At 36.4% G+C, this 57,418-nt stretch carries 57 protein-coding genes and 3 tRNA genes (1 of these 60 cut by a window edge); 28 read left to right on the plus strand and 32 right to left on the minus strand.

Going from position 1 to position 57,418, the window contains the following annotated elements:
• Positions 1-122 precede the first annotated feature (122 nt).
• Positions 123-195, minus strand: a tRNA-Met gene (locus ABY285_RS00005).
• Between the two features lie 96 nt (positions 196-291).
• Between ABY285_RS00005 and era the strand changes: the two genes are divergently transcribed.
• Positions 292-1,173, plus strand: coding sequence for a GTPase Era (gene era, locus ABY285_RS00010; RefSeq protein WP_372765721.1), 882 nt, complete (start codon positions 292-294; stop codon positions 1,171-1,173).
• Positions 1,174-1,214: 41 nt separating this feature from the next.
• Here the strand turns inward: era and ABY285_RS00015 are convergent, their stop codons facing one another.
• On the minus strand, positions 1,215-1,718 hold the full coding sequence (locus ABY285_RS00015; protein WP_372765722.1) for a GTP-binding protein: 504 nt from the start codon (positions 1,716-1,718) through the stop codon (positions 1,215-1,217).
• 119 nt (positions 1,719-1,837) lie between these two features.
• On the opposite strand from ABY285_RS00015, the gene der reads away from it, so the two are divergent.
• The 3 genes from der to cydB all read left to right on the plus strand — a co-directional run bounded on the left by der (position 1,838) and on the right by cydB (position 5,747).
• Positions 1,838-3,139 (plus strand): ribosome biogenesis GTPase Der, encoded by a 1,302-nt coding sequence (gene der / locus ABY285_RS00020; protein WP_372765723.1) that lies wholly within the window; start codon positions 1,838-1,840, stop codon positions 3,137-3,139.
• 196 nt (positions 3,140-3,335) lie between these two features.
• On the plus strand, positions 3,336-4,670 hold the full coding sequence (locus ABY285_RS00025; RefSeq protein ID WP_372765724.1) for a cytochrome ubiquinol oxidase subunit I: 1,335 nt from the start codon (positions 3,336-3,338) through the stop codon (positions 4,668-4,670).
• Positions 4,671-5,747: a cytochrome d ubiquinol oxidase subunit II gene (cydB, locus tag ABY285_RS00030; protein ID WP_372765725.1), complete on the plus strand. Its 1,077-nt coding sequence runs from the start codon at positions 4,671-4,673 to the stop codon at positions 5,745-5,747.
• A gap of 113 nt (positions 5,748-5,860) precedes the next feature.
• On the opposite strand, the gene ABY285_RS00035 is transcribed toward cydB, so the two are convergent.
• The 6 genes from ABY285_RS00035 to ABY285_RS00060 form a co-directional block, all read right to left on the minus strand.
• Positions 5,861-6,388 carry a hypothetical protein gene (locus ABY285_RS00035; protein ID WP_372765726.1) on the minus strand — a complete coding sequence of 176 codons (528 nt, stop codon included), beginning with the start codon at positions 6,386-6,388 and terminating at the stop codon, positions 5,861-5,863.
• A gap of 46 nt (positions 6,389-6,434) precedes the next feature.
• Complete coding sequence (locus ABY285_RS00040) at positions 6,435-7,241, minus strand: YgcG family protein (RefSeq protein ID WP_372765968.1); 807 nt, start codon at positions 7,239-7,241, stop codon at positions 6,435-6,437.
• Between the two features lie 9 nt (positions 7,242-7,250).
• Positions 7,251-7,688 (minus strand): TPM domain-containing protein, encoded by a 438-nt coding sequence (locus ABY285_RS00045; RefSeq protein WP_372765727.1) that lies wholly within the window; start codon positions 7,686-7,688, stop codon positions 7,251-7,253.
• Entirely contained in the window at positions 7,689-8,297 is a 609-nt protein-coding gene (locus ABY285_RS00050) for a LemA family protein (protein ID WP_372765728.1), read from the minus strand. It lies immediately after the preceding gene.
• A gap of 84 nt (positions 8,298-8,381) precedes the next feature.
• Positions 8,382-8,714, minus strand: coding sequence for a MerR family transcriptional regulator (locus ABY285_RS00055; protein ID WP_372765729.1), 333 nt, complete (start codon positions 8,712-8,714; stop codon positions 8,382-8,384).
• Positions 8,714-9,685, minus strand: coding sequence for a M23 family metallopeptidase (locus tag ABY285_RS00060; protein WP_372765730.1), 972 nt, complete (start codon positions 9,683-9,685; stop codon positions 8,714-8,716). The genes ABY285_RS00055 and ABY285_RS00060 overlap by 1 nt, the downstream gene beginning before the upstream one ends.
• A 236-nt stretch (positions 9,686-9,921) precedes the next feature.
• Here ABY285_RS00060 and alaS point away from each other — a divergent pair, with 236 nt between their 5' ends.
• The gene (alaS, locus tag ABY285_RS00065; protein WP_372765731.1) at positions 9,922-12,534 is read left to right on the plus strand and encodes an alanine--tRNA ligase; all 2,613 of its coding nucleotides are present in this window, start codon (positions 9,922-9,924) and stop codon (positions 12,532-12,534) included.
• A gap of 271 nt (positions 12,535-12,805) precedes the next feature.
• Positions 12,806-13,747: a GSCFA domain-containing protein gene (locus ABY285_RS00070; protein ID WP_372765732.1), complete on the plus strand. Its 942-nt coding sequence runs from the start codon at positions 12,806-12,808 to the stop codon at positions 13,745-13,747.
• A 25-nt stretch (positions 13,748-13,772) separates the two neighbouring features.
• On the opposite strand, the gene ABY285_RS00075 is transcribed toward ABY285_RS00070, so the two are convergent.
• From ABY285_RS00075 to ABY285_RS00085, 3 genes are all read right to left on the minus strand, one after another.
• Positions 13,773-15,050 carry an amidohydrolase gene (locus ABY285_RS00075; RefSeq protein WP_372765733.1) on the minus strand — a complete coding sequence of 426 codons (1,278 nt, stop codon included), beginning with the start codon at positions 15,048-15,050 and terminating at the stop codon, positions 13,773-13,775.
• Between the two features lie 193 nt (positions 15,051-15,243).
• Positions 15,244-15,555 (minus strand): rhodanese-like domain-containing protein, encoded by a 312-nt coding sequence (locus ABY285_RS00080; protein ID WP_372765734.1) that lies wholly within the window; start codon positions 15,553-15,555, stop codon positions 15,244-15,246.
• A 67-nt stretch (positions 15,556-15,622) separates the two neighbouring features.
• Positions 15,623-17,368: an aromatic amino acid hydroxylase gene (locus ABY285_RS00085; protein ID WP_372765735.1), complete on the minus strand. Its 1,746-nt coding sequence runs from the start codon at positions 17,366-17,368 to the stop codon at positions 15,623-15,625.
• Between the two features lie 200 nt (positions 17,369-17,568).
• Between ABY285_RS00085 and gpmI the strand changes: the two genes are divergently transcribed.
• Both gpmI and ABY285_RS00095 read left to right on the plus strand, forming a co-directional pair.
• On the plus strand, positions 17,569-19,086 hold the full coding sequence (gpmI, locus tag ABY285_RS00090; protein ID WP_372765736.1) for a 2,3-bisphosphoglycerate-independent phosphoglycerate mutase: 1,518 nt from the start codon (positions 17,569-17,571) through the stop codon (positions 19,084-19,086).
• Between the two features lie 97 nt (positions 19,087-19,183).
• Positions 19,184-19,645: a thioredoxin family protein gene (locus ABY285_RS00095; protein ID WP_372765738.1), complete on the plus strand. Its 462-nt coding sequence runs from the start codon at positions 19,184-19,186 to the stop codon at positions 19,643-19,645.
• Positions 19,646-19,741: 96 nt separating this feature from the next.
• On the opposite strand, the gene ABY285_RS00100 is transcribed toward ABY285_RS00095, so the two are convergent.
• The 3 genes from ABY285_RS00100 to ABY285_RS00110 form a co-directional block, all read right to left on the minus strand.
• Positions 19,742-19,987, minus strand: coding sequence for a HypC/HybG/HupF family hydrogenase formation chaperone (locus tag ABY285_RS00100; protein ID WP_372765740.1), 246 nt, complete (start codon positions 19,985-19,987; stop codon positions 19,742-19,744).
• 204 nt (positions 19,988-20,191) lie between these two features.
• Complete coding sequence (gene hypB, locus ABY285_RS00105; RefSeq protein ID WP_372765742.1) at positions 20,192-21,028, minus strand: hydrogenase nickel incorporation protein HypB; 837 nt, start codon at positions 21,026-21,028, stop codon at positions 20,192-20,194.
• A 12-nt stretch (positions 21,029-21,040) separates the two neighbouring features.
• The gene (locus ABY285_RS00110; protein WP_372765744.1) at positions 21,041-21,382 is read right to left on the minus strand and encodes a hydrogenase maturation nickel metallochaperone HypA; all 342 of its coding nucleotides are present in this window, start codon (positions 21,380-21,382) and stop codon (positions 21,041-21,043) included.
• 248 nt (positions 21,383-21,630) lie between these two features.
• Here ABY285_RS00110 and ABY285_RS00115 point away from each other — a divergent pair, with 248 nt between their 5' ends.
• From ABY285_RS00115 to hypE, 7 genes are all read left to right on the plus strand, one after another.
• Complete coding sequence (locus ABY285_RS00115; protein WP_372765746.1) at positions 21,631-22,755, plus strand: hydrogenase small subunit; 1,125 nt, start codon at positions 21,631-21,633, stop codon at positions 22,753-22,755.
• 11 nt (positions 22,756-22,766) lie between these two features.
• Positions 22,767-24,503, plus strand: a complete 1,737-nt coding sequence (locus tag ABY285_RS00120) for a nickel-dependent hydrogenase large subunit (protein ID WP_372765748.1) — start codon at positions 22,767-22,769, stop codon at positions 24,501-24,503.
• A 10-nt stretch (positions 24,504-24,513) separates the two neighbouring features.
• Positions 24,514-25,230 carry a Ni/Fe-hydrogenase, b-type cytochrome subunit gene (gene cybH / locus ABY285_RS00125; protein WP_372765750.1) on the plus strand — a complete coding sequence of 239 codons (717 nt, stop codon included), beginning with the start codon at positions 24,514-24,516 and terminating at the stop codon, positions 25,228-25,230.
• Between the two features lie 90 nt (positions 25,231-25,320).
• Entirely contained in the window at positions 25,321-25,854 is a 534-nt protein-coding gene (locus ABY285_RS00130) for a hydrogenase maturation protease (RefSeq protein WP_372765752.1), read from the plus strand.
• 84 nt (positions 25,855-25,938) lie between these two features.
• A complete protein-coding gene (gene hypF / locus ABY285_RS00135; RefSeq protein WP_372765754.1) occupies positions 25,939-28,191 on the plus strand; it encodes a carbamoyltransferase HypF in 2,253 nt (750 codons plus the stop codon).
• Positions 28,188-29,279: a hydrogenase formation protein HypD gene (gene hypD / locus ABY285_RS00140; protein WP_372765756.1), complete on the plus strand. Its 1,092-nt coding sequence runs from the start codon at positions 28,188-28,190 to the stop codon at positions 29,277-29,279. Before hypF ends, hypD begins: the two co-directional genes overlap by 4 nt.
• 7 nt (positions 29,280-29,286) lie before the next feature.
• Complete coding sequence (hypE, locus tag ABY285_RS00145) at positions 29,287-30,306, plus strand: hydrogenase expression/formation protein HypE (protein ID WP_372765758.1); 1,020 nt, start codon at positions 29,287-29,289, stop codon at positions 30,304-30,306.
• Between the two features lie 3 nt (positions 30,307-30,309).
• On the opposite strand, the gene ABY285_RS00150 is transcribed toward hypE, so the two are convergent.
• Entirely contained in the window at positions 30,310-31,095 is a 786-nt protein-coding gene (locus ABY285_RS00150; protein ID WP_372765760.1) for a hypothetical protein, read from the minus strand.
• A gap of 320 nt (positions 31,096-31,415) precedes the next feature.
• On the opposite strand from ABY285_RS00150, the gene ABY285_RS00155 reads away from it, so the two are divergent.
• The 8 genes from ABY285_RS00155 to ABY285_RS00190 all read left to right on the plus strand — a co-directional run bounded on the left by ABY285_RS00155 (position 31,416) and on the right by ABY285_RS00190 (position 37,791).
• Positions 31,416-32,561, plus strand: a complete 1,146-nt coding sequence (locus ABY285_RS00155) for an NAD(P)/FAD-dependent oxidoreductase (protein WP_372765762.1) — start codon at positions 31,416-31,418, stop codon at positions 32,559-32,561.
• A complete protein-coding gene (locus tag ABY285_RS00160) occupies positions 32,551-33,261 on the plus strand; it encodes a methyltransferase domain-containing protein (protein ID WP_372765764.1) in 711 nt (236 codons plus the stop codon). Before ABY285_RS00155 ends, ABY285_RS00160 begins: the two co-directional genes overlap by 11 nt.
• On the plus strand, positions 33,262-34,314 hold the full coding sequence (locus ABY285_RS00165) for a type III polyketide synthase (protein ID WP_372765766.1): 1,053 nt from the start codon (positions 33,262-33,264) through the stop codon (positions 34,312-34,314).
• Positions 34,308-35,105 carry an SDR family oxidoreductase gene (locus tag ABY285_RS00170; RefSeq protein WP_372765768.1) on the plus strand — a complete coding sequence of 266 codons (798 nt, stop codon included), beginning with the start codon at positions 34,308-34,310 and terminating at the stop codon, positions 35,103-35,105. The genes ABY285_RS00165 and ABY285_RS00170 overlap by 7 nt, the downstream gene beginning before the upstream one ends.
• 41 nt (positions 35,106-35,146) lie before the next feature.
• Complete coding sequence (locus ABY285_RS00175) at positions 35,147-35,581, plus strand: 3-hydroxyacyl-ACP dehydratase FabZ family protein (RefSeq protein WP_372765770.1); 435 nt, start codon at positions 35,147-35,149, stop codon at positions 35,579-35,581.
• Positions 35,582-35,669: 88 nt separating this feature from the next.
• A complete protein-coding gene (locus ABY285_RS00180; RefSeq protein WP_372765772.1) occupies positions 35,670-36,962 on the plus strand; it encodes a beta-ketoacyl synthase in 1,293 nt (430 codons plus the stop codon).
• Complete coding sequence (locus ABY285_RS00185) at positions 36,959-37,213, plus strand: acyl carrier protein (protein WP_372765774.1); 255 nt, start codon at positions 36,959-36,961, stop codon at positions 37,211-37,213. The genes ABY285_RS00180 and ABY285_RS00185 overlap by 4 nt, the downstream gene beginning before the upstream one ends.
• Positions 37,210-37,791 (plus strand): 4'-phosphopantetheinyl transferase superfamily protein, encoded by a 582-nt coding sequence (locus ABY285_RS00190; RefSeq protein WP_372765776.1) that lies wholly within the window; start codon positions 37,210-37,212, stop codon positions 37,789-37,791. Before ABY285_RS00185 ends, ABY285_RS00190 begins: the two co-directional genes overlap by 4 nt.
• A gap of 347 nt (positions 37,792-38,138) precedes the next feature.
• On the opposite strand, the gene ABY285_RS00195 is transcribed toward ABY285_RS00190, so the two are convergent.
• Positions 38,139-39,383 carry an OmpA family protein gene (locus tag ABY285_RS00195; RefSeq protein ID WP_372765778.1) on the minus strand — a complete coding sequence of 415 codons (1,245 nt, stop codon included), beginning with the start codon at positions 39,381-39,383 and terminating at the stop codon, positions 38,139-38,141.
• 424 nt (positions 39,384-39,807) lie between these two features.
• Between ABY285_RS00195 and ABY285_RS00200 the strand changes: the two genes are divergently transcribed.
• Positions 39,808-40,344, plus strand: coding sequence for a DUF6512 family protein (locus tag ABY285_RS00200; RefSeq protein WP_372765780.1), 537 nt, complete (start codon positions 39,808-39,810; stop codon positions 40,342-40,344).
• A 158-nt stretch (positions 40,345-40,502) separates the two neighbouring features.
• On the opposite strand, the gene ABY285_RS00205 is transcribed toward ABY285_RS00200, so the two are convergent.
• A complete protein-coding gene (locus ABY285_RS00205) occupies positions 40,503-42,005 on the minus strand; it encodes a hypothetical protein (protein ID WP_372765782.1) in 1,503 nt (500 codons plus the stop codon).
• A gap of 560 nt (positions 42,006-42,565) precedes the next feature.
• Here ABY285_RS00205 and ABY285_RS00210 point away from each other — a divergent pair.
• From ABY285_RS00210 to ABY285_RS00220, 3 genes are all read left to right on the plus strand, one after another.
• Entirely contained in the window at positions 42,566-42,820 is a 255-nt protein-coding gene (locus tag ABY285_RS00210) for an autorepressor SdpR family transcription factor (protein WP_216782933.1), read from the plus strand.
• A gap of 3 nt (positions 42,821-42,823) precedes the next feature.
• A complete protein-coding gene (locus tag ABY285_RS00215; RefSeq protein WP_372765784.1) occupies positions 42,824-43,471 on the plus strand; it encodes an SdpI family protein in 648 nt (215 codons plus the stop codon).
• Between the two features lie 168 nt (positions 43,472-43,639).
• On the plus strand, positions 43,640-44,110 hold the full coding sequence (locus tag ABY285_RS00220; protein WP_372765786.1) for a hypothetical protein: 471 nt from the start codon (positions 43,640-43,642) through the stop codon (positions 44,108-44,110).
• Between the two features lie 360 nt (positions 44,111-44,470).
• Here the strand turns inward: ABY285_RS00220 and ABY285_RS00225 are convergent, their stop codons facing one another.
• From ABY285_RS00225 to ABY285_RS00295, 15 genes are all read right to left on the minus strand, one after another.
• Positions 44,471-44,644, minus strand: coding sequence for a hypothetical protein (locus tag ABY285_RS00225; protein ID WP_372765788.1), 174 nt, complete (start codon positions 44,642-44,644; stop codon positions 44,471-44,473).
• 81 nt (positions 44,645-44,725) lie between these two features.
• A complete protein-coding gene (locus tag ABY285_RS00230) occupies positions 44,726-45,190 on the minus strand; it encodes a MaoC family dehydratase (protein ID WP_372765790.1) in 465 nt (154 codons plus the stop codon).
• A gap of 12 nt (positions 45,191-45,202) precedes the next feature.
• Entirely contained in the window at positions 45,203-45,940 is a 738-nt protein-coding gene (locus tag ABY285_RS00235; protein ID WP_372765792.1) for an SDR family NAD(P)-dependent oxidoreductase, read from the minus strand.
• Positions 45,941-46,094: 154 nt separating this feature from the next.
• Complete coding sequence (locus ABY285_RS00240) at positions 46,095-47,069, minus strand: NADPH:quinone oxidoreductase family protein (protein ID WP_372765794.1); 975 nt, start codon at positions 47,067-47,069, stop codon at positions 46,095-46,097.
• Between the two features lie 102 nt (positions 47,070-47,171).
• Positions 47,172-48,176, minus strand: a complete 1,005-nt coding sequence (locus ABY285_RS00245) for an NADP-dependent oxidoreductase (protein ID WP_372765796.1) — start codon at positions 48,174-48,176, stop codon at positions 47,172-47,174.
• A gap of 177 nt (positions 48,177-48,353) precedes the next feature.
• Positions 48,354-49,109, minus strand: a complete 756-nt coding sequence (locus ABY285_RS00250; RefSeq protein WP_372765798.1) for an SDR family NAD(P)-dependent oxidoreductase — start codon at positions 49,107-49,109, stop codon at positions 48,354-48,356.
• A gap of 19 nt (positions 49,110-49,128) precedes the next feature.
• Positions 49,129-49,527: a hypothetical protein gene (locus tag ABY285_RS00255; protein ID WP_372765800.1), complete on the minus strand. Its 399-nt coding sequence runs from the start codon at positions 49,525-49,527 to the stop codon at positions 49,129-49,131.
• A 2-nt stretch (positions 49,528-49,529) separates the two neighbouring features.
• Complete coding sequence (locus ABY285_RS00260) at positions 49,530-50,609, minus strand: phosphotransferase family protein (protein ID WP_372765802.1); 1,080 nt, start codon at positions 50,607-50,609, stop codon at positions 49,530-49,532.
• On the minus strand, positions 50,602-51,828 hold the full coding sequence (locus tag ABY285_RS00265; RefSeq protein ID WP_372765804.1) for an acyl-CoA dehydrogenase family protein: 1,227 nt from the start codon (positions 51,826-51,828) through the stop codon (positions 50,602-50,604). Before ABY285_RS00265 ends, ABY285_RS00260 begins: the two co-directional genes overlap by 8 nt.
• Before the next feature lie 31 nt (positions 51,829-51,859).
• Positions 51,860-52,636 (minus strand): glucose 1-dehydrogenase, encoded by a 777-nt coding sequence (locus tag ABY285_RS00270; protein ID WP_372765806.1) that lies wholly within the window; start codon positions 52,634-52,636, stop codon positions 51,860-51,862.
• Positions 52,637-52,705: 69 nt separating this feature from the next.
• Complete coding sequence (locus tag ABY285_RS00275; protein WP_372765808.1) at positions 52,706-54,517, minus strand: acyl-CoA dehydrogenase; 1,812 nt, start codon at positions 54,515-54,517, stop codon at positions 52,706-52,708.
• Positions 54,518-54,689: 172 nt separating this feature from the next.
• The gene (locus ABY285_RS00280) at positions 54,690-55,196 is read right to left on the minus strand and encodes a Crp/Fnr family transcriptional regulator (RefSeq protein WP_372765810.1); all 507 of its coding nucleotides are present in this window, start codon (positions 55,194-55,196) and stop codon (positions 54,690-54,692) included.
• A 102-nt stretch (positions 55,197-55,298) separates the two neighbouring features.
• A complete protein-coding gene (locus ABY285_RS00285) occupies positions 55,299-55,538 on the minus strand; it encodes a hypothetical protein (protein ID WP_372765812.1) in 240 nt (79 codons plus the stop codon).
• 683 nt (positions 55,539-56,221) lie between these two features.
• Positions 56,222-56,310, minus strand: a tRNA-Leu gene (locus tag ABY285_RS00290).
• 21 nt (positions 56,311-56,331) lie between these two features.
• A tRNA-Gly gene (locus ABY285_RS00295) sits at positions 56,332-56,403 on the minus strand.
• A gap of 176 nt (positions 56,404-56,579) precedes the next feature.
• Here ABY285_RS00295 and cyoE point away from each other — a divergent pair.
• Positions 56,580-57,418, plus strand: partial view of a heme o synthase gene (cyoE, locus tag ABY285_RS00300; RefSeq protein WP_372765814.1) — the 5' portion only. Its footprint extends 67 nt past the window's final position; only the first 839 of its 906 coding nucleotides appear in the window; the start codon lies at positions 56,580-56,582; the stop codon falls past the right edge of the window.

Consider the following 57,418-nt stretch of genomic DNA (forward strand, 5'->3'; position numbering starts at 1 on the left):
GCAAATCGTGTTCCAAAACGTGTTCATTTTGGTATTCGAAGTTAAGCATTTCATTTAAGATAGGCATAAAAAAAACGGTTTAGATCAATCTAAACCGTTGTTTTGCTCACTTCTTTGCTTTGTAGCGGGGACTGGACTCGAACCAGCGACCTTCGGGTTATGAGCCCGACGAGCTACCTGCTGCTCTACCCCGCGATTTGGATTGCAAATGTACAACTTGTTTTCAAAAAAACAATCAATTTTTTAAAATTAAAAATATTTAGGATTACCTTTGTCGTTTATATCTTGAAAATGAAGCATAAAGCAGGTTTTGTAAATATTATAGGGAATCCTAACGTAGGTAAATCCACATTAATGAACGCCTTTGTTGGTGAAAAGTTGTCAATTATTACCTCAAAAGCGCAAACAACACGCCATAGAATTTTAGGGATTGTGAATGGAGAAGATTTTCAAATCCTCTTTTCCGATACGCCTGGCATTTTAAAACCAGCTTATGAACTGCAAACTTCCATGATGGGTTTCGTGAAATCGGCTTTTGAAGATGCTGATGTACTTATTTATATGGTTGAGATTGGTGAAAAGGAATTAAAAGACGAAATCTTTTTCGAAAAAATTAAAACCACTTCTGTTCCTGTACTTTTGTTAATCAACAAAATAGATAAGTCTACCCAAGAAGAAGTGGAAGAAAAAGTAATTTATTGGAAAGAAAAAGTACCGAATGCTGAAGTATATGTGATTTCTGCTTTGGAAAAGTTTAATGTTGACGGTCTTTTTGATCGTATTGTCGAATTATTGCCAGAGTCGCCTGCCTTTTACCCAAAAGATCAGTTAACAGACAAACCTGAACGCTTTTTTATCAATGAAGCCATTCGTGAAAAAATATTGATGCATTACAAAAAGGAAATCCCCTATTCCGTAGAAGTGGAAACCGAAGAATTTATTGAAAGTGACAAAATTATAAGAATCCGTTCTGTTATTATGGTTGAACGCGAAACCCAAAAAGGAATCATTATAGGACATAAAGGTGCTGCCCTAAAACGAGTAGGTGTTGAAGCCAGAAAAGATTTAGAGAAGTTTTTCGATAAAAAAATTCATTTGGAATTGTATGTAAAAGTGAATAAAGACTGGAGAAGCGACAAACGTCAACTTAGACGATTTGGTTATAATGACTAGTTGTTGGTTGTTGGTTGTTATTTTTTTTTGCTATTTCCCTTTTAACTTTGTAAAGTTTCCATCATAAAATCATGGAGTTCGTTCATTTGTTTGTGGCCTGTTCTTTTTCCTATTCTGCCCAAAAAATACATTAGAATCCATAAAATTGGTAAGGCCAAGGTGGTTATTAAAGCTGTTTTATAATCGCTTTTTAAAGACCATTGCACATAGGCAGCTATTGAAAACCCAATAAAAGCCACCGCCATGGCAAAATGGATAAACATAAACAACGTCCATACTTGCGGCTTAGGCCCAAACAATCCTTTTACAATTGATTTATTTTCTGAAATTTTTTCAATTTCTATATTCAATTGCGGCGACCAAAAATGATTTTCTTCAGTAGGAACATCAATTATTATGTGTCCGTCACTAATTTTAGAGCAATACCTGCAATCTGCATCTTTTAAGTTTTCTGCAAATTTCGCAATCAGTTTTTGCTGATTTTCCTCATAATTCATTTTAAATCTGGGACGAAGATATATATCGCTGCTTTTTTGTTCATTCATATAATTCAATTTTTTCAGGATTGAAATATACTGTTTTTTATTACATGTCTAATTTAGAATTGATAACACCTAAATTTTCAAAATAAAAAAGCGTAATTTTGCAAAAAATTAAAAAACACATGAGTAATATTGTAGCCATTGTAGGAAGGCCAAATGTTGGGAAATCAACATTGTTTAATCGTTTGGTAAAACGAAGAGACGCCATTGTTGATTCGGTAAGTGGTGTTACGCGTGACAGACATTACGGAAAAAGTGATTGGAACGGAAAGGAATTTTCCGTAATTGATACAGGTGGATATGCCATTGGTTCCGGAGATATTTTTGAAGAAGAAATCAGAAAACAGGTTCAACTTGCTATTGATGAAGCCGATTATATCATATTTGTTGTTGATGTGGAAGAAGGGATTTCACCTATGGATGTTGAGGTTGCCAATATGCTTCGCAAAATAAAAAAGCCGATTTTTATGGCCATTAACAAAGTTGACAATTCTATGCGTGAAGCAGATGCTGTAGAGTTTTACAACCTTGGATTGGGAGAATATTTCACGCTTTCCTCGATTAATGGAAGCGGTACCGGTGAACTTTTGGATGCCCTTGTTACCGAAATGGATGAAAAAGTTGAAGAAGAACACGATTTGCCTAGATTTGCCGTTGTTGGAAGACCAAATGCAGGGAAATCCTCATTTATAAATGCGCTGATTGGTGAAGAAAGAAATATTGTAACAGATATTGCCGGCACAACACGCGACACTGTTGACACAAAATACAATCGTTTTGGATTTGAATTCAATTTAGTGGATACTGCCGGAATCAGAAAAAAATCGAAAGTTAAAGAAGATTTAGAGTTTTATTCGGTCATGCGCGCCGTAAAAGCCATTGAAGAGTGTGATGTTGCCATTTTGGTGGTTGATGCAACCCGCGAATTTGAAGGACAGGATGAAAATATTTTTTGGCTTGCAGAAAAAAACAGAAAAGGAATTGTAATCTTGGTAAATAAATGGGATCTGATTGAAAAAGAAACCAATACCATGAAGGATTTTGAAGCTAAAATAAGAGAAGAAATTGCACCATTTAAGGATGTGCCAATCATTTTTATTAGCGCCTTAACCAAACAACGTGTTTTTAAAGCCATTGAAACTGCTGTTGAAGTTTTTGAAAACAGAAAAAAACGCATTCCAACTAGTAAGTTAAATGAAGCTATGCTGGATATTTTTAGACAAAATCCGCCCCCTTCTATTAAAGGTAAATTCGTCAAAGTTAAATTTTGTACGCAGTTACCAACTCCAACACCGCAGTTTGTGTTTTTCTGTAACTTACCTCAATATGTTAAAGAGCCATATAAACGCTTTGTTGAAAACAAAATGCGCGAAATTTTTAACTTTACAGGAGTTCCTGTAGTCGTTTATTTCAGACAGAAGTAAAACCCTGACGGGAAGCTAAAAGTTTGAAAGTCAGAAGGCCGAAGTAGAAAGTTCAAAAGCAGAAAAAAACAGAAGTGAGAAAAGACCGCAAGAACTTTTGGCCGCGAGCGTAAAAGAAAAAATTCTGTCATTTAAATCATCTTGTTTGTTAACAATAAACTGTAATTTTAGTGTTTATTGTTAAAAATTACAGTTTATGGATGACGCGCTGTTATATAGCAGGTTACAATTTGCTTTTACGATAACTTATCATTATTTATTTCCCCAACTTACTATGGGACTGGCCTTAATCATCGTTATTTATAAAGGTCTTTACTTAAAAACCAATCAACTTATCTTCAACGATTCCGCAAAGTTTTGGGCAAAAATATTTGCTGTTAATTTTGCGATGGGCGTGGTTACCGGTATTCCAATGGAGTTTCAGTTTGGAACCAATTGGGCGCAATTTTCAGAACGCACAGGAAATATTATAGGCCAAACCCTTGCTATGGAAGGCATGTTCTCTTTTTTTCTGGAATCATCTTTTTTGGGATTATTTTTATTTGGAGAAAAATTACTGGGCAAAAAGCTTCATTTTATGACGGCTTTTTTAATTTTTATTGGGGCGTGGGCAAGTGGTTATTTAATTATTGCGACACATTCCTGGATGCAAAATCCGGTAGGTCATGAGATTTTGGCAAATGGCAAATTTGTATTGAAAAACTTTTCCGATTTATTTTCAAATCCGTGGTTATTACCCTCTTTTTTTCATAACCAAATGGCTTCATTAGTGACCACTTCATTCGTAATTGGAGGTACGGGCGCTTTTTACTTGTTGGTAAAAAAACACCATCAATACGGACTATTATTCCTAAAAACAGCCATTATAACAGGCGCTATTTCAACTTTGTCTGTTGCTTTTCCAACGGGAGATTTATTGGCGCAGCAAGTGGCGAAAAAGCAGCCAATCACTTTGGCCGCCATGGAAGGATTGTTTGATGCCGAAGAAGGCGCGCCAATCGTTTTAATTGGCCAACCAAATATGGTAACACAGCGATTGGATAATAAAATTGAAGTTCCTAATCTTTTGAGTTTCCTAACCTATCAAAGATGGAACGCTGAAATTAAAGGGCTGAACGATTTCCCGAAATCAGAATGGCCAACTAACATCCCAGGTTTATACTATTCATACCATATTATGGTTGGGTTGGGTACCATTTTTATCGGAATAATGCTTTTGGGTGTCTGGTATTTATGGCGTAAAAAATTAGAACTGCAACGTTGGTTTTTATGGGTGCTGCTATTTGCGATTCCATTCCCTTACATTGCAAATACGGCGGGTTGGTATACTTCTGAATTGGGCCGCCAACCTTATTTGGTGTATGGTTTGTTCAAAACTGCCGATGGTGTTTCAGAAAACGTTTCCGCAGGTAATTCTTTATTTACTTTGTTGGGATTTGTAGGGCTTTATCTGGTTTTAGGATTTATTATGTTAATACTGGTTGGTAAAATTGTGTATAAAGGCCCGGAAACAACTATAAAAACTACTTAAATGGAAATAACTTGGTATGTGATTTTATGCTTTATGCTGGTTATGTATATCGTATTGGACGGATTTGATTTTGGCGCGGGAATTATACATTTATTTTTCGCAAAAACAGACGAGGAGAAAAAACAAGTTATGAGAGCCATTGGCCCGTATTGGGACGGAAATGAAGTTTGGCTTGTTGCCACCGGAGGCGTTTTATTTGCGGCCTTTCCAACATTATACGCTTCGGCTTTCAGCGGTTTTTATTTGCCGCTCATCTTTATTCTTTGGCTGTTTATTTTTAGGGCGCTTGGCATTGAATTTACCTACTTAATCAATCACGAATTATGGATAAAACCCTGGCAAAAAGGTTTTGGGATTTCCAGTTTGTTATTGGCATTATTTTTTGGAATTACCTTCGGTAATATTATCAGAGGCGTAAATTTAGGTGGTGTTGAAAACGGCGTAGCACAATTTAAGCATCAATACTCTTTTTTCACGCCTTTGTGGGATGGCAGTTTTTCACCATTTGCAGAACTTCCGGGTGTCATGGACTGGTTTACCCTGACCATTGGGTTGGTTGCAGTTTTAACCTTAACCATTCATGGTGCCTACTGGATAATTTTAAAAACGGAAGGTGATTTTGTGAAAAAACTGCAATCAAAAATAGTATCACTTTGGTTAGTTTTACTGGTTTTTATTCTCATTTCGTTGTTCGCCTTTATGGCTATGAAATCCTTCAATCAAGAACTTTTTGTCCAGCACCCTACTGCTTATATATTGCCTTTTATGGCCTTGTCGGGTTTCATCGGAATGCTTTTATTTGCAAAAAGCGAAAAGCATTGGCTGGGATTTACAAGTTCAACCTTATTTATTATTAGTGGTATAGGAAGTGCCGTTACCGCTATGTTTCCCGTTGTGTTGCAAAGCACAAATTCACAAATTCCTTCGCTCACCATTTACAACACCTCATCAGAAACCTATGCTTTACAGGTAGGTTTGATATGGTGGATTATTGCTTTTGTGTTAATCCTGGTTTATGTCACTTTTGTGCACCGCGTTTATAAAGGCAAATTAACGGAAAAACATGATCATCATTAAAAAAGTTAGATATTAGAAGGTTGAAGGTTGAAAAAAGAGAAGAGAGCACAGACTCAAGACCTTTTTGACTGCAATTCTGCAAAACACTTTTAACCGCAAGAAAAAAAAATAAACTATTTAATTTCCCGATTGTAATAGCCCAAAATAAATCCTAAAACTAGAGACCAAATTGCGGCCAAACCAATTTGATAGGGTTTGTCTAACATAAAAGTAAGGGTATGTGCAGGAATCCAAAACCAAATTAAAGAAAGCATTCCTTTATCAATATTTTTCCAGTTGTTTTGTTTGGCTATAAGATTGTCAAGAAACCTATGAAAAAGAACCAGAAACAAACCGTATTGTAAATTCATAAATACTGATAAGGCAAACGCATTTCCAAACAATCCCATCTCTGGAACTAAATGGTGCGCAACCAGATTTTCCAGAAACCCCTGATAGCCTACAAAAGCATATTTAATGGTGACGGCAATGATTGCCCATTCCAGCATTTTTAATGCAATAATCGGCAACTTATAAGGCAAGAATATTTTACCTTGTTGCATCCATTTAGAGATGATATCTCCCAAAGTACCCAATAGGGCAAATTGTATCATGGCACTATAAATTGGGTATGCTGTTACAAATTCAACGTATAAATTCATTGAGGATTAAAATTAGAAGTAAATAATATAAAAATGTCACTTAAGATTACCAGCCGCCACCTGCGCCGCCACCACTAAATCCGCCGCCGCCAAAACCACCGCCGAAGCCGCCACCGCCAAAACTTCCGCCACTTGATCCGCCGCTGCCAAAGCCGCCTCTTCCAGCCCGGCTCAAAAGTATGGCTGTTAAAATATCCATTCCTGTTGTATCTTTTCTAAACCCTTTACCTTTGTCGTTTCCGCCTTGATCTTTATTTTTCTTTGAAAAAACGACCAATAAAATTATAAAAATAATGGCTATAATAAATGTACGCGGAATACCCGAACTTTCATCTTTAGGCGATTTTTTGCTTTTATAAGTCCCTTTTAATATCTCAAAAACAGCATCAGTTCCTTTGTCTAAACCGGCATAAAAATCTCCTTTTTTAAATTCGGGAATAATAACATTTCTAACCAATTCACCGGTAATCCCCGCCGTTAGTTTATGTTCTACGCCATATCCCGGCGCAATCCATATTTTTCGTTCTTTATTGGCCAACAACACAAAGACACCATTGTCCTCTTTTGCCCGTCCAATTCCCCATTGATGTCCCCATTTTGGCGCCAAAATTCCAATATCTTCGCCATTTATAGTTTCTACGGTAACCACCACTATTTGGGTTGAAGTGGAATCGGAATATTTGATTAATTTGTTTTCGAGCGTCGATTTTTGTTCGCTTGTCAATAGTTTTGCATAATCGTAAACACTTGTCTGCACTTTTGGTTTTTCGGGAATGGTGAATTGCCCAAAAGCAACCTGCGCCAACAAAATGGTTATAAAAAATGTAATCTGTTTTATCGTCGATTTATACATCATTAGTTATTATCCTTTTGAAATTTCATTAGATAATTCGTCAGAGTCATTAGAGTGATAAGGGAAAAATTCTTTTAATTTGTTTCCAACTTCAGTGATGGCCAACACCAAACCCAATGCAAATTCTTCCTTTTTGAAATAAGAAAGCATCAACTCCTTTTCAGCATCCCAAAAGTTTTCCGTCACTTTCGCGTGGATTCCCTCATCGCCTAAAATGGCAAACTTTTTACTTTCAACAGCCACATAAAACAATACGCCGTTTCTTAATTCCGTTTTTTCCATTTCCAACAAATGAAAAACCTCCAAAGCTCTTTCCTTTGGAGGTAAATCTGTTTTATTTTCAATATGGACACGGATTTCGCCCGAAGTGTTATTTTCTGCCACTTCAATCGCTTTAATAATGTCTTGTTCTTGTGCGGTTGTTAAAAAATCTTCAATTTTTGACATTTATTCTTTTTTTCCAAAATCAAATTTTACTTCAGGGGCATTTTCTGCGCCGGCTTCAGCATCAAAATAAGGTTTGCCCTCAAAATTAAAAATTCCCGCCAATATTGAATTTGGGAATCTCTTTACGTGATTATTATATGGTTTTGTAGCTTCATTAAAACGTGTACGGGCCGTTAAAATCTGATTTTCAGTACTTGCTAATTCGTCCTGCAGTTTCAGGAAATTTTGATTTGCTTTTAAATCAGGATAACGTTCAACCGTTACCAATAAACTTTTTAAAGCACCACTTAAACCTCCCTGAGCCTGGTTAAACTGAGTCAGTTGCTCAGGTGTAATATTGGTTGGGTCAATTTGTACTGATGTTGCTTTTGCACGTGCTTCAATTACTTGGGTTAATGTTTCTCTTTCAAAATCGGCAGCACCCTTAACAGTGTTTACCAGATTTCCTATCAAGTCATTTCTTCGTTGGTAAGCTGTTTGTACATTCCCCCAACTTTCAGAAACACTTTCATTTAACTGAATTGTTGTGTTGTAAAATCCTTTTACCCAGCTATAACCTGCAAAAGCTATTACTGCTAAAATTATTACGGGTATTAACCACTTTTTCATTTTTTTCGATTTTTAATTGTTTATAATATCCTTTAATTTAGTTTACCAAAAAGCAATTTCGTTACAATGCTGTCAAAAATATTTTTAACCAATTTGGCTTTTAATTTTAATCAGTTCTTCTTTAATGCCCTCTAAACGTGTGATGATTTCCTGATTGTCTTTCGCGGCTTTTGGATGCTCTTTCATTTTGTTTTTTGCTCCCTCTAAGGTAAATCCTTTTTCTTTAACCAAATGATAAATCAGCTTTAGATTTTTGATGTCTTCCTGAGTAAAAAGGCGATTACCCTTCTTGTTTTTTTTAGGTTTTAAAATGTCAAATTCATTTTCCCAAAACCGAATATGAGACGTGTTAACGCCAAATGCGCTGGCAACCTCACCAATTTTGTAATATCGCTTTTCAGGTAAATCTATATGCATTAGTCAAGAGATTGTCCTTCAATTTGTGCTGCTTTTTGCATAGCTTCAAATTCTTCCGGCGACAAGTTTCCGTAGTAAAAATTAATAGGATCTATAGCTGTTCCGTTTTTATAAATTTCATAATGCAAGTGCGGACCTTGTGAACGCCCCGTATTTCCAACAAAACCAATTAAATCTCCCCGTTTAATTTTTTGGCCTCTCCTTACATTGTAATTACTTAAATGCGCATACAGGGAAGTATAGCCAAAGCCATGTTCTATTCTGATGTGCTTTCCGTACCCTGCAGCGTTTTGGTCGGCCCTTTCCACATAGCCATCACCTGATGCATACACTGGTGTTCCCACAGGGGAAGAAAAGTCCATTCCCTTATGTTTCTTTCTTGCTTTTGTAAAAGGGTCAGATCGCCATCCGTACCCCGAAGCCATTCGTGTTAAATCTTCATTTTTAACTGGTTGAATGGCGGGTATTGCAGCCAATAATTTTTCTTTATCTGCCGCCAATTTTACAATTTCATCTAACGATTTTGACTGTATATACAACTGCTTTGACAAGATGTCCATGTTTTTGGTAACATCAATAATCATTTCAGAATTGTTAAAACCTTCAAGTGCTTTATAGCGGTTTATTCCTCCAAAACCCGCCTTACGCTGTTCGTCAGGAATGGGATTTACTTCAAAATATAAACGGTAAATATTGTTGTCTCTATCTTGTATATCAGCCAAAACATCTCCCATCTGAACCATTTTCTTGGCATGCAGTTCTTCATTTAATTTTACAAATTCCAACTGTCGTTTTAATTCTTTTTCTTTGGGAGATTCAAAAATTGCGGTAAAAACAACAAAACCCAGTATCATAAAAACAGTTGCGCTCGCTAAGGTCAACACAAATTTCTTTATTTGCTCCCTTTTTTTTGGCCTTATCTTTTGATAGGATAGCGTCTCTGAATCGTAATAATATTTTACCTTCGCCATTGTATAAAAATTATATTATTTTTGCGTTATAAAACAACAAAATATGCGACAATATTTTGAAGCATAAACGACAAATTTACAAAATGTTTTACACAATTGGTATGCCCCTTATTATTTAGCATATAATTAACAAATAAGACTATAGTCAAAAAAATTAAAACCATCGCCACAATACCTGCCGGCAAGGGGCAGAACCAGAAGCAATTAGACGATGACCATTAAAAAGAATATTATATATGAAATCACAACTCGTACGTCAACAATTTTTAGATTTTTTTGCTTCAAAAAAACATGCTATCGTTCCATCATCACCTATGGTATTGAAAAACGACCCAACGCTTATGTTTACCAATGCGGGCATGGTTCCGTTTAAAGAGTATTTTTTGGGACAAAAAACCGCTGCTGAAAAACGTGTTGCCGATACCCAAAAATGTTTACGGGTTTCAGGAAAGCATAACGATTTGGAAGAGGTGGGCAAAGATACTTACCACCACACTATGTTTGAAATGTTGGGAAACTGGAGTTTTGGAGACTATTTTAAAAAAGAAGCCATCGCCTGGGCTTGGGAATTGTTGGTTGATGTTTATAAAATAGATAAAGACTGTTTGTATGTCACCGTTTTTGAAGGCGCGGAAGATGAAGGTTTGGAATACGACCATGAAGCATACGATTTGTGGAAAAAATACATTGGAGACGACAGAATTATTAACGGAAACAAAAAAGATAACTTTTGGGAAATGGGTGCGCAAGGCCCATGCGGACCTTGTTCCGAAATTCATGTGGATATAAGATCTGCTGAAGAAAAAGCGAAAGTTTCAGGTAAAAGTTTGGTGAATAATGACCATCCACAAGTGGTAGAAATTTGGAATCTGGTTTTTATGGAATTTAACCGAAAAGCAGATGGGTCACTGGAAAAATTGCCAGCAAAACACGTAGATACCGGAATGGGTTTTGAACGTTTGTGCATGGTGCTTCAAAAGAAACAATCCAATTACGATACAGATGTTTTTACACCGCTAATCAGAGAAATTGAAGCCATTACCAACAATGAATATGGCATAAACGAAGAAACCGATATTGCCATTCGCGTGGTTGCCGATCACGTTCGTGCAGTGGCCTTTGCGATTGCCGACGGACAATTGCCTTCAAATACAGGAGCCGGTTATGTCATAAGAAGAATTTTGCGACGTGCAATTCGTTATGGATTTACTTTTTTAAACACCAAAGAACCGTTTATTTACAAATTGGCGACTACCTTGAGTCATCAAATGGGAGACTATTTCCCTGAAATGAAATCCCAAAAACAATTAGTGACCAATGTAATTAAAGAAGAAGAAAATTCGTTCTTGCGAACTTTAGATCAAGGATTGGTTTTATTGGACGGTATTATTAAAAATACCAAAGGAAAAGAAGTTTCGGGTAAAAAAGCCTTCGAACTATTTGATACTTTTGGTTTTCCTATTGATTTAACCGCTTTGATTCTTTCTGAAAAAGGAATGACTTTGAACGAAACAGCTTTTAAAGAAGCATTGGAAAAACAAAAAACCCGCTCAAGAGCTGCAGCAGTTGTTGAAACAGATGATTGGGTTATTTTGTATGATGATGCCGAAGAAGAATTTATTGGTTATGACACGCTTGAAGCAAATGTTAAAATAACCCGTTACCGAAAAGTTTCGTCCAAAAAAGAAGGCGATTTGTACCAATTGGTGTTTAATATGACGCCTTTTTATCCTGAAGGTGGCGGACAAGTAGGCGATAAAGGTTATTTGGAAGTGAGCAATGGAAACGTCATTTATATTGTTGATACCAAAAAAGAAAACAATTTAATTATTCATTTTGCTAAAAGTTTGCCCAAAGATCCGTCTCAAACTTTTAAAGTTGTTGTTGATGAAAAACAACGATTCAGAACCGCATGCAATCATTCTGCCAGCCATTTATTGCACCAGGCATTGCGTGAAATTTTAGGAACTCATGTGGAACAAAAAGGATCTGCGGTGCATTCAAAAAGTTTGCGTTTCGATTTTTCGCATTTTGCAAAATTAACTGCTGATGAATTGAGCGCTGTGGAAGATTTTGTAAATGCACGCATTGATTACAAACTTAAGCTGGAAGAATACAGAAATATCCCCATTGAAACTGCCTTAAAGAAAGGTGCGATGGCATTGTTCGGCGAAAAATACGGAGATACAGTTCGCGCTATTCAGTTTGGTAAATCGGTGGAGCTTTGCGGTGGTACGCATGTTCAAAATACCGGCGATATATGGCATTTTAAAATTGTATCTGAAGGTGCAATTGCGGCAGGAGTTAGACGTATTGAAGCCATCACGGGCGACGCCGCAAAAGAATTTTTTCTTGAAAATAGTCAGTCTTTTTCTGAAGTCAGAGAGGTTTTAAAAAATACTAAAAACCCGGTAAAAGCCATTACCGATTTACAGGAAGAAAATACCGCCTTAAAAAAGCAGGTTGAAGCTTTGCAAAAAGACAAAGCCAAAAATTTGACCGGTGATTTAATAGCATTGGCTGAATCTATTAACGGTGTTAACTATTTGGCCGTGAAACTGGATTTAGACCAAAACAGCATTAAAGATTTGGCATTTGATCTTGGAAATAAAATTGAAAACCTGTTTTTGCTGGTAGGAACCGAAGCTGACGGAAAGGCCTTTTTAACCTGTTATATCGATAAAAATTTGGTGGATGAAAAACAGTTGGATGCCGGGAAAGTGGTTCGTGAACTGGGTAAATTAATTCAAGGCGGCGGCGGCGGACAAGCTTATTTCGCAACTGCAGGAGGTAAAAAACCTGAAGGAATTGAAGAAGCTTTGAAAGAAGGAAAAAAATATGTTGTTTAAAACTAAGTTAAATAGGCAATAGGCAATATAGGCAATAGGCAATAGGAATTAGGCATTAGGCAATAGGCAATAGTTAAATATTAGAAGTTAGATATTAGATATTAGATATTAGAAGTTAGAAGTTAGAAGTTAGAAGGTAGAAGTTAGATATTAGAAGTTAAAAAAGAAAGAGCACAAGCCTATAAAAGAGCGAAGAAAGACTGCAAGTTAAAAGTTAGAAGCTAAACGAGTAATCAAACATGCCGAACGCAGGCGGTAAACAATTCAAAAAATGAATTTTAGAACGAACATACAACTTCAAAAAGAAGAAAATCAAATTGATTATGCTTCTAAATTGTTGTTAATTGGTTCTTGTTTCTCAGAAAATATCAGCAAAAAACTGGCTTATTATAAATTTGATGTTGCCAGCAATCCGTTTGGCATTTTATTCAATCCAAAAGCCATTGAAACTTTAATTGAGAATTCATTAAATGAAAAAATATATACTGATCGTGATGTTTTTCTTTTAAATGAACGTTGGCATTGTTTTGATTCACATTCCGATTTAAGCGCCGTTGCTAAAAATGAATTGATTTTCAATCTTAATTCAGCCATTAAATCAACAAATAAGCAACTCAGCGAATCAACGCATATTATCATTACTTTAGGAACTGCCTGGGTTTACCGATTTATTGAAACCAATGCCATCGTTGGCAATTGCCATAAAGTTCCACAAAAAAAGTTTGTAAAAGAACTGCTCTCCATCGAAGAAATTTCCGTTTCATTAAAAAATATATGCAATCGAATTTCAGAAGTTAATCCGAAGGCAACTATTATTTTTACAGTAAGTCCTGTACGCCATATAAAAGATGGTTTTGTTGAAAATTCACAAAGCAAAGCGCATTTAATTTCGGCAATTCATGAAACCATAAGTATTGTTAATGGGCGCTATTTTCCTTCCTTTGAAATGATGATGGATGATTTGCGCGATTACCGTTTCTATAACAGCGATATGATTCACCCCAATGAAACTGCCGTTGATTATATTTGGGAACATTTTATGCGCGCTTGGATAAATGAAAATACGGCTTCCATCATGAAAGAAGTTTACAGTATCCAAAAAGGATTGGCGCATAAACCCTTCAATCCGAATTCAGAACAACACCTGAAGTTTTTGTTAGACCTAAATCAAAAAATTCAAGTTTTAAAAAACAATTATAATATTAAATTTTAGGTGATCCATACTTTCAAAAAAAACTTTATTTAGGGTTATTATTCAGATAATCTAAAGTTAAATTTACAAATGTTTTTACGCCTAATATCATTCCGCTTTCATCAATATAAAAATCCGGAGTATGGTGTGCTGAAGCGTCTTCAGATTTAAGGTTAACCGGCTTTCCTCCTAAGAAAAAATAAAATCCCGGGACTTCCTTTTGAAAATATGAAAAATCCTCAGCACCGGTAATGGCAGCCATTAAATGTACGTTTTTTTCACCTGCAGTTTTTTGTAAGGTAGGTAACATCTCATTTACAAGTTCTACATCATTGTAAGTTATTAGCGTCGCTTCCTTAATTTCTATTTCTGCTTTAGCACCAAAAGCCTCCGCAATTGCTGGTACGCGATGCATCATTTCATCATTTAATTTTTTCTGCATTCCAAAATCCAATGTTCTAATAGTTCCTGTCATTTCTACTTCTTCAGGAATAATATTGTTGCGTACGCCTCCATGAATCATTCCAATTGTAATAACTGCAGCTTCTTTTGTCAACTCCGTATCTCTGCTAATAATTGTTTGCAAACCATTTATTATTTGAGCGGAAACAACAATTGGATCAACTCCTGCCCAAGGTCTGGCTCCATGCGTTTGCTTTCCTTTTACTTTAATTACAAAGCGTTGCGCTGCTGCCATTGCACCTGCTGGTTTATACCCTATAACTCCAACATCAGTCCCAGAAGCTATATGCAATCCGAAAATAACATCAACATCAGGGTTTTTTAACACACCTTCTTCAACCATTAATTTAGCGCCTCCTTTTTCTCCTTCTGGAGGTCCTTCTTCCGCAGGTTGAAATATAAATTTTACAGTTCCATGAATATCATTTTTTATTTTAGACAAAACTTCAGCTGTTCCCATTAGAATAGCAATATGTGTATCATGTCCACAGGCATGCATTACACCTGTCTCAATTCCATTGTATGTGCTTTTAACTTTAGAAGCAAATGAAACAGGCGTTCTTTCTGTAACTGGAAGTGCGTCAATATCTGCTCTTAAAGCCACAACTGGTCCAGATTTACCTCCTCTTAAAATACCTACTACTCCGGTATGAGCAACATCTGTTTGCACTTCTAATCCTAAGCTTTTTAGATAGTTGGCAATTTTCTCTGCAGTTTTAAATTCCCTGTTAGATAACTCCGGGTTTTCATGGAAATCTCTTCTCCACTCAATCACTTTAGATTCAATATTAGAAATAAGGTCATCTACTTCTTGACTTTGAGCATTAAAAGTCATAAAAAATAGTATGGCTAGTTTTTTCATTATAAATATATTTTTTTTAAATATATAAAAAATTATGAAACGATAATGTTTTTAAAATTTAATTCTAATAAAAGCTCTGAAAATCAATGTTCTATATCCAAATTACAACCTAAACTTCATGTAAAATATCGCAAATAACAAAAAAAAAGAGAAGCAATCGCTTCTCTTTTTTTGTTATGTATTAGTTTAATTTTTAGCTTACAAACTTTGCAACATTTTGCCAAGGACCTCCGTTAATAACGTCTATACCCTGTTGCTTTAAAAAAGAGGTTGCCTGTCCGCTTCTCGCACCGCTTCTGCAAACTGCAATTACCTTTTTATTCATTTTTTTTATCTCTGCCACTTTTGAAGGAATAGCATTTAACACCATGTTTTTTGAGCCTTTTACATGTCCTTCTCTAAACTCTTCGACTGTTCTTACATCTATAACAACAGCACCTTCTTTTAAATATTCTTCAATTGAAGCGCTATCATTTCCTCCACCAAATAATCCAAAAAAACCCATCCTTTTTAATTTTAAAATTTAGGCAAAGATAATTCAATAAAACCGTACTTTGGCAACTATAGTTACGCTATTTTGAAATTAAGCATATTCCATTCGCGATAAGCTGTTCGTGCTTTTTAATTTTTTTAAGCTGTGTTAAATAGCTTAAAATTTCGGTTTCTATTACTGTATTTGATTGGTAAACAACCTCATACATTTCCAACGGCAATAACCAATCAGAGGTGAAATTAGCTTTAAGTTTTTCAAAAATTAATGAAATTCTTAGAAAATCTACTTCAACTGTTTTTCTCATTTCAGCAATTTCTTTATACATTTTATGCAATTTTATTTCTTCTTCCGAATAAGAAATTTTATGCGTTTTAATGGCAGAAACTTCTCCCATATCCTTAAACGAATTTACGGAAGCCGGTCCGGCATGGGCCGAAATAATTTCTTTTCCCACAGCCATATCGTAAATCCCCCATTCTGGCTGAAACAATACTTTATCGTTATGTGTTACCGTACAATTATTAAAAGAAATCAGTAAAATTTTCCCTTTTAAATCCCGTTTCCCTGTAATAACTTCTCCTTCCACTTTAATATTTCCTTCAAAAAGCAAGCTCGTTTTTTTGCCTTCATAAATTCCGTAAACTTCCAAATCCTTGGGAAACATGTCCTCAATAGCCAAATTAATGCCTTTTAATTTTCCTAGCGGACTGCCAAAACCTTCTGCATGATAATCTATTCCGTGCCCGATCAATTCCTTGTCCCTACTCGCCAAAGCAGTTGGCCCGACAGTTTGAATATAAATGGGTTTGTTATTGTCATCTTTAATCACATTTGAAAAAACTCCAGATATTTGCAGACCTGTACTTAATTCTACTGTTCCAATATTTTTAGATTTTATTAATTTTTGAACACCTGTCAATCCGCCTCTTCTCAATGCCATTTTATTGGCAAATTCTTCCAGCACAAAACTTAAATGCGCAAAATCGGGTGTCACAAAAAGCTGCGGCTGAGGTTTGGTAATGTCGAAATTTTGAGTTGCTGCATCAATGGTGTAAGGAACTTTTTTAACTTGATTCGTTAAGCACTTTTTGCTTTCACCTATGGAAGAAAGCAATCCCGCGCCATATATCTTCGGACTTTCCAGCGTTCCAATTAAGCCGTATTCAACAGTCCACCAATGTAAATTTCTTATTTGCGCCATTTCGGAAAGTTCACCCATGGTATTTTGCAATTCTTCCACTTTTTGCTGCGCATTTTCAATTTCAATTTCGGAAGAATTTGGATCTTCTTTTAAAATAGAAAGCAGCCTGATGGCTTCATACATCTCATAATCTTCCGAAGAAGAAATTGCCTTACAGCCTATTTCGCCAAACCTGCGCAAATATTCGGCATATTCCGGATTTGCAATAATTGGTGCATGGCCGGCAGCTTCATGAATAATATCGGGTGCCGGCGTATATTCAAGATGATCAATTGTTCTGATATCGGAAGCAATTACCAACACATTATAAGCCTGAAATTCCATAAAAGCATTTGGAGGAATAAATCCATCTACAGAAACCGCTGCCCAGCCAATGTCTTTTAAAATGCGGTTCATCCCCTCCATTTTCGGAATTTCATTTTCAGAAATTCCTGTTTTTTTCAAGCCTTCCAAATACGATTCGTGCGCCACTTTACTTAAAAAATCAATGTTCATTCGCATCACATAACGCCAAACCGCCTGATTTTGAGCCGTATATTCATCATAAGGCTGTTTAACAATGAACTGGTGCAGGTGTTTTGGCAACCGTTCGGTAACTTTATTGAATTTAATCGCGTTTTTCATTTAATGCTATTTATGCTGTGAATTTACAATTTTAAAATTCTTTTGGAAAATTATCTTAATCTGTCAGTTTCAAATTTTAACCTTCTGACTTATTTTTCGCAATCGATTTAGTAATTTTTAGAAGAATTTAAGGTTCCGTTGTAAAGCGCTTCAATTGAATACTTCGTATCTTTGTGTTTTTCAAAATAACACCTATTTTTATGAACAAGAAAGTGATTTTAATGATTTTAGATGGCTGGGGAATAACTCAAGACCCTAAAGTTTCCGCAATTTATAATGCAAAAACCTCTTATATTGACAGTTTGTACGGCAAATATGCAAATGCAAGTTTGCGCACAGACGGAGAATATGTTGGATTGCCAGAAGGACAAATGGGAAATAGTGAGGTTGGACATATGAATTTAGGTGCCGGGAGAATTGTTTATCAGAACCTGGTTCGGGTGAACATGGCGGTTAAAAATAAAACGCTTGGAAAAGAAACAGCGTTGCTTGATGCGATTTCTTACGCGAAAGAAAACAATAAAAATATTCACTTGTTGGGGCTTGTTTCAGATGGTGGCATTCATTCCCATATTGATCACTTAAAAGGATTGCTTGATGTCGCTGCCGAACACAACATGAAAAATGTGTTTTTGCATGCGTTTACTGATGGAAGGGACTGTGATCCAAAATCGGGCATCAGTTTTATTGAAACCATTCAGAACCATATGAAAGAAACCACCGGTGAATTGGCTACAATTACTGGGCGTTATTTTGCCATGGACAGAGATAAACGCTGGGAACGCATAAAATTGGCTTATGACGCTGTTGTAAATGCCACCGGTGAAAAATCTGCCAATGCCATTAAAAGCATGGAAGAAAGTTATGCTAAAGACGTGACTGATGAGTTTATCAAACCCATCATCATGACCGATGAAAATGGTCATCCGAAAGCACAAATTAAAGCTGATGATGTTGTCCTTTTTTTCAATTACAGAACCGATAGAGGTCGCGAACTTACTGAGGTGCTTACCCAAAAAGATTATCCTGAATTTGGCATGAAAACGCTGCCATTATATTACGTAACCCTAACCAGTTACGACGATACCTTCAAAAATATTCATATTATTTACCATACAGATAATTTAGAAAATACCTTGGGTGAAGTATTGGCAAATGCCGGTAAAAAACAAATCAGGATTGCAGAATCAGAAAAATATCCTCACGTTACTTTTTTCTTTTCAGGCGGAAGAGAAAATACTTTTGAAAATGAAACCCGAATTTTGTGCCCATCCCCAAAAGTGGCCACCTACGATTTGAAACCTGAAATGAGCGCTTTTGAAATTCGTGATGCCATTATTCCCGAATTGGATAAAAAAGAAGTCGATTTTGTGTGTTTAAACTTTGCCAATGGTGATATGGTTGGACATACAGGCGTTATGGAGGCGGCGATAAAAGCTTGTGAAGCTGTTGACAAATGTGTGAAAGATGTGGTTGCGACTGCTTTAAAAAACGACTATACAACCATTATCATTGCCGACCACGGAAATTGCGAAACGATGATAAATCCCGACGGAACACCAAATACATCACACACCACCAATCCGGTTCCCCTAATTTTAGTGGATAAGGATTTGAAACATATTGACGATGGCGTTTTAGGTGATATTGCACCTACCATTTTAAAATTGATGGGGATTGAAAAACCAGCTGTGATGACGAGACATTCCTTAATTTAATTTTGTAGTTTTACGGGAATTTAATTTTTACACCATGAGAACCCTATTTTTTTCGATCTTTATCCTTAGCATTATAAGTTGTTCCGCGCAACAAAACATGGTATTCGCCGAAAAAGACGAAACAGGAAATTTAGTTGGCATCGCCAATAAAGAAAGTTTTCTTGCAGAACCTTATAATGCATGGTTTACGCCAAATTACACAACCTATGAAACCAACAAGGAAGTGATTGAAAAACTGAAACCGCTTTTAAAAGAAGTGACCATAAAAGGTTTTATGGGAACTTGGTGCGACGACAGTAAAGACCAAACACCTGTTTTTTATAAAATTTTGGACGAAGCCGATTTTAACTATAACCAGTTAGAATTAATTACCGTAAACAGAAGTAAATCCACTCCGGATAATTTACAGGAAGGTTTTAATATTGAAAGGGTCCCTACCTTTATCGTTTATAAAAATAATAAAGAAATTGGACGATTTGTTGAATACCCAAGAGCGTCTGTTGAAGAAGATCTTTTAAAAATTGTTAGCGGCCAACCTTACAAACATTCTTATGAATAAAAGCCCCCTAGCCCCCAAAGGGGGAACTGATAATTTTAAAGAAAAAGAGAGATAAAATCCTTAAGAAAGGTTAAAAATCCCCCCATTTTTAAGGGCTTACTCCAAATCCTGAAGCTCACCGAGTTGTTTTAAGATGTCAAAAGTTTTTTTCGCCTCTTCTTCATTAATGGTAGAAATGGCTGCGCCCACATGTACCAATACATAATCGCCAACATTGGCTTCTGGCACCAGGGTTAGGCTCACCTCTTTTATTATTCCATCAAAAGATACTTTCCCTAATCTGAAAGTTTCATCCAGCTGAGAAGTAATTTCTATTAATTTTCCGGGAATTGATAAACACATAATAATTTACGATTTACGATTTTTGAATGTTGCCCTTCAACTCTGCTCGGGGTGTCAGGATTTTTGATTTTGCCTTAAACGTTCAACTTTCAGAATATTTGATTTTTTTCTTTTAATATTCACTTCACTGTTCAAATAAAAACACACCCCCTATCCCCTCTACAAGAGGAGAATTGAACTTTTCAACTTTCAACTTTACAACTTTCAAACTATATTTTCTTTCAACCACGCATACCAAGCCTCCATACCTTCACCCGTGGTTGCGGAAACTTCAAAAAACAGCAACTTCGGATTTACCTGCAACGCATATTTTTTTATACTTTCTACATTTATATTTACATAAGGCAGTAAATCTATTTTATTGATAATACAAATGTCTGAGGTAAAAAACATATCGGGATATTTTATAGGCTTGTCTTCGCCTTCTGTAGTACTTATGATGACAACGCGTTTATTTTCGCCCAAATCGAACATAGACGGACAAACCAAATTGCCCACGTTTTCTATCATTAAAACCGAATTATCCTTTAGGTTCAACTTTTTAACGGCCTCATAAACCATATCGCTTTCTAAATGACAGCCTTTGCCAGTGTTTATCTGAATTACGGGAACATCGAGTGCGGCAATTCTGTTGGCATCATTTAGCGTTTGCTGATCGCCTTCAACAACATAAAATGGAATTTCTGTTTTTAAATCGGCCAAAGTGCGTTCCAAAAGGGTTGTTTTTCCAGAGCCGGGGGAACTTACCAAGTTTAAGGCAAATATATTTTTCGCTTCAAAATAACCCCTGTTTCTGGCAGCTAAAAGCTGATTGTTTTGAAGAATGTCCTGTTCAATTTCCAACACTTTGTGTTTATGGTCGTGGTCGTGCGAATGGGAATGACTGTCATTGTGATGATGATGATGTTGGTCATGAGAATGACCGCCATGATGGTGCTGTTCATCATGAGAATGACCATTATGATGGTGATGATTCTCTTCACCCGGTTTTGAAATAGTTGGACCGTTATTTTCGGTGCCACAGCCACAAGTTCCACACATAATAAATTAGTTTTAAATGACTTCCAATGCTTTTACCCTCAATTCTTTTCCCTGCAAAATACCTTTAAAATAACTGTTGCAGTAGGGGCAAGGATCAAATAAGTTCACCATCTCAAATTCCGTATCGCAATCAACACACTTTCCTTTTCCAGGAATAACAATAATCTCTTTTTCGGCAAACTCAAGGACCGTTTCCTTAATTGCCGATTCCCAAATAAAATTCAAAGAATCAAGTTCAATACCCGACAAAACACCTATTTCAAGTTCAATTTTTGTAACGCTGGTTGCCTTTGCTTTCGCTGTTTCATCTTCAGCAATTTTAACAATCCCCAATGCTATAGATAACTCGTGCATAATTAAAAAAAGGGTTTATATTCAAATATATAAATTATCTGCAAATAAACATATGAATACAAATTATCTTCTGTTATTTTTATTTGGTTTAAATAAACATTGCGGATTAATTTATCTTATTTTAAATCATTCTAAATTAAGGAGTTACGTGAATTTATCCAAAAAAATTTATATTTTAGCTCTGTGCTTTTTTTAAAGTGGAAAGCACAAGAGTAAAAAGTCTTTATTATTACTTAATAACTTTACTTATGCCTACCAAAAAAGAACAACGAGACACCTACTACGAAAGCATCATTAAACAAGGTTATAGCCGTAGAGATTTCCTGAAATTTTCTACTTATATGGCTGCTTTTATGGGCTTGGAATCAACTATGGTTGGACAAATAGCTGAATCTTTGGAAAAAACACCCAGAATACCTATCATTTGGGAACACTACCAAGAATGCACATGTTGCAGCGAATCTTTTATCAGGTCGAACCACCCTATTGTGGCCGATATTATTTTAGACAGAATCTCCTTGGATTACACATTAACGTTAATGGCGGCTTCCGGACATCAGGCTGAAGCAGCTAAAAAAGCAATCATGGATAAATACAAAGGAGAATACATTCTTTGTGTTGAGGGTTCAATTCCTTTAGGTGATGACGGAAATTATTGCTGTATCGCAGGAAAATCGGCAAAAGAAACATTTTTGGAAGCCGCTGAAGGGGCAAAAGCAATTATTGCTTGGGGCAGCTGTGCATCTAACGGATGCATACAGGCTGCAAAACCAAATCCTACAGGCGCAACGCCTATTCATAAAATAGTAAAAAACAAACCTATTATAAAGGTTCCCGGTTGTCCGCCAATTGGTGAAGTTATGGCTGGTGTCATCATGCATGTGGTTGCCTTCGGAAGATTGCCTGAGTTAGACCGATTGGGAAGACCAAAAGCATTTTATGGAAAACGGGTACACGACAGTTGCTACCGACGCCCTTATTATGATGCCGGATTATTTGCGGAAACCTTTGATGATCAAAATTCCAAAAATGGTTATTGCTTATATAAAGTTGGATGCAAAGGGCCTATGACTTACAACTCTTGCGGAACTATAAAATGGAACAATGGCGTTAGTTATCCTATTCAGTCTGGTCACGGATGCATAGGATGCAGTGAAGAAAATTTCTGGGACAATGGACCATTCTATGAAAGAACAACCAACGTCCCTGGTTTTGCAGTGGAAAGTAACGCAGATACGGTTGGAAAAGTTGCCGCAGGTGTTCTTGCAGGAGGTGTTGTCGTACATGCAATTGGCGCAAATATCTCTAAGCGAAAAGAGCTTTCAGACAGAACCAAAAGAGGTAAAACCAATGAAAAAAATATTGATTTCTAAAACATAATACAATGGCAAATAGAATAGTAGTTGACCCAATTACCAGAATTGAAGGTCATTTAAGAATAGAAGCTGAAATTAAAGACGGTGTCATCGTAGATGCCTTTAGTTCCAGCACCATGGTTAGAGGTATAGAAAGTATTGTTAAAGGACGAGACCCCAGAGATGTTTGGGCTTTTGTGCAACGTACCTGCGGCGTTTGTACTACAGTTCATGCACTAACATCAGTAAGAGCCGTTGAAGATGCTTTGGGAATTGCTGTCCCTCCAAATGCCGAAATGGTTCGAAATATTATGGAAGGTGCTTTATATATGCATGACCATACCGTTCACTTTTATCATTTACACGCATTAGACTGGGTAGATATTGTAAATGCCCTAAAAGCCGATCCTAAGAAAACATCTGAAATAGCGCAGAGTATTTCAAATTGGCCAAAAAGTTCTCCAGGCTATTTTTCCGATGTGCAAAAAAGAATTCAAAAATTTGTGGAAAGCGGACAATTAGGAATTTTCGCTAACGGTTATTGGGGACATCCCCAAATGAAATTGCCTGCCGAAGTTAATTTATTGGCAGTCGCCCATTATTTGGAAGCCTTGGAATGGCAAAAAGAAATCGTAAAAGTACACACCATTTTCGGCGGAAAAAATCCACACCCAAATTATTTGGTTGGCGGTATGGCTTGTGCCATAAACTCAGATGGCGCCGGAGGTTTAAATGCCGAACGATTGGCATATGTAGGAAAATTATTAAAAGAAGGGAAAGATTTTATCGACCAGGTTTATATTCCGGATTTATTGGCCATCGCTTCTTTCTATAAAGATTGGGGAGCCATAGGAAAAGGATTCGGAAACTACATGTCTTATGGCGATTTCCCAACAAATGGCTATGCTGATATGTCAGGCTTTAAATTCCCTTCAGGTATTATTTTAAATAATGACTTGTCTAAAGTCCTTGATGTTGATCATAGAAACAGTGATGAAATTGAAGAATTTGTAAACAACTCATGGTATGATGATTATGCGGAAGGAAAAGACAAAGGAAGACATCCTTGGGAAGGGGAAACCAATATCAAATATTCTGGACCTAAACCTCCTTACGAATTTTTAAATGTGGAGGAAAAATACAGTTTTGTTAAAACGCCACGCTGGAAAGGATTGCCAATGGAAGTTGGCCCACTTGCCCGTTTATTGGTAGGTTATGGAAGAGGAAATAAAGAAATTCAAGATGCCGTAAATGGCGCCTTGGCACATTTAAATGTTCCTGTTGATGCCTTATTCTCAACTTTGGGAAGAACTGCCGCACGCGGAATTGAAACCCAATTGGTAGCAAAATGGACCATTGAATTCTATGATACTTTAATGAATAACATTAAGAATGGTGATGAACGCATGGCAAATACAGACAGTTGGGAACCTTCCAGCTGGCCAGATGAAGCCAAAGGTGTTGGGTTTATGGAAGCTCCACGAGGCGCATTGGCACATTGGATAACCATTAAAGATAAAAAAACAGAAAATTATCAAATGGTAGTTCCTTCTACATGGAATGCTTCTCCACGAGATCCAAAAGGACAGCGTTCGGCTTATGAAGCTGCCTTAATTGGTACACCTGTGGCAGATCCTGAATTGCCATTAGAAATTATACGTACCATCCATTCTTTTGATCCTTGTTTGGCTTGTGCCGTACATTTATACGATGAACACGGGAATCATATTTCCCAGGTTCAAAATATTGCAAGTTGTGACAGTTAAACTATAAATTATGGAAACTAGAAATTTTAAACGCGTGTTGGTTTGGGAATTGCCGGTTCGGATTTTCCATTGGATAAATGTACTCTGTATTTTGACGCTTACCCTTTCGGGATTTTTAATTGCCAATCCGCCCGCACTTGTTTCAAGTGCAGAAGCTACAAATTTGCATTCCTTTGGAATTGTTAGGTATATTCATTTTATCGCTGCATACATTTTCTTTTTTAATATGATTTTACGCGTGTATTGGTCATTTGTAGGAAACCAGTTTGCAAGTTGGCGCGCCTATTGGCCTTTCACAAAAAAAAGCTGGAGTAATTTAAAGCACGTATTAAAAAATGATATTTTATTAAGGAATGATAAGAATCCCGAATTAAAAAATATCAGCATTGGCCATAACAGCCTTGCGGCAGTTTCCTATATTGGCCTGTTTTTAATTGCATTAATTTCAGTTTTTACAGGTTTTGCACTATATGCTGACACATCAACCTGGTGGTTGCCAAAAATGTTTAGTTGGGTAACGCCCTTATTTGGTGGGGACTTTATGGTTCGCAACATCCATCATATTGCGATGTGGGGATTTATATTCTTTACTTTAATACACGTGTATTTGGTATTTTATCATGACTGGTTAGAAGGTCGCGGGGAAGTATCCTCTATGTTTGGCGGCTATAAATTCGTTAGTGAAGAGCGATTAAAAAAAGCGAAGGAAGAAGAAAAAAAAGAATAATTAATAATAATAATAACCAAGCCTTAAAGCGAATTCATTCGACCACTGCTTTTTTAAGTTGAATGAATTTGCTTTTTTAAATTTATAAAAATGAATACCCTAAAAAGAACTCCAATTGCCATCAGCAGCGATTCCTATTTTTTTGAAAAAGACAAATCGAACAGTATTTTAATTCTTGGCGTAGGCAATTATTTAATGGGAGATGAAGGTATTGGTGTTCACGTAATGCAAGAAATGGCTAAAATAAAATTGCCTGAATATGTTGATATTTTAGATGGAGGAACTGGCGGATTTCTTTTACTGAATTGTTTTGAAGCCTACCAAACCATTATTTTTGTGGATGCCACTATGGATGGAAAACCTGCAGGAACCATTTCGCTGATTCGGCCAAAATTTGCTTCTGATTTTCCTTCAGCATTAAGTGTTCATGATGTTGGCTTAAAAGACATGATTGAAGCCGTTTATTTAATGGATGAAAAACCAGATCTTCATTTGTTCACCGTTTCCATTGAAGAATTGGTGCCTATGACTATTGAATTGAACCCAAATGTTAAGAATGCCATTCCCAAAATTATTGAACAACTATTAACGCATGCGGAAGCACTTCACCTGAAAAATGTATAATTTGGTTGTTGGTTGTTGGTTGTTGGTTATAAAGTGTTATTTGTTAACTTTTAAATTTTAACTTTAACTTTTAACTTTCTACAAATGCCAACCTATAAAATTTCTATTTCCGGACAAGTGCAGGGGGTTGGGTTTCGTCCGTTTGTTTATGGTTTGGCAAAATCCTTTTCTTTAACTGGAACTGTTTCAAATAATGAAGAAGGCGTTGTTATTTTTATCACTGGATTTAAAGATAATATTCGACATTTTTACGAAAAATTAATTAAAAATCCACCGCCGGTTTCCAAAATAAAAAACCCTAAAATCACCCAAATCGATTTTTTGGAATTTGCCGATTTCAATATTATTCCATCCAGCAAAATTGGCCAGTTAAATTTATCATTAACACCCGATTTTGCCATCTGTGACGACTGCAAAAAAGACATTCAGAATCCGGAAAACCAACGTTTCAACTATCCGTTTACGACCTGCGTAAATTGCGGTCCGCGCTGGGCTATTACAAAAACTTTTCCTTTTGAAAGAGACCATACCAGCATCAATGATTTCCCCATGTGCGCTGAATGTGAAAAAGAATATTCAAATCCCGCCGACCGCCGATTTCATTCACAAACCAACACATGTCCTACCTGCGGAATTGTGCTAATTTTGTCAGATAATCTTGGAAATATTGTTCCTTCAACGCCTCAAAATATTTTTAAAAAAATAACAAAGTTGCTGTATGAAGGAAATATTGTTGCCCTTAAAAACACAAGCGGGTATTTGTTATGCTGCAATGCCGAAAATGAGACTGTAATCCAAAAATTACGCACCAAAAAAAACAGGCCAAACAAGCCTTTTGCCGTTTTATTTCCTTCTTTAAAATTTTTACAAAATGACTTTATACTAAATGTGCATCAACTTAAATCTCTCACTTCCGCCGAAAGACCAATAACCATTATTCCTTTAGGAAATTATAAAGGAAATATTAAATTAAATGCTGTTGCACCAGGTTTAAATCAGCTAGGTGTGCTATTGCCCTACTCAGGAATTTTACAATTATTGGCCAACGAATTAAACTTTCCAATAGTTGCAACCAGCGGAAATATTCACGGCTCCCCTATTATACACGACAACGCAGAAGCGTTTGAAAAATTAAACAATGTTGCCGATTATTTTGTGCAGCACCCTCTGGAAATTACGAACCCGCAAGACGATTCTGTCGTGAAATTCAGTTCCAGGTCTCATCAGAAAGTTTTGTTTCGAAGAGCTCGTGGTTATGCACCAAATTATTTTGATGCACAGCTTAATTCCGAAGAAAAAGTTATGGCCATGGGCGCCGATTTAAAAAGCAGCATCGCATTTTACCCCAATGAATATTTGTATGTAAGTCAGTACCTCGGGAACCTTCAAAATTTTGATGTATTTAGTCGATTTACCAATATGGCTAAGGCTTTTACCACTATTTTTGAACAACAACCCGAAGTGGTTTTGGTTGATAAGCATCCCGGCTATCAGAGTACCCAATTAGGTAAAGAATTGGTTCAAAAAAACAGATCAAATTTAATTGAAATTCAGCATCATAAAGCACATTTTTCAGCCATTTTGGGGGAACACCAATTATTTTCAGAAAAAGTTTTGGGCGTAATTTTTGACGGAACCGGTTATGGCGATGATGGCGCCATTTGGGGCGGTGAGTTTTTTAATTATGAAGCACATGAAATTGCAAGAATCAATCATATTGATTATTTCGACTGGTTGTTTGGTGATAAAATGGCAAAAGAACCCAGATTGTCTTTACTTTCATTGGCTTCTGATGAAATGATTGCCGTATTAAAGGGGAAATTTACCCCAAATGAACTCAAAACCTATCAAGCGATAAAAAAAACGAATAAATTAAAAACCTCATCTACAGGAAGATTGTTTGATGCTGTGGCTTCCTTATTAAATATTACCGATTACAATACTTACGAAGGTGAAGCGGCTATTTTGTTGGAAAACAGGATTATGAAATATCATCTTAAATCGTGCAGATGTTATTTATCGGCTGCAGAAAATGGTATTTCGGCAAAAGAAATCATTAAAAATATTTATGGGGATATTCAAAACGGAACACCAACGGAACAGATTATTTTAAACTTTCTATATACGTTGGCATTTTCAATAATTGAGTTGGCAAAAGCCAAAAATTACCAACATATTGCTTTAAGCGGCGGCGTATTTCAAAATACAACTTTGATAGACATCTTAACAGCATTAGCACCTAAAGAAATAAAATTGTATTTTCATAAAAATTTATCGCCTAACGATGAAAACAGCTCTTTTGGACAAGTAATGCATTATTTAAACATAACAAAATGAAATATTTAAATGAATATCGAAATTTTGAAGCCACCAAGAAAATTTTGGATGAAATTCATAAAATCAGCACGAGAGCATGGAACGTCATGGAAATTTGCGGCGGACAAACGCATAGTTTGGTTAAAAACGGCATTTTAGATTTGTTGCCCGAAAAGGTAAGAATGATACATGGTCCCGGTTGTCCGGTTTGCGTAACGCCGCTCAATTTAATTGACAAAGCCATTGAATTGCTGGAAAAAGGCGTTATCGTTTGTTCATTTGGCGATATGATTCGCGTGCCGGGAAGCAAAAAAAGTTTGTTGGAAGCAAAAGCAGTTGGAGGAGATTTGCGGATTTTATATTCCCCTTTGGAAGCAGTTTCCATTGCCAAGGAAAACCCCGACAAAGAAGTCGTTTTTTTTGCAGTTGGTTTTGAAACCACTGCTCCGGCAAATGCCTTATCTGTTTTACATGCCGAAAAAGAAGGCTTAAACAACTATACCATTTTGGCTTCGCATGTTTTGGTGCCTCCGGCGATGGAGGCTATTTTAGACGATAAATTGTGTAGTATTGATGCTTTTTTAGGCGCAGGCCATGTTTGTGCCATTATGGGGATGCAGGAATATTATCCGCTAGTCGAAAAATATAAAATCCCGATTGTCATCACTGGTTTTGAGCCTTTGGATTTGGTCCAGGGCATTTATATGGCGGTAAAGCAATTGGAAGAAGGGATTTATAAATTGGAAAATCAGTATGCCAGAGTTGTAAAAGAACAAGGCAACGAGGCTGCCATTTCGGTAATACAAAAAGTTTTTGAAGTTGGTGCAAGAGAATGGCGAGGCATTGGTGAAATTCCAAACAGCGGCTATGTAATTAAAGAAGCCTACAGAAAATACGATGCCGAAGCAAAATTTAACATCAGCCACATTAAAGTACCCGAAAACCCAAATTGCATTGCAGGAGAAATATTGCGTGGCATTAAAAAACCAAATCAGTGCGATCAATTTGGCAAAGCCTGCAAACCTGCCAATCCACTTGGTGCACCTATGGTTTCCTCGGAAGGCGCTTGTGCAGCATATTATCATTTTTCAAATAATTTAACAGCTTAAAACAAATATGGACACCTCAGGATTTGAAACCATTAATTTAGGTCACGGAAGTGGTGGCGAACTAACAAGAAATTTACTGGACAAAGTTATTTTCAACACCTTTAGCAATCCGTTTTTAGATCAAAAACACGATGGAGCCATTATAGAGGTCCATTCTAAAATTGCGATTTCAACCGATAGTTTTGTGATTACGCCCATATTTTTTAAAGGCGGAAATATTGGCGAACTGGCGGTGAACGGAACCGTAAATGATGTGGCCATGTGTGGCGCCATTCCTAAATATTTGTCTTTGGCTTTTATTATTGAAGAAGGCTTAAAAATGGAGGAATTTACAAGAATTGTGGCTTCCGTAAAAAAAGCGGCCGATGAAAGTGGCGTGCTCATTATTACCGGAGACACCAAAGTGGTTGAACGCGGAAAAGGCGATAAAATTTTTATCAATACTACAGGTTTTGGTCAAGTGCACCCCAAAGCGGCAATTTCCGTGCATAACATAAAAGCAGGAGATAAAATTTTGGTAAATGGCTACATTGCCCAACACGGAATGGCCATTATGAGCGAGCGCGAAGGATTGGAATTTGAATCGGATTTGGTTAGTGATACCACCAATTTAAACTTTTTGGTAAGGGATTTACTGGATGCCTTCGGCGAAAAAATAAAGCTGTTCAGGGATCCAACACGCGGCGGACTGGGAACGGTTTTGCATGAAATTGCCAATGACATTTCAAAAGGTGTTTTCTTAAAAGAAATTGCCATTCCAATGGAAAAACAAGTTGCTGCAGCCTGCGAAATGTTAGGATTAGACCCCATGTATGTTGCCAATGAAGGCGTGTTTTTGGTGGTTGTTGACCCGAGTATTGAAACGGAAGTTTTAACCTTGATGAGAAATCACAAAAAAGGAATAAATGCAGCACTTATTGGTGAAATCACACAAGAACATCCAAACAAAGTGGTCATGGAAAGTTTAATTGGCGGAAAACGCATTGTGAGTCCGCTGGTGGGCGAACAATTGCCACGAATTTGCTAGCTTTTAATTTGCCACAACCCAATAAATACCAATAATAAACGCGAAAAAGCCGCCGGCCATCCGTATGCCTTTGAAAAAAGAAACGTTGGGATTTTGTTTTGAAAATGAAGCCATACTGCCAATCACAAAAGCAAAGGAAATCATTGCCAGTAAAGTTCCAATTCCAAAACCCAAAATGTATTTGGCTGAATCCAGTTTTGAGGTAAACCCGATTACGGGGAGAAATAACAAGAAATGAGCAACGCCGGCCAAACCGTGAATAAAACCAACCGATAAAGAGGCTAAAATTCCTTGTTTTAAAGTTGTATTGCTATGCGTGTGTGATTTTTCATTTTGGTGAATGTGTGAGTGTTTCCTAATTACTTCACTTACAATATAGCTATTTTGTGAATGTGTGTTAATTAATGGTTCCGCCTCCTCATGAATGTGCGGATGCGTGTGAATCCTCGGATTTCCTTCAGCGTGCACATGGGTATGTTTATGGTGTTTTCCTTCTTTAAGAATTTTAAAAAAAATCCACAAGGCCAAACCAATTAAAATAAGGCCAACCATTTTTTCGCTATGCATCGATATTTTTTCAATGGGAATCAAATCTTTGAACATCAAAAATAAGACGCCAATGGAAAGCATGCCCAACAAATGTCCGATGCCCCAAAAAAGCCCGACTTTCCAAGCTTTCTTTTTACTTTCAATGGCAAAAGGCGTTACTGCCGCCAAATGATCCGGACCTGAAATTACATGGAGTATTGCAGCAATAATACCTGCAAAAATGGGAAAAGATAATTCCATTAGATGCTTAATTGAATAATATTAAAAATACATAATTATTGAATACAATCAACAATATAATCGTTCTAAATTAACGTATCTTTATGGGTACTTTATAAGTAAAACTTCTATTTTTTAGAAATTTTGAGAGATTGTATCATGGCTGTCATCAGTTATTTTTTATATTATTATATAATCATTCATTACGACAAAAAATTAAAATTTCGATGTTGTTCCCTAAATATCCGGCACAAAAATTAATATGAAATAGCCATTTGATAAAAATATTCTTCAAACTAGCGTATTCCATATGACCTTTAAAAAACAATAAATATTTGCATATGAAAACGAATCAAAAAATTATCGATGTTATTATTGTTGGAGGCGGATTGGCTGGATTAACAAATGCTATTCATCTTTCAAAATTTGGGATTGGTGTTTTAGTCATCGAAAAAAATTCTTACCCAAAGCACAAAGTTTGCGGCGAATATGTTTCTAATGAAGTGTTGCCTTACTTAAATTATTTAGGTTTAGATCCTTTCATTTTTGGAGCAAAAAAGATTGATACCTTTTTATTAAGTACCCCAAAAAATAAAATGATCAAAACCGAGTTGCCTTTGGGCGGATTTGGAATTTCCCGTTTTACTTTGGATTACGAACTGTATAAATTGGCCCTGTCAAATGGAGTTGTAATTTTACAAGACAGCGTAATTAACATTCAGTTTTCAGAAGATCAATTTGAAATTACCACAAAAAACGAGGGCGTTTTTAAAGCAACAATTGTTATCGGAGCTTATGGGAAAAGATCGGCCATTGATATCAAATTGGATCGGAATTTTATTAAAAATGATGCGCCTTTTTTAGCAGTTAAAACTCATGTAACGGGAGTTTTTCCTGAAAATGTTGTGGCCCTTCATAACTTTAAAGGTGGATATTGCGGACTTTCAAAAGTGGAAGATGACAGCATTAATGTTTGCTATATTACCAATTTCAAATCATTTAAGAAGTATAAAAACATGGAGGATTTTCAAGAAAATGTGCTGTATCAAAATCCTAATCTGAAGGAAATTTTTGAAAATTCAATCGATGTATTTCCAAAACCGCTGACCATAAGTCAAATTTCTTTTGCCGATAAAAGTCCAGTTGAAAACCATATTTTAATGTGTGGTGATACCGCCGGCATGATTCATCCGCTTTGCGGAAATGGAATGAGTATGGCAATTAGAAGCGGTCAATTGGCATCGCAACTAATAATTAGTTACTTTAACGGAAAAATTAAATCAAGATTGGAATTAGAAGCTATTTATAAAAAATCCTGGAACAGCGAGTTTAAATTTCGACTAAAAGTTGGCAGGATTGTAGCTTCACTTTTTAAAAAATATAATTTTTCAGAATTGATGATGTCGGCATTAAAAAGTTTTCCAAAATTGCTGCCATTCATTATCAAACAAACCCATGGAAAACCCATAAAAATAAATGAATTTTAACATAAATACAAAAGAACGAAGTTCCCAAATTGAATTGATGGACGATTTTTCGGTGGAAGGAAATTCACTTCGCGAATCATTAGATTCCATTGCGAACATCAATAAATGGCTTGGCGGCAATTTTGTAACTTTAAACGGGCTTAAAAAAGTATTAAAAAAGCATGATAAAAACAAACCAATTACCATTTTGGATATGGGTTGCGGAAATGGCGATATGTTGCGTGAAGTGGCCAAATTTGGCAAAAAAGCGGGCTATAATTTTACTTTAATTGGGATTGACGCCAACCAGCACACCATAGATTATGCTATGGAATTAAGTATCAATTACCCGGAAATCAGTTATTTAAAACAAGATGTTTTTTCTGAAGAGTTTCAAAATATTCAATATGATTTGGTATTGGCCACGTTGTTTTTGCATCATTTTAATGAAGATGACATTGTAAAATTGTTGGCACCCATCTTAAAAAAAGCTAATTTAGGCATTGTGGTAAACGATTTAAACAGAAATAAAATCGCTTATTATCTTTTCAGTTTTTTGTGCTTGTTCATCAAAAACAAAATGACCAAAGAAGATGGTTTAATTTCGGTATTGAGGGCTTTTAAAAAAGCTGATTTAGAAAGAATCACAGAAAAATTACATGCGAAAAGCACTATTCAATGGAAGTGGGCTTTTAGATATCAATGGATAATTAAAAAATAAATGAGTGTTAAAATAACATCAGTAGCAAAACAACTACCTCAATTTTGCCGAACGACTGAAGAAATAATCCCATTTCTAAAAGTTTGGTTAACCGGACAAGAAGATCGTTTTCAAAGAAAAGTTTTAAAAATATTTGAAAATGCAGGTGTTGAAAAGCGCTATTCCATTATGGATGCGCACGAGGTGTTTTTAAACACTTCATTTGAAGAAAAAAATGATATTTATGCCAGGGAATCCATAAAACTTGCAGAAAGCGCTTTAACAAAAGCACTGAAAAAAGCAGCTTTAAATCCACAGGATCTTGATTATATAATAACCGTTAGTTGTACCGGAATTATGATTCCATCCATAGACGCCTATCTCATAAATAAGCTGCAAATGCGGCAGGATATTGTTCGTTTACCTGTTACAGAAATGGGCTGTGCTGCAGGTCTTTCCGGAATTATTTATGCAAATAATTTTTTAAAAGCAAATCCTAATAAAAGAGCGGCTGTAATTGCTGTGGAGTCGCCGACTTCTACCTTTCAGCTCGATGATTTTTCTATGGTAAATATTGTGAGCGCTGCAATTTTTGGTGATGGAGCTGCCTGTGTTATTGTTTCTTCTTATGAAGAAGATGAAGGTCCTAAAATTATAGATGAAGCGATGTACCACTTTTTTAATTCCGAAAAAATGATGGGTTTTAAGCTTACAAATTCAGGATTGCAAATGATTTTAGATAAATCTGTTCCCGAAACTATTGCTGAACATTTTCCTAAAATTGTGTATCCTTTTTTAGAAAGAAACAACATATCAATTCGTAATGTGGATCATTTGATTTTTCATCCCGGAGGAAAAAAAATTGTTCAAACAGTTGAAACACTTTTTGGTTCTCTCGGCAAAAATATTGATGATACAAAAGAAGTCTTAAAATTATATGGCAACATGTCAAGCGCAACAGTTTTATATGTTTTAGAGCGCTTTATGGATAAAAAGCTGCCAAAAGGCGATGTTGGACTGATGTTGAGTTTCGGTCCCGGTTTTTCAGCACAAACAGTATTATTAGCATGGTAAGAGAATTTGAAAATAAAAATTTTTGGGTAGTGATTTTGGGCGGATCCAGCGGATTGGGATTGGCAACAGCTCAAAAAATGGCCAAACACGGTTGCAATATCTGCATCATTCACAGAGACAGAAAATCGGTTTTGCCGGCAATTGAAAAGGAATTTGAGTATATAAAAAAAGAAGGCGTCGACTTATTGACTTTTAATGTAGATGGTTTAAAAGAAGAAGAACGAAATAAGGTTATTTTAGTCTTAAAGGAACATTTTGGCGATACAGGAAAGGTTCGGATTTTTGTGCACAGCGTGGCCAAAGGAAATTTGAAACCCATGGTTTCCAAAGATAAAGAAACCTTAAAAAACGATGATTTCCGATTGACTATAGCAGCTATGGCTATTAGCTTGTACGATTGGACAAAAGCAGTATTCGACGCGAAATTATTTGCTTCGGATGCACGCATAATCAGTTTCACCAGCGAAGGAAATACCAAAGCATGGGAAAATTACGCCGCTGTTTCAGCAGCAAAAACTGCACTTGAAGCCATTACAAGAAATATCGCCTTGGAGTTTGCCGTTCACGGAATAAAAGCAAACTGCATTCAGGCAGGTGTTACTGATACAGCGTCACTAAGAGCAATTCCGGGAAGTAAAAAACTCAAAGAACATTCTTTGGTGCGAAATCCCTTTAAACGATTAACAACCCCACAAGACATTGCCAACGTTGTTTATCTTTTAAGTAAAGATGAAGCGGCCTGGATTAATGGAACTATAATTCCTGTGGATGGAGGCGAACATATCAGTTAATTGCTAAAAGTAAATTGATTTTAATAAATATTTAAATACGAATGACTTCAAAAGAAATTACAGCTCTATTGCCTTATCAAAAACCATTTTTGTTTGTTGATGAATTAACAATTATTTCAGAAAATGGAATTACGGGAAATTATACTTTTGACGCTGCCTCATTTTTTTATAAAGGTCATTTCAAAGACAATCCGGTAACACCGGGCGTTATTTTAACAGAAGTTATGGCGCAAATAGGCGTCGTTTGTTTGGGAATATTTTTATTGCGAAGCGAATTTCCCCAAATTTCAAAGCCAAAAATTGCTTTAACTTCAACACAAATCGACTTCTTTTTACCGGTATTTCCGGGAGAAAAAATCGTGGTAGTATCTGAAAAAGAATATTTTAGGTTTAACAAATTGAAATGCAAGGTGCAATTGTTTAACGCCTCTAAAAAACTGGTTTGCAGAGGTTTTATTTCAGGAATGATCAAATAAATGAAACGAGCATTACAATTTTTGACACACAAAGGAATGATAAATGGCGAACAGCATCTGTTACAGCTAAAAAATAAAATTTAAACAGATGAAAAACAGGGTAGTTATAACAGGTCTTGGTGTCGTTTCGCCTAATGGTGTAGGAATTGCCGATTTCACAGCAGCCATAAAAGCTGGCAAATCCGGAATTCAGTTTTTTCAAGAATTGGAAGACCTTAATTTTTCGTGCTGTATTGGCGGAATTCCATCTGTTTCCGAAGAATTAAAAGCTAAATATTTAAGCCCTTTACAATTAAGAAACTTCAACAGTTCAGGAATTTTATATGGCTGTATTGCCGGAATGGATGCATGGTCAGATGCCGGATTTAAAATAGATGCTGAAAGTGAACTTGATTTCAACAGCGGTACCGTTTTCGGAACAGGAACTTCAGGGGTTGATAAATTTCGTGAAGCCATTTATCAATTGGATGCCAAAAAAGTAAAACGATTAGGCAGTACTGTGGTGTTACAAACAATGGCAAGCGGCATAAGCGCTTATCTTGGCGGCATTCTGGGTTTGGGAAATCAGGTTACCACCAATTCATCAGCATGCACAACAGGAACAGAAGCCATTTTAATGGGCTTCGAACGTATTAGAGCCGGACGGGCAAAAAGAATGCTGGTAGGCAGTTGCAGTGATTACGGTCCGTATATATGGGGAGGTTTTGACGCCATGCGCGTAACGACCTATAAGCACAATCATTCACCGGAAAAAGGTTCTCGACCAATGAGCGCAACAGCATCCGGATTTGTTCCTGGAAGTGGCGCCGGAGCCATGGTTTTGGAAAGTTTAGAAAGCGCCCTGGAAAGAGGCGCAACTATTTATGCTGAAGTTTTGGGTGGGTCTGTAAATTCGGGCGGACAAAGAAACGGAGGAACGCTCACGGCCCCAAATTCAATCGCTGTACAACATTGCATTACCTCAGCAATTAAAAATGCAGGAATAACTGCTCATGAAATTGATGCCATAAACGGGCATTTAACAGCAACTTCAAAAGATGTTGTGGAAATCGAGAATTGGGCAACCGCCTTGCAACTTAAAGGAAAGGATTTTCCCTATATCAATTCTTTAAAATCAATGGTTGGCCATTGTTTGGCGGCAGCCGGTTCTATAGAAAGTGTGGCAGTTGTTTTACAGTTAAAAGAAGGATTTCTTTTTCCGAATATCAATTGTGAAGATACAGATCCAAATATTCTTGCTATCATTGATGAAAATAAAATTCCGAAGAAATTATTACCTAAAGAATTAACCATTATTGCCAAAGCAAGTTTTGGTTTTGGTGATGTAAATGGCTGTATCATTTTTAAGAAATTTTCTAACAATCTCAAACATAATAAATGAAAAAAGAAGACTTAATTGCCACTTTAAAAAAAATAGTAAAACCATATATTCAAGATGAAAAAGCGTTTGAAAAATTATCAGAAAACACTGATTTTATGAAAGATCTTAAAATTAATTCTGCCAATTTAGTAGATGTTATTTTAGATGTAGAGGATGAATTTGATATTGTCATTGACAATGAGTCCATGGAAAAAATGTTATCGGTAAAAGCTGCATTGGAAATCATAAATACCAAACTCAATGAAAAATGATTGGAAATGATATTGTCGATTTAAAACTTGCATCAACACAAAGCAATTGGCAGCGGAACGGATTTTTAGACAAACTGTTTACCTCACAAGAGCAGGATTTTATTTTAAATTCAAGCGAACCATTTAAGGCCGTTTGGCTATTATGGAGTATTAAAGAAAGTGCGTATAAAGCCTATATTCATTTAAATGGCGGCCAATTTTTTTCTCCTAAAAAGATAGCATGCAGTCCTATTTCAAAAAATAAAGCTTCTGTTTTAATTAATAAACAATTATTTTTTGCCGAATCCGAAATTAATGAAGATTTTATTCACACTATTGCATTTCCTGAGAAATACGATAATTGGGTTTTAAACAAATGTTTTAAATTTAATGACCATTCTTTCGAAACACAACATCTGGAAACTTATCAAAATGTTTTGCTGGCCTTTTCTGATAAATTAAATATTCCAATTTCCCGATTAAGTATTAAAAAAAATACAGATGGCGTTCCGCAACTTTTTCAAAATAAAACGCCATTAAAGAACGCTTTTTCTCTAACACATCATGGCAACTTCGGCGCATTTTGTATTGCAAATTAAGATTATTACTGCCCAATTTACTTTTAATTATATTATACCAGCTCAAAAATTCCGATGCTCTCAAAGTGTTTTAAATCATAAAAAATACGCATCTTTCTTTTTACCTTCAATGGCAAAAGGCGTTACTTCCGCCAAATAATCGGGCCCTGAAATTACGTGGAGTATTGCAGCAATAATACCTGCCGGATAGAGGAAAGGTTAATTTCATCCAAATTAAAAATTAAGTATTATAAACCCACATCTATTCCTTATTTAATAACATTATTCACTATAGGTCACAAAAAAAAGCTCCAATTAAAATTGGAGCTTTTGAAATTACCTTATTCGGTAAATTTTCTTTTATTTTATTATTTAAGTTTTACAGTAACTCTACGTGCTAAATAATCCGCATTATCTGAAACTTCACCTAGACCTTTAATTGAAATACGACCTGCATCAATTCCTGCTTCAACTAAAGCTGTTTTTACTGATTGAGCTCTTTTTTCAGAAAGTTTATTGTTATATTCAGTTGCACCAACTTCATCAGCATATCCTGATAATTCTGCATTTACAGATGAATTATCTTTCAAATAAGTAGAGATAAAATTGATAGCATCCTTAGATGATACCGTTTTAACTTTAGAACTATCAAAGTCAAAGAATACACTTACATAACCATCATTTAACAATTTAGCAAGAAAATCTACTTTTTCTACAACGGCATCTTTTCTTACATAAGTATTATCTAAATAAGACTCTGAAGAATCAGCCATACCATTATCGTTTTTATCAACAGCAACACCATGAGTATCAACAATAGCCCCACTTGCAGTATTGGCTTCTTTATCAAGATAATCGGCAACACCGTCACCGTCAGCATCATTTTGATTACCTTCAACAGCAGTAACTCTTCCGTCTAAAGCATTGATTTGCCCTTGTAAGTCTGCATCATACCAATCTGCATGTACTTTTGCTTTACCCATATAATAAACCAATCCAACAGTACCATTAAACAAAATACCTTGAATTGAGTTATGATTATCAACGCCTCCATTCCATGTTAAATCTTGTCTCATATTTGCCAATACAGAAACATCTCCTGTTAAAGCAAATTTATCAGATAACTTTACTTCTCCAGTAACTCCTCCTCTGAAATTAAGCATTTGATCTACTTTATCATTATACATTCCAGTTTCAGGAGCTAACCTTGAATAACCTAAACCAGCATGCCCTAAAACGTTTAGTGTTTTAGTCCAAGATTCAAATTTCATGATTCTTCCTAAGTTTGCAACACCCTCTAAAGAGTATGTGTAAAATTTACTTTCAAAATCAAGATAATCATCTCCTGATTCTATATTATCATAACTAAACATGGCTTTTAAACCTACAAATTCATTAAACATATATCTGGCACCTACATTAAGTGTGTAAGGAGATACTGTCTCAGTATTATAACCGCCAGTCCAGGCGTGTACTGGTTTATTAAAACCTGCACCAGCTTCTATAGACCATTGATTGTAAGGCTTTGCTGTTTGTACTTCAGCCTCTTGAGCTTTAGTTTGTGATATAAAAGCTATACTTAAAGCTCCTACTAATAATAATGTTTTTTTCATAAGATAATTTGATTTTGATTTGTTTTCTTAATTTAAATTTTAAATAAGCAACAAAAATACTATTATTATATGGATAATTGCTGCAATTACTATGTAAATAAACAAAAAAAAACAAAAAAATCCAAACAAATAAGGTTTAAAATGAATCAAATACCTATTAAAATGAAGTTATTAGATTCCTAACATACTTTATTTCATATTTAAACACTCAATATAACACATACGCCGGTAATAAATTAAGGTTGCCTTATCAGGAAATGGGATAAAGAACTTATATTTGCTAACACCTTATATAATTTATGCTTATGTCGGATTTAGTACAAACCGACAAACATTCAATAATAATATTGCTTCGGCGGAAAAATCTCCGATTTTTATGCCGCACAAATCTTAATACAAAACCGTTGTAATCAATTAAAGGATTATGGTTAGCGATACAGATAAAGTTAAAAGATGGAGTATAGGAGGATTTTTTGCTATTGTTCTTCTTGGGTTTCTTTATCATTACCTATATGAATGGTCGCATAAATGCGTGCTTATTGCTGCGCTTACTCCCGTAAATGAAAGTGTATGGGAGCACCTAAAATTAGGTCTTTGGGCAGTGATCTCATTTTCTGTAGTAGAATATTTTGCACTAGGTAAAGAAATAAATAATTATTTTTTTTCTAAAGCAGTTGGTGTATTGATTATTTCATTCACCATTCTACTGGTTTTTTACACTTACACAATGTTCCTAAATAGAACGATTGTTTTGCTGGACATTTCTTCATATATTATTGGAGTACTACTTTGCCAATTGTTTTGCCATAAAGTGTTTAAGTTGAAACAATCAAACACGCTCAACATATCGGGCTTGATCCTATTAATTACCTTTTGTGTAATTTTTGCGATTTACACATTTCACCCACCTCGATTGGAGATATTTAAAGACCAAAATTCCAATACCTATGGAATTAACTGATTACAACAAAAAATAAAGCACCTTGAAAACGTGTTTTATTCAAACCGTTGCCTTTAATTGCCGAAAAACTTCACAAAAAAGATCTGAGAGATATAAAAAATTCATACTAGAAAAGAAAAAGACTATCAAAACTCCTATCCTAATTCATTCATAACGTACTATTTTCCTTGCATTAATGCAAGGAAATCAGGCTCTTTTTGTAAGCTATTAAGATCAGGATCATGTTTGATATAGTTATAATTTTCAAACCCATTATCCATCGCTTTTTTGAGATTTTCGATAGCGGCTGTTTTATTACCTATTAATGCATAAAAACAAGCTGCATTATAAACAATAATTGGATCATTTTGGTTTTGTTCAATTCCTTTTTGCATTTCTTTTTTTGCGTCTTCTAAACGACCCAGCCTTTTCAATGTAAAGGCATAAAATTGGTGAGCTCGAGAGTCGTCAGGATGATGTAACAAATAGGTTGGGTAAAATAATGCAGCCCGTTCAACAGTATCCTGTAGATTTTTTTTATCATGTAATGTTTCATAAGCCATCTGTAAATCACCATATGGAGAATGGAAATCCCCATTAAGATCTAATACTTTATTGAAATCAGATACAGCCTCGGAATCTCTGTCCATCACTCTATATAGCCTACCCCTGACCCAATAGGCGAAAAAATTATCAGGGTCAAATAAAATTGCCTTTTCAGCAGCTATCAATGCTTCTTTTGGTAAATTTTTATTATAATAAACCAGCCCAAGAGCACTATACGCTTCAGATGAGTTAGGATCATAGATTAGTGCTTTTAATGATGATTCTTCTGCCTTTTTAATCCATTTTATATTTTTATCATGTGTTTCATATAATAGGGCGCAAGCCTCGGCCATACCAGCATAAGCAGCAGCATATTTTGAATCCAAATCTATTGCATTTTGAAAAAGATCTATCGCTAAAAGAAGATAGTTCTTGGTATATCTAAACAGAAATTCGCGAGCTCTTAAATTAGCATCATAGGCGTCACTATTCATCGTTGCTTTTTTACCAAGTGCCACTTTTTCTTTCGGAGTAAGCTTTAGTTGTAATGACTTCACAATCCTTTTAGACACCTTTTCCTGAATACCAAAAACATCTGCTATCTTGCCGCGGTAAATCTCGGCCCAAAGTTCTGAATCCTTTTCTACATCAATTAACTCCGTCGATATTCTTATGACGTCCTTATGCTTTCGCACAGTTCCTTGCAAAAGATATCTCGCTTTCAATTCTCGACCTAATGATGCAATGTCCAATTCAGAATCTCTATACCGCATAGATGTGCTTCGTGAGGCAATATCAAGCTCTTTGATTGCGGACAAACGAATAATGATTTCTTCCGTCAGCCCATCACTAAAATAATTGCTGTCATTGTCCTTACTGATGTTCTGAAAAGGTAATACTACTAGTTTTTTATTGTCATTATTAAGTTGATGTTTAGGTTGTTCTGCTTTAAATTTTTCTGCCTCAACATTTTCAATTTTTTTAATTCCTTTTCCGGACAATTCATATACCCAAGCAAAAACCAAACTAATAGGAAAACCTATAATCAATATAAAAATCAAGGTTTTCATAAAATATTGTGGCGCATTAAAAGCTGGAAGAACAATAGCAGATACCTGAGCAATTAACCATGCCATTACTAAATAGGTTATCGCTGATCTAAATACATTACGTCTTTTAAGTTCTGCTATATATTTTTTAAAATTCACTTTAACTCGAAGTTAATTTTTTTTCAATAAAATCTAATTTTACCGTTATAATTTCAGCAGGATTGGAGAAACTCGAGGCAACAGAAAAGAGTTTAAGATAGAAAGATGAGTATCCGAAATCATCAGCTTAATTAATATTTAAAGATAAGAAAAATTATCTGACGATTAATTAAAAAACACGGAAACATTCCAGATTTTGACTATTAGAACACTGATTTTGAATATTGGAACAAAATAATTTAAACTAAGAAAAATGATTTAAATATGACAAAAAAGAAACTAATAGGGAACACTGCATTTAATTTTTGCTTAAATTTAAACTAAATAATGAACCGACAAACATTCAACTAACGATTTGCTACAACCGAAAAATCTCCGATTTTTAAGTCGCACAAATCTTATAAAAATCCGTTCTATGCCATTTGAAAAACGAAAAACATTTGGACATTTGAAATAATATTTAGATATTTGTCTAAATAACTAAATAAATGAATTCACTATTTAAAGCTCTTAATGATGAAACTCGTAGACAAATTGTCGAATTATTAAAAGAGAAAGATATGAATGCAGGAGAAATTGCAGAACAATTCAATATATCCAAACCAAGTATTTCGCATCATCTTGACATTTTAAAAAGAGCAGATTTAATAACAAGCGAGAAAAAAGGACAATTTGTAGAATATTCATTAAACACTAGCATATTAGAAGATTTAATAAACTGGATAATAACACTAAAAAAATAAATTATGAACCTAAAAAAAGAATTACCACTAATTACAATCGTATTATTACCCTTTATCTATTTAGCATACATTTGGAATCAATTGCCCGAAAAAGTTCCTATGCATTGGAATATTAAAGGAGAAATAGATAGATATGGAGAAAAAATGGAATTAATAATAATCCCGATTTTATTACCTCTACTTGTTTATATTATCTTTCTAGTTGTTCCGAAAATTGACCCAAAAAATAAACTGAATAAAATGGGAAACAAACTTCAAACCATAAAGGTTTTATTAACCACTTTTATGTCAATACTAGCCTTATTTATAATTTATTCAGCTAAAAATCAATCTTTCGCTAATCCGAATTATATTATATTATTAATTGGAGTTTTATACATAATTCTTGGTAATTATTTTAAAACAATAAAAGCAAATTATTTTATCGGAATTAGAATGCCTTGGACTCTGGAAAATGAAACAGTTTGGAAAAAAACTCATAAATTAGGCGGAAAATTATGGTTTGTAGGTGGGATTATTGTTGTGCTTACAAGTTTGATTTTAGATAAAGAACCGAATGTTACCGTATTTTTAATAATTACTGGAATAATTACAATAATACCAATAGTGTATTCATACATTATATTTAAAAACGAAATAAAAACGGCATAGAACACCGTGTATAATTAATTGCTTGGTTCTAGCCTACTTACGAAAATCCTCGCGGATTTTCTATTCGGTTTTTATTTGCTAAATTACGTGCTTAACCACGCAACTAACCATACACAATCACGTTACCTGTAATTAAAAACCAAGTTCTACAACTTAAAATAAAAAAAAATGAAAAAGTATATCGTTTTAATGATTAGTTTAATGATTATTGGATGTAGTAAAGAAAATGAAGATGCGTTTAATTTAGACGTTGGTGTAGAATTCTCTATTGTTAATTTAGATGGAGAGGATATTTTAAATCCAAATCACCCAAATGCGATTAAAGAATCCGACATTAAGCTATTTTACCTTATTGATGGAATTAAAGAAGAAGTCTATCATGCGAATTATGACTATCCGAGAAATTTTATGATCTACGAGCATCAAAATGAATTTAGAATACGCATATTCCAAAATTATTCCGACAAAGAAGATAAACCAATAACTTATACTCAATGGAATGATGTTGATACAGATACTATCGAAACGACTTACGAGAGAACTTCTAATGCTGTTCTCCAAAGAAAAATTTGGCTTAATGGAAATTTACTTTGGGAATCAAATAGTGGAGTTGAACCATTTTTTGTGATAACAAAATGATAGAAAACTACAGGTAACACTGTAAATAATTTATGCTAAAATCGGATTTAGTACAAACCGACAAACATTCAATAAAAATATTGCTACGCCGGAAAAATCTCCGATTTTTACGTCGCACAAATCATAACCCTAAGCCGTTACACACAATTACGAAAAAACGAAAATGAACCCAAATAACAACTCAACAAAAAACTATCAACCTCTTTGAAAGAAACTATTTCTAGTTCTGAATTGGTAAAAACAGGTTCGGAAATTACAGAGATAAGTATTGATTCAGTTTTAAAAGAAGGAGTTCTAAAAGAGTTTGCCAAAATGAGTTGCCGTTCAATCCATCAAAGATGTAAATATGTTATAGGGCAGCTACTGCTTTTTGGGTTTTAGATAGTTTATCATACAAAACCAGTCTTCCGCAGTATCCTTTAGTTTTTGGGTACTATACGGTTCCCAATTTCCATCTTTATTCCTTCCGTTAAAGGAAGCTTCTATCGGGGTGTTTTTTAATTGGTAGTCGAGTAAATCGAAGAGTCTGGTCATTGGTTTGGTTTATTTTGACAACCCTGAATATACAAAATAAAGCGCACTAATTCACAAGGGTAGTAAGGTATTGGTTAGGGGTTATTCAAACATAATACTAATAAATTCAGCCACGCAGGCCGGTTTGTCAGCTCCCTCAATTTCCACTGAACAGTGCCAAGTGACTTTTACACCGTTTTCAAGATATTTTTCAATGGCAGCAATTTTCCCATTTAGTCGCAACTTGCTATCCACCAAGACGGCATTTGGAAAACGCACTTTATTCAATCCATAGTTCACCCCCATTTTTACCGATTTAACCTGTAAAAGATCTCCCAACATGTTGGACAATAGGGATACCGACATAAAGCCGTGTGCAACTGGCTTTTTAAACGGGGAATATTGGGTCGCCTTTTCCACATCCACATGTATCCATTGAAAATCTAAGGTAGCTTTGGCAAAATCATTTATCATTTCCTGTGTAATGGTAATCCATTCCCCTGGCGGAAGTTTTTTTCCTTCGTAGGTACTAAATTCCTTTAAGTCGTCAAAAACCAGTTTAGCCATTTTTTCTATCGTTTATCTTGAAATTCCACCATCAATGGTCAAGCAAATTCCAGAGACAAAACGTGCCTCATCAGATGCTAGATATAAATAACCATAGGCTATATCGATGGGTTGTGCAACCGTTTTTAAGGGAATACTTGCCTTAATTGCCTCAAGGTGTTCTTCCGGAATTTTGTCGACCATATCGGTCATGGTGAAGCCAGGGGCTATTGCATTGGCTGTTATCCCATATTTACCAAGTTCCATGGTCCAGGTCTTGGACATGGCAATAACACCTGCTTTGGTAGCCGCATAATTCGTTTGACCAAAATTACCTCGTAATCCCACATTGGATGCCGCACTAACTATTCTTCCATATTTATTTGCCTTCATGTAAGGTGCTACTGCTTGCGCACAAATAAACACCCCTTTCAGATTCACCTCGATAACAGCGTCAAATTCATCTTCACTCATTTTTTCCAAGGTGCGGTCCCGAGTTATTCCGGCATTATTAATTAGGATATCAATTTTGCCGTATTTGGAATTTACCTGTTCAAAAAGTTTTTCTACGGAGGATTTGTCGGTTACCGAAACGTTATGGAATTCTGCCTTGCCACCGGATGCACGAATTCCACTGGCTACTTCTTGGCCTTTGGGAAGTAAATCCATAATAATCACCGTAGCACCTTCCTTTGCGAACAGTTCGGAAATAGCCTTTCCAATTCCCCGTGAACCTCCTGTTATAATTGCTGTTTTATCTTTTAATCTCATATCGTTTAGTATTAATTAGTTAAACATCATAAATTTTAATAAAATTCGATTTAAAACCTGTACTCGATACAATTTTCTATCGAAAATCACTCGAACTGACATTTCTTTATAGCAAACCAAAATGTATAACGGGTTAAATAGTTATATCATCTTTTCAGATTTGTACAACCATTTTTCCTTTTACCTTTCGGTTCATCATTTCCTCTAAAGCCTCTTTTGTGTCTTCTAACGGGACTGTTTTATGAATATGAGGGTTTAGCTTTCCTTCTGCATACCATTGCATTAGGGTCATTGTATTGGACATATTTTCCTTAGGATATTTCATCGCAAATCCACCCCAAAAAACACCAACTATCGAAGCTCCTTTTAGCAAGGGCAGATTTAACGGAATCTTAGGTATAGCACCTGCTGCGAAACCTACCACTAAAAAACGACCGTTCCATGCGGTGCCTCTTAGTGCTTGTTCGGAAAAGTCGCCGCCGACAGGATCGTAAACTACATCTACACCTTTACCCTGAGTTAGTTCTTTTATAGTGGATTTCAAATCTTGGGTGGTGTAATTAATTAGTTCATCGGCGCCATACTCTTTACATAGTTCTAGCTTTTCTTGAGTGGACGCTGCCGCAATTACTTTGGCTCCCATTAATTTCCCCAGTTCAACAGCGGCCAGGCCAACCCCTCCAGAAGCACCCATAACTAAGAGGGTCTCCCCTTCCAGTAACTTTGCCCTATCTTTTAATGCATAATAGGAAGTACCATAGGCCATCATAAAGGATGCCGCTATCGGATAGTCCATTTGGGGTGGTTTAGGAAAACAAGCGTTCCCTGGTACGATAACTTCTTCCGCTAAGCCTCCATGTGCCACAAAGCCAAAAACGGCATCGCCCACCTTTAAATGGGTCACACCATTACCTACTTCCTTTACGATACCTGCTATATCGCTTCCCGGAGTAAATGGCAGCTCAGGTTTAAATTGATACAGCCCTTGAATGATTAGTGTATCCGGGAAATTTAATCCACAGGCCTTTACCTGTACTACTACTTCCTTTGGACCTGCGTGTAAGGAATCTATTTCCTCCAACTTCAAAATGGAGGGTGGACCGTATGTTTTACATCGTATTGCTTTCATTCCTTACAATATTTTTATAATTTTTGATTTTCGTATTCCTTAATTCTCGACTGCGCTCGAAATGACAATAGGGACTCTTGGCTCTTAGCTCTTGGTAAGAAATCAATCCTCAATAACCTTCAACACCAATTTACCCAACTTGTCGCCAGAGAAAAGTCGATTATAAGTCTCTGGGAAGTTCTCTATTCCTACATAAACATCCTCATGGGTTTTCAACTTGCCTTCTGCCATCCATTTACCCATTTGTTGACCTGCTTCCCCGTACCTTGGGGCCCAATCAAATACGACCATCCCTTGCATAGTAGCCCTATTGACCAATAAAGAAAGATAATTGGCTGGTCCTCTCATATTTTGCTTGTTATTATACTGAGAAATCGCCCCGCAAATAACCACTCTTGCGTGCATTCGTAATCTTCCCAAAGCTGCGTCCAAAATCTCCCCTCCAACATTATCAAAATAAACATCCAATCCTTTTGGACATTCTTGCTTTAATCGCTCCTTTACATCTTCGTTTTTATAATCGATGCAAGCATCAAAGCCTAAATCCTCAACCACATATTTACATTTATCCGCGCCACCTGCTATGCCAATTACGGTACATCCCTTTATCTTGGCTATTTGTCCAACAATACTGCCTACGGCACCAGCTGCACCAGAAACCACTACAACATCTCCTTCCTTAATTTTACCTACTTCCAAAATTCCGAAATAAGCGGTCATTCCGGGCATTCCCAAGGTGCCAATATAGGTGGGCAGCGGAGCTAACTTTTGGTCAACTTTATAATATCCTTTTCCATCCGTCGCAACATATTGTTGTACGCCTCCATGACCTGAAATGAAATCCCCTACCTTGAACGTGGGATGATTTTTCGCTTTTATGACCTCCCCAACCGAACCTGCGCGCATAACAGCACCAATTTCTACCGGCGCTATATAAGATTTTCCCTCATTCATCCATCCACGCATGGCGGGGTCAAGAGAGATATAATGATTTTTTACTAAGACCTGCCCCTCCTCTAGTTCCGGAATAGGGTTTGCTTCTAAGGACCAGGTGGAATCATCTGCCGCTCCTACCGGTCTCTTTACAAATATGAGTTGTTTGTTCATCTTATTTTATTTATATATTTTTTATTCTTATTGGCGAAACTTTCTACATCAGCTTCATCTTGGACCTAATTTCGGGTTTCCACCACAATATCGTTGCTTCTTTCAATGAATTCTCCGCATTTAAATCGAGTCATAGTTTTCCATTTCTGTTAGTTCTAATGTATTCATAATTTGCTTTTATAATGAGGTTCCTCCGTCCAAGGTTATCGTCTGCCCGGTGATGAATTTGGAATTTTCAGAGGCCAGCCAGCAAATAGCTTCCGCAATTTCCTCAGCCTCCCCAAACCTGCCCATAGGTATAAAACGTTTTAACTTATCACCCATATCGGGACTTACGGAGAGTAATTGTTCCAACAGTGCCGAATGTGTAAACCCCGGGCACACTGCATTGATTCGGATTTTCTTTCTTCCATACTCCAAAGCGGCCGATTTTGTCATTCCCACTACTGCAAATTTACTAGCGGAATAAGAAAGGTTATTTCCCGAAGCCTTTAATCCCGCTAAAGAAGCAACATTCACAATATTACCATATCCCTGTTTCAGCATCTGTTGTATCGCAAGTTTCATGCAATAGAATACTCCGGTTTGATTGACCGCAATCACATTATGCCAGTCCTCAAGGGAATGATCTGCTGTCTTTGCTTGGTGTTTGCCTCCTATTCCGGCATTGTTCACCATGACATCAAGACTACCATGTTTTTTAATTACGGTTTGTAGTAATTCTTTCACCTGCTCAAACTGGGTTACATCCGTTGCTAATGCCGAGGCCTTACCGCCATCATTTCGGATTTCACCTGCCACCTTTTCCGCATTTTTCAAATTGATATCAGAGACAACTACAATAGCCTTATGCATTCCAAATAGTTTTGCCGTGGCCGCCCCTATGCCACTACCAGCACCGGTAATTAACACTACTTTGTCTTTTAAATTCATTTTTTCATTTTTGGTTGATTTAATTTTTTTGATTAGGTGTACAATGAATTAATCGTGAATCCCCTAATGCTTGCTCCCTCAAATTTGAAGGATAACCTTTGGCCATTATCATGGTCATAAAATCAGAAACGGAATTGTACTTTACGATAAGTACATCATCCCATAAGGTATCATCTTCAGGACCTATTAACGTATGTTTAGGCGAACCATAAAACACTATTTCCGCATTCGCTTTAAGAAAAAAAGGAGTTGCTTGGCGCATATATTCCTTGTAGGATTCCTTTCCCGTCATTCCCGTTTCTGGCACAAGAGCTTTATATTTTACCATATTTAGCATAACAACAGGATTTTCGGATGCGCTATTTGCAAAGTCCGATACTTGCCCTGGATTCATGTTCAAATGGTATTGCTCGTTCATAGTTAGTACAAATTATCTATTTGATTTTTCTGAATGGCCTGCCATGCGGTATTACAACATAATGCAGAAGCCTTATTCAAATTCGCAAACTTGGGATCACTGGTATGGCCATGTTTATATCGATAATAAATCTGCTGGGCAATTACTGCAATCTTAAAAAGCCCGTAAGCAAAGTAGAAGGTGAGATTATCGATATTTCTACCACTTTTTAAAGCATAGTGCTGTACAATTTCCGTTCGGGAGGGATTGCCTTTCATAATCGTTGGGGAGGGAAGCCCTTGCTTCATAAACTCTGGGTCATCTGCCGTTGTCCAATACCCCAGTGAAGTACCTAAGTCCATCAAAGGATCACCTAATGTACACATTTCCCAGTCTAGAATGGCCGCTATTCTTTGCCAAGTACCATCTGCAAATACCACATTGTCATATTTGAAATCGTTGTGAATTAGGGTATGGTCATATTTTTTGGGTTGATGCTTATTCATCCAAGTCATTACCTTTTGTGCTGCCGGAACCTCATCGGTTACCGCCGCCAGATATTGCTTGCCCCAATTATAAACCTGACGTTCAACGTACCCTTCGGGTCTTCCAAATTCTGAAAGTCCTGCGGCCTTATAATCGATATTGTGAAATTCTGCAAAAGCATCGACCCATGTATCGGAAATGGTTTTAAATTCGGCAGGAGGAACTTGTTTGTCAAGTGCAGATAAAGTAGTTAAAATCTCTCCGTTGACCTTCTCCATAATATAAAATGGAGCTCCTATAATTTTGGGATCCTCGTTAAAGGCATATACTTTGGGACTCTTATCATATACGGGATTTAAATGCTGTAACACCCTAAATTCACGCCCCATATCATGCCCGCGCTTGGGCGCTGCAAATGGCGGTCTTCGCAGAACGTATTCCTTGCTTTCAATTTGAAGCAGGTAGGTTAGGTTGGAATAACCATTGGTGAATTGTTTCACTATCAATTCCGTATTACCCTTTGTTATTAAGGAATTTTTTAGCATAAAAGCCTTGAGCTTACCCTTATTGAGCTCCTCTCCTTCCCGTACCGATTTTAGGTTTTTTTCGCTAGACATTCGGTTTTTTTACATACTTGTTTATCGTACTTTTTCCCAGTTGACTCATATGAACTTCATCAGGACCATCGGCCAAGCGTAGCGTTCGTGCCGCGGCAAAGAAGTGTGCCAAAGGGGTTTCGCTTGTAAGGCCCTTTCCGCCTAAAATTTGAATGCCCCTATCAATAACTCTTGAAGCCATTTGAGGCGCGACTATTTTTATCATGGCAATTAAATCTTTTGCCTCCTTGTTGCCTACTTTATCCATTTTATCAGCTGCGGACAATACCAACAAACGGGTCTGTTCAATCTCGCAAGCAGAAAGGGCGATATCTTGTCGTACACTACTAAAAGTGTCTAAGGTTCTACCAAAGGGCTTTCTTTGCACCGTGCGTTCCGACATAATTTCCAAAGAACGTTGCGCCATGCCAATCAACCGCATACAATGGTGAATACGGCCCGGACCTAAACGTCCCTGTGCAATTTCAAAGCCTCGTCCCTCGCCTAACAGTAAATTAGTTTTGGGTACGCGAACATTTTCCAAAATGATTTCAGCGTGACCTTCTGGAGAATTGGCATACCCAAAAACGCTCAGTGCTCTTTCAATCTTTAAGCCAGGCGTATCCATGGGTACCAAAATCATACTCTGTTGTACATGTCTCGGCGCATCAAAATCGGTCTTACCCATCACAATGGCAATTTTACAATTGGGGTCCATCCCACCTGAGGACCACCATTTTCGACCATTGATAACATAGTCATTTCCGTCGGCAACAATAGCGGTTTCAATGTTGGTGGCATCGGAAGAAGCAACTTCAGGCTCCGTCATTAAAAAAGCTGAACGAATTTCTCCGTTCATTAAAGGCCTCAACCATTTTTCTTGTTGTTCTGAATTTCCATATTTGGCAATCACCTCCATGTTTCCCGTATCAGGAGCGCTACAGTTAAAGATTTCCGACGACCATATAATTCGCCCCATTATTTCTGCCAAAGGGGCATATTCCAAATTCGTAAGTCCTGGGCTCAGTTCTCCATAAGAAGCGGGAAGAAAAACATTCCACAGTCCGGCATCTTTAGCCTTTTGTTTTAACGCTTCCATCCCAGGCCATCGTTTCCATGCATTATCTGGATTTTGATGAAACAACTCTACCTCCTTTTCAATAGGGAGAACATGGGTTTCCATAAAATTCTTCAATTTTTCTTGAAGTGCTATCGATTTATCGCTGTAGTCAAAATTCATGTTTTTTTTTTAAATTCATATTTCTTTTTTATTAACCTGAAATTAAATAACCTCCATCAGCAGTATACACTCCGCCCGTCATATAGGAGCCTGCATCAGACGCCAACAACATGACTATTCCAGCCATTTCATCTGGTTCTGCCACTCTTTTTAAAGGAACTATACTGGTGTATTGTGCCACCAATTTATCATCCGACCAGAGACTTTCGCTGAATTTTGTCTTAATAAGTCCTGGACAGACCACGTTGGAACGGATGCCATATCGGCCCCACTCCTTTGCCTGGTTCTTTGTAAGCATGATTACAGCAGATTTCGTCATACTATAGAGTCCCAATCTAAATCCGGGATGAATGCCCTCTACCGATGCAATATTGATAATACTACCGCCGCCATTGGCCTTCATATGCGGTTGTGCCAAATTCGAAAGAATCCAAGGTGCCTTAACATTCACGTTCATGATTTTATCGAATACCTCTTCCATTGCCGATTCCAATGGTCCGTAGAACGGATTTATGGCAGCGTTGTTGACCAAGATGTCTATTCGCCCGTAGGCTTCCATAGTTTTGGATATCAGTTGTTCCCTTTGGATGGCATCACCAATATGACATTCGATCCCTATAGCTTCCAAACCAGCTTCTTTAAACTCCTTTGCTACCGCATCAACGGCATCTTGTTTTCTACTGCTAATCACTACTTTGGCCCCGTTTTCAGCAAGACCCTTGGCTATGGAAAGTCCAATCCCTTTGCTTGAACCGGTAACAATTGCCACTTTTCCTGCTAGGTTAAATTTTGATTTTATACTACTCATAATCATTTTATACTATTGGCGATTGTCCATTTTTTTTGACTTTTCTACTCCTGTTTTATAATCTTTTGATCAAGCGAATACCTGCTTCTCCGTATTCAGTGTCAATGCCTGATTGTCCATCAATATTTCGGAAAGCCCCGTTGTTTTGGGGAGCTCGTATTTAAAATAAAACTGCATAGCATGGATTTTGTTTTCGTAAAATTCAGCGCTAAAATTAGTATCACCAGAGACCATTGCTTTTTGTGCTTCACGGCCAATATCCAACCATTGCCATGCAATGATGACGGTACTAAAAAATTCCATAAAGGGCGTGGCGTCCGCCAAGAACCGTTGATAATCGCCCTTTATTGCATAAGCCATAAGGGATTTTAGCACTTTTTGGGTTAGTTCCAGTTTACTCCCTAATTTTTCTGCCAAGGGTCTCAACGATTCGTGCGCCATACTTTCTTTGATAGAATTCATGATTTCCTCAGAGATTAATTGCAGTGCTTTCCCGTTTTCCATGGTGACTTTCCTTCCCAAAAGATCTTGGGACTGTATGCCTGTGGTTCCTTCATAAATGGCTGATATTCGGATATCCCGTAAATACTGCTGTAAAATATAATCGGAACAGAAACCATAACCCCCTAGTACTTGTACCCCATTATTAACAGAAGTAATGCCCATTTCAGAAGGGTAGGTCTTTACTACCGGAGTCAATATTTCCAACAACAACTTGTATTTCGCCCTACTTTCTGCATCTGGAAGTGATTGCGAAAGGTCTTGATAGCGTGAAGTCAAAAAGACGAGACTTAAAGACCCTTCAGTAATCACTTTTTGTAAAAGCAACATTCTGCGTACATCGGGGTGATTAATGATGAGGGTTTGTTCTTGGGAGTCATCTTTTTTACCCGTTCGTTGTAGCTCCCGACCCTGAGGTCTTTCTTTAGCGTAGTTAACCGAGGCATGATATGCTCCCGTAGCAATTGCCGCCGCCCCACGTCCAACGGCAATCCTTGCGCCATTCATCATGAGGAACATATATTTTAGGCCTTGGTTGGGTTCACCAACTAACCAACCGGTGCAGTCTTCCTTATCCCCAAAAAACAGGTGTGTGGTACAATACCCTTTTTGACCCATTTTTTGAAAATCGGCAACCGTAGTGACATCATTATCTTCCAAATTACCGCCTTCATCGAATCGGTTTTTCGGTACCACAAAAAGTGAAATTCCCTTGATTCCTGAAGGCGCTCCTTTGATACGGGCCAAAACCAGATGCACGATGTTTTCAGCTCCTTTATAGTCCCCTCCGGAGATGAATATTTTTTGTCCGTTTATTTTATAGGAATCTCCATTAGGCACGGCAGTTGTCACAATATCCGAGAGCGAGCTACCTGCCTGCGGTTCAGTAAGGCACATTGTACCGCCCCATTCTCCGACCATCATTTTGGGCACATAGGTATCCTTAAGAAATTGATTCCCAAAATGCACAATCAATTCCGCTGCACCTACCGTAAGACCAATGTAACCGGGTAAGTGGTTATTGGCTGCTTCCTGAATAAAGGCAAAAGCGTTTACTGCCATCGAAGGCATTTGCATGCCACCAGCTTCATAGGAGAACGGTCCGGATAAAAGCCCCATTTCTCCCCCTGCTTTCATGTACTTGTTTACCTGTGGATGAACAATAATTTCCCCATCCTTAAAGTGCGCGGGGTTTTCGTCCATCTCCCGAAAATAAGGATAAAGTTCCTTATCCGAAAAATCCTTAACGGAGTCGAGCATCATCGCAATAGACTCCTCATCGTATTCCGAGAAGCGTTCTTGTTGCAGTACCTCCTTGATATTGTGTACGTTGAACAACAAAAATTTGAGGGTGTCCATTTCTATATAGGTATTGGCCATAACAATTACTTTTAAAGATTAATGAGGTTCAAGTTAGGATTTATTCCCAGGAATCTCATTAAACTAGTTTAATAAAATTGAATGATAATCCCTGATGAGATTATTGTATTTCACAGCAGAAAGGTATTTACTTGTTTGCAAGGCCTACGTTTATTATACGAAACGTAAAAAACTATCCCTTTCCCAAACGTTTCCGAAGTTTTGAAAGACCAACTGGAGTTAGTCCCAAATAGGAAGCAATCAAATATTGAGGCACCCGCTGAAAAAGGCCTGGACGTTTTTCCAACAATCGTAAATAACGTTCCTCGTTGGTACGACTATTAAAACGCTCCACTCTCGTGAAAATTTTCATAAACGCCTCCTGCATGGACAACCGACCAAAACGCTCCAACTGGTGCGACCTTTCAAAGGAGTTCTCCGCATCGGATTTTTTTATAGCGTAAACTACCGTGGCCTCGGAAGCCTTTAGATAATAATTGGAAGGAGTGCCCTTTACATAGGCCGGTAAATCGGTGAAAAAGACATCGTCGGTATAAAATTCCAATACATTTTGCTCACCTTCGTCCAACTTATAATAGTAAATACACCCTGTCGCCACATAATAAAAGTGATGAACCAACTGCCCTGGAGTTACCAACGTATCGCCTTTTTTTAAATCTAATCTTTGATAGCATTGCATCTGTTCCTGTACCACCTCATCCTCTACCTGAGTATAAGATAAAATCTTTTGCTTTAGATTCTCAAGATGTATTATTTGGAATATTGTTTTCAAGGGTTATCTTTAAATAGGAAAGAAATCCAAAATTAATACTAGCCGTTCGGCCATTCCCATTTGGTGTTTTTGAATCAGATTGGCATAGGGTGAGCCTATCTTCTCGATAGAAAGTGGCATTAAGGCTTCCATTGCTGCTTCAGGTGGTTCGGACTGCTCGAAGGAAATTTTGCCTCGAAACAAGAGGAGTTGTTGGAACCAGCCAAGCTCTTGGGCGATGATTTCGGCGTTAGATTCATTTACTTTCATAAAAAATACTAATTGGTTTAACTGCTAAATTAAAAAAACACAAGTTCGTGAATAAAATTTAAAAACTTTATACTCTTGTTAGGTTTAATGAATTTTTATTAACACAACAATTTTAGGTACTGTCGCATTTGTCGGAATTGATATTAAATTGTATTTTATTATACATATATTTTTGTTGATTATCAGCCATTTATATTTTTAAATGTTCTTGTTATTACCTAAAAATAGAGCTGATTATTACGGATGTGACAGAACCAGCCAAAGCTAGATACGAAAATATTTTAAAAGAATTGAAATCCATACATGAGCTCCATTCAAAGCAATCTGAAGTTCTGGATATTTATAAAAGATGACTTTTAAGCTTGAGTGTATTGATAATCAATTTAATAAATCAGATATTTATCGCAAAAGACAATTAATTGGTTCGATATTTCCAAAAAGGTTTCAGTTTAAAAAAAACAATGTTCGAACCACTGATATTAATCCTATACTTTTTAAAATTGCCAATATTAATAAGGGTTTACAAGGAAATAAAAAAAGGGAAAATCAAAAAATAATGATTTCTCCCTTTTGGTACACCAGATGGACCTATTTTCGAATCAGAACATCGAATTATTCAAGTATATAAATGAGTTTATTGAAAACAAAAAACCTCCAACTTAAATAAAAGTTGAAGGTTCTACTGGTACAAGAGGCGGGACTTGAACCCGCACGAGCCTTACAGCTCACTGGATTTTAAGTCCAGCGTGTCTACCAATTCCACCACTCCTGCATTGGTACTAATATTGTTTAGAGCGAAAGACGGGATTTGAACCCGCGACCCCCACCTTGGCAAGGTGGTGCTCTACCCCTGAGCTACTTTCGCAGTCATTTTCTAAAGAACGTGCATTTAATTGCTTAAATGAGACGGCAAATTTAAAACATTTCTTGTAAACGCAAAGATTATTTTTAGATTTATTTAAAAGATTTTCTCAATCTGCTTATTTTAAGGTTGTAATTCTGTAATAATAAAATATCTTTGCACTGTTTTATATAAATTTAATGCAAATAACTTCAAATTCTATTCCAAAAAAGGTGAATTTTTCAGCAGCATTTACCGATTTTAAGCAGTTGACAAAAGTTGGCCTATCCCTAAGTGTTGTGTTTTCATCATTGGCGGGCTATTTATTGGCTGTTGAAGAAATTCAGATTTCAATTCTTATTTTACTGGCTATTGGCGGTTATTTAATGGTTGGCGCTTCAAATGCATTCAACCAAATTATTGAAAAAGATACAGACGCCTTAATGAAACGAACCATGAACAGGCCTTTACCAACAGGCAGAATGCATGTGTCCATGGCGATGGTTATCGCGGTTTCCTTTACCATTTTAGGTTTGGCCATTTTATACAGTATCAATCCGAAAAGCGCCTTATTTGGTGCCGTTTCCATATTTTTATACACCAGTGTTTATACGCCATTAAAATCTGTTACACCTTTGGCTGTTTTTGTTGGCGCTATACCAGGGGCCATTCCATTTATGTTGGGTTGGGTTGCCGCAACTGATGATTTTTCAATTGAGCCTGGAATGCTGTTTTTAATTCAGTTTTTTTGGCAATTTCCCCATTTTTGGGCAATCGCCTGGCTTCAGTATGAAGAATACAAAAAAGCCGGCTTTAATTTGATGCCTATGGGACAAAAAAATAAAAAGGCGGTGGTGCAAATTATTATTTATACGGTATGTTTAATTATAGTTTCTGTAATTCCTGTATTGAAATTGACAGGAAATTTTTATATTTATCCTGTCACAGCAGTCATTTTAGCTTTCCTGGGCGGTATTATGTTATTTTATGCTATAAAACTTTATAAAAACCAAACCAATAAAGAAGCCCGTCAATTAAT

Source organism: Lutibacter sp., assembly GCF_041555395.1.
Lineage (GTDB): Bacteria > Bacteroidota > Bacteroidia > Flavobacteriales > Flavobacteriaceae > Lutibacter.

Excerpts from the sequence above, each read along its gene's own strand:
- ABY285_RS00115 (WP_372765746.1), top strand. The coding sequence starts at position 21,631 with ATGCCTACCAAAAAAGAACAACGAGACACCTACTACGAAAGCATCATT.
- ABY285_RS00120 (WP_372765748.1), top strand. The coding sequence starts at position 22,767 with ATGGCAAATAGAATAGTAGTTGACCCAATTACCAGAATTGAAGGTCAT.
- ABY285_RS00210 (WP_216782933.1), top strand. The coding sequence starts at position 42,566 with ATGAATTCACTATTTAAAGCTCTTAATGATGAAACTCGTAGACAAATT.
- ABY285_RS00110 (WP_372765744.1), bottom strand. The coding sequence starts at position 21,382 with ATGCACGAGTTATCTATAGCATTGGGGATTGTTAAAATTGCTGAAGAT.
- gpmI (WP_372765736.1), top strand. The coding sequence starts at position 17,569 with ATGAACAAGAAAGTGATTTTAATGATTTTAGATGGCTGGGGAATAACT.
- ABY285_RS00130 (WP_372765752.1), top strand. The coding sequence starts at position 25,321 with ATGAATACCCTAAAAAGAACTCCAATTGCCATCAGCAGCGATTCCTAT.
- ABY285_RS00050 (WP_372765728.1), bottom strand. The coding sequence starts at position 8,297 with ATGAAAAAGTGGTTAATACCCGTAATAATTTTAGCAGTAATAGCTTTT.
- ABY285_RS00155 (WP_372765762.1), top strand. The coding sequence starts at position 31,416 with ATGAAAACGAATCAAAAAATTATCGATGTTATTATTGTTGGAGGCGGA.
- ABY285_RS00040 (WP_372765968.1), bottom strand. The coding sequence starts at position 7,241 with ATGTATAAATCGACGATAAAACAGATTACATTTTTTATAACCATTTTG.
- hypF (WP_372765754.1), top strand. The coding sequence starts at position 25,939 with ATGCCAACCTATAAAATTTCTATTTCCGGACAAGTGCAGGGGGTTGGG.
- ABY285_RS00265 (WP_372765804.1), bottom strand. The coding sequence starts at position 51,828 with ATGAATTTTGACTACAGCGATAAATCGATAGCACTTCAAGAAAAATTG.
- ABY285_RS00085 (WP_372765735.1), bottom strand. The coding sequence starts at position 17,368 with ATGAAAAACGCGATTAAATTCAATAAAGTTACCGAACGGTTGCCAAAA.
- ABY285_RS00180 (WP_372765772.1), top strand. The coding sequence starts at position 35,670 with ATGAAAAACAGGGTAGTTATAACAGGTCTTGGTGTCGTTTCGCCTAAT.
- ABY285_RS00285 (WP_372765812.1), bottom strand. The coding sequence starts at position 55,538 with ATGAAAGTAAATGAATCTAACGCCGAAATCATCGCCCAAGAGCTTGGC.
- ABY285_RS00215 (WP_372765784.1), top strand. The coding sequence starts at position 42,824 with ATGAACCTAAAAAAAGAATTACCACTAATTACAATCGTATTATTACCC.
- ABY285_RS00175 (WP_372765770.1), top strand. The coding sequence starts at position 35,147 with ATGACTTCAAAAGAAATTACAGCTCTATTGCCTTATCAAAAACCATTT.
- der (WP_372765723.1), top strand. The coding sequence starts at position 1,838 with ATGAGTAATATTGTAGCCATTGTAGGAAGGCCAAATGTTGGGAAATCA.
- ABY285_RS00270 (WP_372765806.1), bottom strand. The coding sequence starts at position 52,636 with ATGAGTAGTATAAAATCAAAATTTAACCTAGCAGGAAAAGTGGCAATT.
- ABY285_RS00150 (WP_372765760.1), bottom strand. The coding sequence starts at position 31,095 with ATGGAATTATCTTTTCCCATTTTTGCAGGTATTATTGCTGCAATACTC.
- ABY285_RS00160 (WP_372765764.1), top strand. The coding sequence starts at position 32,551 with ATGAATTTTAACATAAATACAAAAGAACGAAGTTCCCAAATTGAATTG.
- ABY285_RS00245 (WP_372765796.1), bottom strand. The coding sequence starts at position 48,176 with ATGAACAAACAACTCATATTTGTAAAGAGACCGGTAGGAGCGGCAGAT.
- ABY285_RS00185 (WP_372765774.1), top strand. The coding sequence starts at position 36,959 with ATGAAAAAAGAAGACTTAATTGCCACTTTAAAAAAAATAGTAAAACCA.
- ABY285_RS00075 (WP_372765733.1), bottom strand. The coding sequence starts at position 15,050 with ATGAAAAAACTAGCCATACTATTTTTTATGACTTTTAATGCTCAAAGT.
- ABY285_RS00095 (WP_372765738.1), top strand. The coding sequence starts at position 19,184 with ATGGTATTCGCCGAAAAAGACGAAACAGGAAATTTAGTTGGCATCGCC.
- ABY285_RS00045 (WP_372765727.1), bottom strand. The coding sequence starts at position 7,688 with ATGTCAAAAATTGAAGATTTTTTAACAACCGCACAAGAACAAGACATT.
- ABY285_RS00205 (WP_372765782.1), bottom strand. The coding sequence starts at position 42,005 with ATGGCATGGTTAATTGCTCAGGTATCTGCTATTGTTCTTCCAGCTTTT.
- ABY285_RS00070 (WP_372765732.1), top strand. The coding sequence starts at position 12,806 with ATGAATTTTAGAACGAACATACAACTTCAAAAAGAAGAAAATCAAATT.
- hypD (WP_372765756.1), top strand. The coding sequence starts at position 28,188 with ATGAAATATTTAAATGAATATCGAAATTTTGAAGCCACCAAGAAAATT.
- ABY285_RS00255 (WP_372765800.1), bottom strand. The coding sequence starts at position 49,527 with ATGAACGAGCAATACCATTTGAACATGAATCCAGGGCAAGTATCGGAC.
- ABY285_RS00235 (WP_372765792.1), bottom strand. The coding sequence starts at position 45,940 with ATGAGATTAAAAGATAAAACAGCAATTATAACAGGAGGTTCACGGGGA.
- ABY285_RS00055 (WP_372765729.1), bottom strand. The coding sequence starts at position 8,714 with ATGCATATAGATTTACCTGAAAAGCGATATTACAAAATTGGTGAGGTT.
- ABY285_RS00035 (WP_372765726.1), bottom strand. The coding sequence starts at position 6,388 with ATGAATTTATACGTTGAATTTGTAACAGCATACCCAATTTATAGTGCC.
- ABY285_RS00165 (WP_372765766.1), top strand. The coding sequence starts at position 33,262 with ATGAGTGTTAAAATAACATCAGTAGCAAAACAACTACCTCAATTTTGC.
- cybH (WP_372765750.1), top strand. The coding sequence starts at position 24,514 with ATGGAAACTAGAAATTTTAAACGCGTGTTGGTTTGGGAATTGCCGGTT.
- ABY285_RS00060 (WP_372765730.1), bottom strand. The coding sequence starts at position 9,685 with ATGGCGAAGGTAAAATATTATTACGATTCAGAGACGCTATCCTATCAA.
- alaS (WP_372765731.1), top strand. The coding sequence starts at position 9,922 with ATGAAATCACAACTCGTACGTCAACAATTTTTAGATTTTTTTGCTTCA.
- ABY285_RS00200 (WP_372765780.1), top strand. The coding sequence starts at position 39,808 with ATGGTTAGCGATACAGATAAAGTTAAAAGATGGAGTATAGGAGGATTT.
- ABY285_RS00250 (WP_372765798.1), bottom strand. The coding sequence starts at position 49,109 with ATGAATTTAAAAGACAAAGTAGTGTTAATTACCGGTGCTGGTAGTGGC.
- ABY285_RS00195 (WP_372765778.1), bottom strand. The coding sequence starts at position 39,383 with ATGAAAAAAACATTATTATTAGTAGGAGCTTTAAGTATAGCTTTTATA.
- ABY285_RS00275 (WP_372765808.1), bottom strand. The coding sequence starts at position 54,517 with ATGGCCAATACCTATATAGAAATGGACACCCTCAAATTTTTGTTGTTC.
- ABY285_RS00220 (WP_372765786.1), top strand. The coding sequence starts at position 43,640 with ATGAAAAAGTATATCGTTTTAATGATTAGTTTAATGATTATTGGATGT.
- ABY285_RS00100 (WP_372765740.1), bottom strand. The coding sequence starts at position 19,987 with ATGTGTTTATCAATTCCCGGAAAATTAATAGAAATTACTTCTCAGCTG.
- ABY285_RS00190 (WP_372765776.1), top strand. The coding sequence starts at position 37,210 with ATGATTGGAAATGATATTGTCGATTTAAAACTTGCATCAACACAAAGC.
- ABY285_RS00240 (WP_372765794.1), bottom strand. The coding sequence starts at position 47,069 with ATGAAAGCAATACGATGTAAAACATACGGTCCACCCTCCATTTTGAAG.
- ABY285_RS00225 (WP_372765788.1), bottom strand. The coding sequence starts at position 44,644 with ATGACCAGACTCTTCGATTTACTCGACTACCAATTAAAAAACACCCCG.
- cydB (WP_372765725.1), top strand. The coding sequence starts at position 4,671 with ATGGAAATAACTTGGTATGTGATTTTATGCTTTATGCTGGTTATGTAT.
- ABY285_RS00080 (WP_372765734.1), bottom strand. The coding sequence starts at position 15,555 with ATGGGTTTTTTTGGATTATTTGGTGGAGGAAATGATAGCGCTTCAATT.
- ABY285_RS00015 (WP_372765722.1), bottom strand. The coding sequence starts at position 1,718 with ATGAATGAACAAAAAAGCAGCGATATATATCTTCGTCCCAGATTTAAA.
- era (WP_372765721.1), top strand. The coding sequence starts at position 292 with ATGAAGCATAAAGCAGGTTTTGTAAATATTATAGGGAATCCTAACGTA.
- ABY285_RS00260 (WP_372765802.1), bottom strand. The coding sequence starts at position 50,609 with ATGTCTAGCGAAAAAAACCTAAAATCGGTACGGGAAGGAGAGGAGCTC.
- ABY285_RS00170 (WP_372765768.1), top strand. The coding sequence starts at position 34,308 with ATGGTAAGAGAATTTGAAAATAAAAATTTTTGGGTAGTGATTTTGGGC.
- ABY285_RS00230 (WP_372765790.1), bottom strand. The coding sequence starts at position 45,190 with ATGGCTAAACTGGTTTTTGACGACTTAAAGGAATTTAGTACCTACGAA.
- ABY285_RS00025 (WP_372765724.1), top strand. The coding sequence starts at position 3,336 with ATGGATGACGCGCTGTTATATAGCAGGTTACAATTTGCTTTTACGATA.
- ABY285_RS00280 (WP_372765810.1), bottom strand. The coding sequence starts at position 55,196 with ATGCAATGCTATCAAAGATTAGATTTAAAAAAAGGCGATACGTTGGTA.
- hypB (WP_372765742.1), bottom strand. The coding sequence starts at position 21,028 with ATGTGTGGAACTTGTGGCTGTGGCACCGAAAATAACGGTCCAACTATT.
- hypE (WP_372765758.1), top strand. The coding sequence starts at position 29,287 with ATGGACACCTCAGGATTTGAAACCATTAATTTAGGTCACGGAAGTGGT.